Source organism: Streptomyces sp. NPDC088730 (assembly GCF_044751215.1).
Taxonomy (GTDB): Bacteria; Actinomycetota; Actinomycetes; order Streptomycetales; family Streptomycetaceae; genus Streptomyces.
The window spans coordinates 226,156-283,533 of the sequence record NZ_JBIVLK010000001.1 but is presented as its reverse complement, the minus strand read 5'-3'; the positions used below and the strand labels follow the sequence as shown (position 1 = coordinate 283,533).

Below are 57,378 nucleotides of genomic sequence, written 5' to 3'. Positions count from 1 at the left end.
GGACGGTCCCCAGGATGTCGCCGAAGGTCCGCAGCGCGTCGGCCAGCGATCCGGGGTCGGCGACCGAGGTGGCGCCGGTGCCGAAGCGGTCCCGGCGGTGCCGGGAGCCGGGCGAGGTGTAGATGATGACCAGCCCCGCCGCCAGGGCGGCCAGCGCGACGCCGCACCAGAGCCGGGTGCGGCGGCGGCCGGGCCCCGGTCGCGACCGGAGGCTGAGCAGCAGCGCGGTGCAGAGCAGGACGCCCGCGACGACCGACGTCCCCTCCGAGAGGGTCCCGATGAACAGCCCGGCCACGGCGGCGACGCACAGCGCGAGGATCCGCCCCCGGTGAGAACGGGCCCGCAGCATCGGGATCACCGCCGCGGCGGCCAGGGCCGGGGCCACTGTGTGCGAGACGGAGGAGGCGGGCCAGTAGAACGTCTTGTACGTGTTGGGGGTGGCGAAGAAGAACACCGCGGCCGTCATCGACGCGACGAGCAGCGGCATCCCGCGCGGCGCGGTCCGCCCGGCTCGGTGCAGCGCGGCCGGGATCAGCGCCCACAGCACGGCCAGGACCAGCAGTCCGCTGAGGGTGGCGTACCACTGGTGGCCCGGTACGCCGCCGGCCCCGTAGAGCGCGACCATCAGGGCGTTGGCGACGCGTCCGTTGTCGTCCAGGTAGAACTTCCCGATCATTCCGGAGACGCCTTCGTCGCGCAGGACGGGCAGGAAGCACCAGTCGTCGCCGCCCGGCCGCACCAGCCGGCCGATCCAGAAGGACGCGGCGAGCAGGGCCAGCGGGAACACGGTGAGCACGGCCGCCCAGAGCGGCAGCCGGGGCCTCGGGGGCTCCGGGGGCCGCGCGCCGTCCGGCGGGCGGTGGGCGTTCCCGGTCGTGGGCGGCGTGTCCGCCGTTCCCGGTGGTTCCGCGGTCATGGATGTGCCGGTTCCCTTCGTGCGGTGCCGCTGCTTACGGGGCCGTGCCGCGGGCGCTGGGTGCGGGGTCAGTCGCCGGGACGGCCGGTCCGGCCTTCGGGCAGCGGTTCCGGCTGCCGGGAGACGGCCGCGCCGGAGGTGATGGCCCACCGGGCGATCAGGAAGGAGAACGGGGTGGCGAGAATTCCGGCGGTCAGGGCGGCGATGTTCTTTCCCATGCCCAGGTGGCTCACCCCGACATAGAGCAGGGCCCCGGAAAGGACGAGATTGACGAGGCTGGACAGCGGAAAGCGGACGAAGGCCCGCCACGTCGGACTCGTCCGGCAGGTGATGTAGGAGTTGAGCAGGAAGGAGCCGACAATGCTGACGCAATAGCCGATGACATGAGCGGTCAGATAGGGAATCCAGTGGTTGAGCGTCGCGTAGACGCTCAGATAGACCGCGGTATTGACGACGCCGATCATGGCGAAGGTGATGAATTGGCGCACGGTCCTCGCACGGCCGTTGCCGAAGGCGCTCGCGCCGCCGCCTCTCACCCGTAAGGGCCGCTCCGGCGCGGCGGGGGCGGCGGGGGCGGGCTGTTCGCTGGTCTCCCGGATCAGGTAGTGCGGGCGGTTCTTCGTCTCGCAGTAGATCCGGCCGACGTACTCACCGACGATGCCGAGGGTGGCCAGCTGGATCCCGCCGAGTGCCACGACCGCGGTGAGCAGGGAGGCGTATCCGGGGACCCCCACCCCGTGGCGTGCCACCTCCACGATGATCCACAGGGCGTACCCCATCGCGGCCAGGGCCATCAGGAGGCCGGCGTAGACGGCGAGGCGCAGGGGGCGGTTGTTGAAGGAGATCAGTCCGTCGATGCCGTAGTTGAGCAGCCGTCTGCTGCCCCACTTCGAGCGTCCGGCCACCCGCTGGGCGTTGTGGTAGGTGAAGCTGGTGGTGTCGAAGCCGATCCAGGAGAAGATCCCCTTGGAGAACCGGTTGGACTCGGGGAGCGCGAGCACGCTGTCGACCGCACGGCGGGACAGCAGCCGGAAGTCCCCCTCGCCGTCGACCACCGAGACGTCCATGAAGTGCCCCATGGCGCGGTAGTAGCAGCGGCTCGCGTACGAGCGCAGGGCTCCCTCGCCCTCGCGGTCGCGCCGGGCGATCACCTGGTCGTAGCCGTGCCGGCTCAACTCCATCATGCGGGGCAGGAGTTCCGGCGGGTGCTGGAGGTCGGCGTCCATGAGCACCACCGAGTCCCCGCAGGACATGCGGAGTCCGGCGAGCATGGCTGCCTCCTTGCCGAAATTACGGCTGAAGGCGGTGTACCGGACCCGTTCGTCGACGGCTGCCAGGCGGATCAGTTCGGCACGGGTGAGATCCTCGCTGCCGTCGTCGACATAGCAGACCTCGAAACTCTTCCCGGTCGGTTCGAGGGCGGTGACCAGTGCGCGGTGAAACGCCTTGACGGCCTCTTCCTCGTTGTAACAGGGGACGACGATCGATACCTGACAGTTTTTCATTCAATTCCCCATCGGGCGCGGAACCGACCGATCCGAAGCCTATGTCCGCACCCTGCCGAATCAACTCAGGCGAATGGGAGTCGTGGGGAAAAGTCGGCACGGATTCGTGCCCGGTGACCCGGATTCACGCTTTCCGGCGGCCGGCGGGGCGCCCCTATCCGGGAATACCGGCCCGCGCGCCGCCCGCCGCGTCGAAGGCGCCCCGGGCCAGCCGGTGCAGCAGCGCCGCCGTGTCCGCGCGGTCGGGCAGCGCGCCGGGGCGGCCCAGGTGCGGGGTGGAGTTGAGCAGGCCGAAGACGGCGTGCACCGCGGCACGCGCCTCGTGCTCGGGGAGGTCCGGGTAGAGGCCGCGGACGACGCCGACCCACACCTCGACGTACTGCCGCTGGAGCCGGCGCACCCGCTTGCGGTCGGTGTCCCGCAGCCGGTCCAGCTCCCGGTCGTGCAGGGTGATCAGGGGGCGGTCGTCGAGGGCGAAGTCGATGTGGCCCGCGATGAGCGCGTCCAGCAGCGCCTCGTGCGAACCGTTCCGGGAGGCCGCGTCCTCGGAGACGCGCAGCTCTCCGCCGGCCAGCAGCCGCTCGCTGATGCCGACCAGCAGTTCGGCGAGCATCGCGTCCTTGCCGGGGAAGTGGCGGTAGAGGCCGGGGCCGCTGATACCGACGGCGGCGCCTATCTCGTCGACGCCGACGCCGTGGAAGCCGCGCTCGGCAAAGAGGCGCGCGGCCTCCTTGAGGATCTGCTCACGGCGGGTGGGAGCCGCGACGCGGGCGGCGGCATGGGTGCTCATGACCAATCATTCTAGACAGGCGCGTTAGCGGTCGTTAACCTGTGGCTGACGTTAACGCTCACTAACACAGCGGTACGGGCAAGGGGGCTCGACAGGATGCAGCAGGCACCGGTGCTGGCGAGCGCGGCCGATCCCGCCTCCGAGGCCTGGCAGGCCAACGAGGCGGCGCATCACGCGCTCACCGACGAGCTGCGCAAGCGGCTCGCCACGGCCAGGCTCGGCGGGGGTGAGAAGGCCCGCGCCCGGCATGTGGCGCGCGGCAAGCTGCTGCCCCGGGAGCGGGTGGACACCCTGCTCGATCCGGGCTCGCCCTTCCTGGAGCTGGCCCCGCTGGCGGCCGAGGGGCTGTACGGGGGCGCGGCACCGGCCGCCGGGGTGATCGCCGGGATCGGCCGGGTCAGCGGCCGGGAGTGCGTGATCGTCGCCAATGACGCCACCGTCAAGGGCGGCACGTACTACCCGATGACCGTGAAGAAGCATCTGCGGGCCCAGGAGGTGGCGCTGGAGAACCGGCTCCCCTGCCTGTACCTGGTGGATTCGGGCGGCGCCTTCCTGCCCATGCAGGACGAGGTGTTCCCGGACCGGGAGCACTTCGGGCGGATCTTCTACAACCAGGCCCGGATGTCCGGCGCCGGGATTCCGCAGATCGCGGCGGTGCTCGGCTCCTGCACGGCCGGCGGGGCGTACGTCCCGGCGATGAGCGACGAGGCCGTGATCGTCCGGAACCAGGGCACGATCTTCCTGGGCGGGCCGCCGCTGGTGAAGGCCGCGACCGGCGAGGTCGTGACGGCGGAGGAGCTGGGCGGCGGCGAGGTCCACTCCCGTACGTCCGGCGTCACCGACCACCTCGCGGAGGACGACGCGCACGCGCTGCGGATCGTGCGGAACATCGTGGCCACCCTGCCGGACCGGGGCGCGCTGCCCTGGTCCGTGCGGCCGGCCGACGAGCCGAAGGTGGACCCCGCCGGTCTGTACGGGGCCGTCCCGGTCGACTCGCGCACCCCGTACGACGTACGGGAGGTGATCGCCCGGGTCGTCGACGGATCGCGGTTCGCGGAGTTCAAGGCCGAGTACGGGACGACGCTGATCACCGGCTTCGCGCACATCCACGGCCATCCGGTCGGGATCGTCGCCAACAACGGCATCCTGTTCTCCGAGTCCGCCCAGAAGGGCGCGCACTTCATCGAGCTGTGCGACCAGCGCGGCATCCCGCTGGTCTTCCTGCAGAACATCTCCGGCTTCATGGTCGGCCGCGACTACGAGGCCGGCGGCATCGCCAAGCACGGCGCGAAGATGGTCACCGCCGTCGCCTGCACCCGGGTGCCGAAGCTGACCGTGGTGGTCGGCGGCTCCTACGGCGCGGGCAACTACTCGATGTGCGGCCGGGCCTACAGCCCCCGGTTCCTGTGGATGTGGCCCAACGCCAAGATCTCGGTGATGGGCGGCGAGCAGGCCGCGTCCGTCCTCGCCACGGTCAAGCGCGACCAGCTGGGCGACGACTGGAGCGCCGAGGAGGAGGAGTCCTTCAAGGCCCCGATCCGCGAGCAGTACGAGACCCAGGGCAACGCGTACTACGCCACCGCCCGGCTCTGGGACGACGGTGTGATCGACCCGATGGAGACCCGGCAGGTGCTGGGGCTCGCCCTGACCGCCTGCGCCAACGCCCCGCTGGGCGATGCCGGTTTCGGCGTCTTCCGGATGTGAGGAAGAGATGACGATGTTCGACACTGTCCTCGTCGCCAACCGCGGCGAGATCGCGGTCCGGGTCATCCGGACGCTGCGCGAGCTGGGGGTGCGCTCGGTCGCCGTCTTCAGCGACGCGGACGCGGACGCCCGGCACGTGCGGGAGGCCGATACGGCGGTACGGATCGGCCCCGCCCCGGCATCCGAGAGCTATCTGAGCGCGGACCGGCTGCTGGAGGCGGCCCGCCGCTCCGGCGCGCAGGCCGTCCACCCCGGCTACGGCTTCCTCGCGGAGAACGCGGCCTTCGCCCAGGCGTGCGCGGACGCGGGCCTGGTCTTCATCGGGCCGCCCGCCGCCGCCATCGCGCTGATGGGCGACAAGATCCGGGCCAAGGAGACGGTCGCGGCGGCCGGCGTCCCGGTCGTCCCCGGCTCCACCGGAAGCGCCCTGACCGACGGCCAGCTGGCCGACGCGGCGCGCGAGATCGGCATGCCGGTGCTGCTGAAGCCCTCGGCGGGCGGCGGCGGCAAGGGCATGCGGCTGGTCCACGACGCGGCGCTGCTCACCGAGGAGATCGCGGCGGCCCGGCGCGAGGCGCGCGCCTCCTTCGGGGACGACACCCTGCTCGTGGAGCGGTGGATCGACCGGCCGCGCCACATCGAGATCCAGGTCCTGGCGGACGGGCACGGCAACGTCGTGCACCTCGGCGAGCGCGAGTGCTCGCTCCAGCGCCGCCACCAGAAGATCATCGAGGAGGCGCCCTCGGTCCTGCTCGACGAGGCCACCCGGGCGGCGATGGGCCAGGCCGCCGTGCGGGCCGCCCGCTCCTGCGGCTATGTCGGCGCGGGCACGGTGGAGTTCATCGTGCCGGGCGGCGATCCGGCCGCGTACTGCTTCATGGAGATGAACACCCGCCTCCAGGTGGAGCACCCGGTGACCGAGCTGATCACCGGACTCGACCTGGTGGAGTGGCAGCTGCGCGTCGCGGCGGGCGAGCAGCTCCCGTACGGGCAGGAGGACATCACGCTCACCGGGCACGCGGTCGAGGCGCGGGTCTGCGCCGAGGACCCGGCCCGTGGCTTCCTGCCCTCCGGCGGCACGGTGCTGGCGCTGGACGAGCCGCGGGGCGGCGGGGTGCGGACGGACTCGGGGCTCGCCGAGGGCGGCGAGGTCGGCAGCCTGTACGACCCGATGCTGTCGAAGGTGATCGCGTACGGCCCGGACCGGGCGACCGCCCTGCGCCGGCTGCGGGCCGCGCTCGCGGACACGGTGGTGCTGGGGGTCCCGACCAACGCGGGCTTCCTGCGCCGCCTCCTCGGCCACCCGGCGGTGGTGGCGGGCGACCTCGACACCGGTCTGGTGGAGCGCGAGGTGGACACTCTGGTGCCGGACGGGGTGCCGGAGGAGGTGTACGCGGCCGCCGCGCTGCTGCGGCAGCACTCCCCCGCACCCGCGCCGGGCCCGCGGACCTGGGCCGACCCGTTCTCGGCCGGGGACGGCTGGCGCCTGGGCGGCACCCCGGCCCGGACGCCGCACCACTTCCACATCCCCGGCCACGAACCGGTGCAGGTGGGACTGCGTCCGTGCGGCGCGGCCACCGAGCTGGCCTTCGGCCACATCGGTGAGGGCGCGCGGCCGCCGGCCCCCGACTCCGGCAGCTGCGGTCCGCTGGGCCCGCTCCCCGGCAGCGCGGAGACGGCCAGGATCATCACGGCGGACGAGCGCCGGGTCACCCTCGAACTGGCCGGTGTCACCCACGCGTTCGCCCACGCCGCGTCCCCGGAGGGCCGCTGGTTCGGCCGGGACGGCGACACCTGGCACGTCCGGGACCACGACCCGGTGGCGGCGTCGCTGACCGGCGCCGCCCGCTCCGGGGCCGACGCCCTGGCCGCACCGATGCCCGGCACCGTCACGGTGGTGAAGGTGGCCGTCGGGGACGAGGTCGCGGCCGGGCAGAGCCTGCTGGTGGTGGAGGCGATGAAGATGGAGCACGTCATCTCGGCCCCGCACGCCGGCACCGTCACCGAACTCGACGTCACGGCCGGGACCACGGTCGCCATGGACCAGGTACTGGCCGTGGTCACCCCCGTGGCCGCCGCCGGGGAGGAAGCATGACGACGACCACCCGCGCCCTGCCGATGACCGTCCCGGATCCGGGCCTGCCCGCCCGGATCCGGATCCACGAGGTCGGCGCCCGCGACGGACTCCAGAACGAGAAGGGCGTCGTGCCGACCGAGGTGAAGGCGGAGTTCATCCGCCGCCTCGCGGTCGCCGGGCTCTCCACGATCGAGGCGACGAGCTTCGTCCACCCCGAGTGGGTGCCCCAACTGGCCGACGCCGAGCAGCTCTTCCCGCTGCTCGGTGACATCGCGGACGTGGGCGACGTGGCGCTGCCGGTCCTGGTGCCGAACGAACGGGGGCTGGACCGGGCACTCGCGCTCGGCGCCCGCCGGATCGCCGTCTTCGGCTCGGCCACCGAGACGTTCGCGGCCCGCAACCTCAACCGCACCGTCGACGAGTCGCTCGCCATGTTCGAGCCCGTCGTGGCCCGCGCCAAGGCGGACCGGGTGCATGTGCGCGGCTACCTGTCGATGTGCTTCGGCGACCCGTGGGAGGGGGCCGTGCCGGTCCCCCAGGTCGTCCGGGTGGCCAGGGCGCTGCTGGACCTCGGCTGCGACGAGCTGTCGCTCGGGGACACCATCGGGGTCGCGACGCCGGGCCACGTACGGGCGCTGCTGTCCGCGCTGAACGTCGCGGGGGTGCCCACGGACGCGATGGGGGTGCACTTCCACGACACGTACGGGCAGGCCCTGTCCAACACCCTGGCCGCCCTCCGGCACGGCGTCACCACCGTGGACGCCTCCGCGGGCGGCCTCGGCGGCTGCCCGTACGCGAAGAGCGCGACCGGCAATCTCGCCACCGAGGATCTCGTGTGGATGCTCGACGGCCTCGGCATCGAAACCGGGGTCGACCTCGACGCGCTCACCGCCACCAGCGTGTGGCTCGCCGAACAACTGGGCCGGCCCAGCCCGTCCCGCACCGTCCGTGCCCTGTCCCACAAGGAGCAGTGATTTCCCGATGTCCCTGGACCACCGGCTGACCGCCGAACACGAGGAACTGCGCCGTACCGTCGAGGAGTTCGCGCACGACGTCATCGCGCCGAAGATCGGTGACCTCTACGAGCGCCACGAGTTCCCGTACGAGATCGTGCGGGAGATGGGGCGGATGGGCCTGTTCGGGCTGCCGTTCCCGGAGGAGTACGGCGGGATGGGCGGCGACTACCTCGCGCTCGGGATCGCCCTGGAGGAGCTGGCCCGGGTCGACTCCTCGGTGGCGATCACCCTGGAGGCCGGGGTCTCGCTGGGTGCGATGCCGGTGTTCCGCTTCGGTACGGAGGAGCAGAAGCGGCAGTGGCTGCCGAGGCTCTGCTCCGGCGAGGCGCTCGGCGCGTTCGGCCTGACCGAGCCGGACGGCGGCTCCGACGCGGGCGGCACCCGGACGACGGCGGTGCTGGACGAGTCCAGGGACGAGTGGGTGATCAACGGCTCCAAGTGCTTCATCACCAACTCCGGTACGGACATCACCGAATTGGTGACCGTCACGGCGGTGACGGGCCGCAAGGAGGACGGCCGCCCCCGGATCTCCGCGATCATCGTCCCGTCCGGCACCCCCGGCTTCACGGTCGCCGCCCCGTACTCCAAGGTCGGCTGGAACGCCTCGGACACCCGCGAGCTGTCCTTCACCGACGTCCGCGTCCCGGCGGCGAACCTCCTGGGCGAGGAGGGCCGCGGCTACGCGCAGTTCCTGCGGATCCTGGACGAGGGCCGGATCGCCATCGCGGCGCTGTCGACGGGCCTCGCGCAGGGCTGTGTGGACGAGTCGGTGAAGTACGCCGCGGAGCGGCACGCCTTCGGGAAGCCGATCGGCGCCAACCAGGCGATCCAGTTCAAGATCGCGGACATGGAGATGCGGGCGCACATGGCCCGCATCGGCTGGCGCGACGCGGCCTCCCGGCTGCTGGCGGACGAGCCGTTCAAGAAGGAGGCGGCGATCGCCAAGCTCTACTCCTCGACCGTGGCGGTGGACAACGCCCGCGAGGCGACCCAGATCCACGGCGGCTACGGCTTCATGAACGAGTACCCGGTGGCCCGGATGTGGCGCGACTCCAAGATCCTGGAGATCGGCGAGGGCACCAGCGAGGTCCAGCGCATGCTGATCGCGCGGGAGCTGGGGCTGCCGGCCTGACCCGGCCGTCTGAGGACGGGCGGGACTGCGGAAGGCGCCGGGTACAGGGCCGGCGCCTTCCGCCGCCTCACGCTCAAGATGCTCGCCTTCGCCCAGCAGCAGCTCGGCACCTCCACCAAGCGGGAGACGATCAACCGCGCGCTGACGATAGCCGCGGCGGTCAGCGCGGACGACCGGGCGCGTGCGCTGCGATGGCCCCAGGACAACGCGGACCAGTTCCTGTCCCTGTGCCCGCCCGTCGAGGCCGACCTCAGGCGGGCCATTCGGGCGGACCGCGATCACGAACACCTCTTCACCATGCTCGGCCAGACCTTCGGCTGGGTACCGGCCCTCGACGACCCCTGGCCGAGGATCATCGATGTCCAGCGTGAGCTGGTGCGGATCGGCCATCACCGGGGCCCTTCACCCATCGACAGCCTGATCGCCCTGACAGCGCGACAGCACCGGCTCACGGTGCTGCACGTGGATGACGACTTCGGCTCCATCGCCAAGGTGTGCCCCGACGTCGCCATGGTGCGGCTCCAGCCCCTCGACAGCCGGGCCCCCGGATCATGACCCGCCGCCCGCCGCACCCGCTGTCAGGCAATTCGTTCGACACCGGCCGTCCCGCCCCGGCATTGTTCGTCCATGAAACCCCAGCACTGGCCGCTGTACGGGCTCCGCATCCGCACTCCCCGGCTGGAGCTCCGTCTCCCGGACCTGGAGCTGTTGGACGAGCTGGCCTCGGTCGCCGCCGACGGGGTGCACGCCCCGGACACCATGCCGTTCACCGTCCCCTGGACCGACGCCTCGCCCGCCGGGCGCGGCCGGGCGGTGTTCCAGCACGTGCTGGCCTCCGTCGCCAACTGGTCGGAGCGGGACTGGTCGTTGAGCCTCGCGGTGCTGCATGAGGGCCGGGTGGTCGGGCGGCAGGACGTGACGGCGAAGGACTTCGCGGTGACCGGCGAGGTGAGCACCGGCTCCTGGCTGGGGCTCGCCCACCAGGGCCGGGGCATCGGCACCGAGATGCGGGCCGCCGCGCTCCATCTCGCCTTCGCCGGTCTCGGGGCCCGTACGGCGGTCTCGTCCGCGATGACGGACAACCCGCGCTCGCTCGGTGTCTCGCGGCGGCTCGGCTACCTCCCGGACGGGCTGGAGACCGCCGCTCTGCGCGGCGCCCCCGTCACGCTGCAACGGCTGCGGCTGGAGCGCGAGCGGTGGGAGGAGCACCGCGCCCTCGACGTCACGGTGGAGGGGCTCGACGGGTGCCGTGCGCGGTTCGGCGGGTGAGACAGGCGGGGGCGGGGCCCGGCCGGTCCGGTCACACAGAAGGTTAGGCTAACCTTCCTCCGGTCCGGCTCAAGGCCGGTCCCGGCCCGTACGAAAGTGGAACCCGTCATGCGCACTGCCCGTCCGTCCCGCCCCACCCGCCGTGGCCTGCTGGCCATGGGCGGCGCCGTAGGTCTCGGTGCCGTCCTCGCCGCCTGCGGCGACAGCGACGGGAAGGACGCGGGTTCCGGCGGCTCCGGGGGCGCCGACGCCGGGCCGTGGAGCTTCAAGGACGACCGGGGCAGGACCGCGGAGGCCAAGTCGGTCCCGAAGAACATCGTCGCCTTCACCGGGGTCGCCGCCGCGCTCCACGACTACGGCGTCGAGGTCAAGGCCGTCTTCGGCCCGACGAAGACCAAGGACGGCAAGGCCGATGTGCAGGCCGGCGACCTGGACGTCAGCAAGGTCGAGATCCTCGGCAACGTCTGGGGCGAGTTCAACGTCGAGAAGTACGCGGCGCTCGGCCCGGAGCTGCTGGTCACCGCGATGTGGGAGAAGGACGCCCTCTGGTACGTGCCGGACCAGTCCAAGGACAAGATCCTGAAGCTGGCCCCGAGCGTCGCCCTGTGGGCCGCCCAGACCACGATCCCGAAGGCCATCCAGCGCCACGAGGACCTCGCCGCGTCGCTCGGCGCCGACCTCAAGGCCAAGGCGGTCACGGACGCCAAGGCCCGCTTCGAGAAGGCCGCGGCCCGGCTGCGCGCCGCCGCGAAGTCCAAGCCGAACATCAAGGTCCTGATCGGCTCGGCCAGCCAGGACCTCTTCTACGTCACGCTCGCGAAGACCGCCGCCGACACCCTGTACTTCCAGGAGCTGGGCGTGAACTTCGTCGAGCCGAAGGTGAACTCCGCCGGCTTCTTCGAGGAGCTGAGCTGGGAGAACGTCGACAAGTACCAGGCCGACATCATCATGATGGACAACCGGTCCTCTGCGCTCCAGCCCGGCGCCCTGACCTCCAAGCCGACCTGGACGCAGCTGCCCGCCGTCAAGGCCGGCCAGGTCGTCCCCCGGACCACCGAGCCGATCTTCAGCTACGACAAGTGCGCGCCGATCCTCGAAGACCTCGCGAAGGCCATCGAGGACGCCAAGAAGGCCGCCTGACGCCGGAACCAGTCGTTCCGGCCGGCAACGGGTGCGGGGTTTTCACCCGTCCGGCGGCCGGGGACCACGGCCCCCGGCCGCCGGACGGCCCGTCACCTCGGGTCACCCCGCCGAAGCCGACTCCGCCGGCCACGGCACCTGCGGCGACCGGTAGTAGTCGATCCCCATCGCCGTGAACCGCGGCCCGAGCGCCGCCAGCCGCAGCTTGTACGTGTCCCAGTCGTGCGTCGCCGCCGGGGACCAGCCCAGCTCCGCCGCCCCGGGCAGCCGCGGGAACGCCATCGCGTCGATGTCGTCGCTGTCCGTCAGGGTCTCCGCCCAGATCGGCGCCTCGACGCCCAGCACCGCGTCCGCCGGAGCACCGGCGAGATAGGTCGCCGGGTCCCAGTCGTAGGAGCGCTGGACCTCGACCAGACCGGCCCACTTCAGGCCCAGGACCGTCTGGTCGTTGTACTTCATGTCGAGGTACACCCGGTCGGCCGGCGAGAGCACCAGCCTGGTGCCGTTCTTCGCGGCGTCCACCACCTGCTTCCGGTCCGCGGCGGAGGTCTTGTCGTAGCCCCAGTACTGGGCGACCGCGCCCTTGACCGGCGTGGCCCCGGTGATCTGGTGCCAGCCCATCACGGTCTTGCCGTACTTGCCGACGGTGGCCTGCGCGTGGTTCATGATCTTGGCGTAGTCCTCGTGGCTGGTGGAGTGCGCCTCGTCACCGCCGATGTGGAGGTACCTGCCGGGGGTCAGCGCGGCCACTTCACCGATGACGTCGTCGATGAAGTCGTACGTGACGTCCTTGCCCGCGCACAGCGAGCTGAAGCCGACCTCGATGCCCGTGTAGAGCGGCGGCGCGACGCCGTCGCAGTTCAGCTCGGCGTACGAGGCGAGAGCCGCGTTGGTGTGGCTGGGCATGTCGATCTCCGGCACCACCTCCAGGTAGCGGGAGGCCGCGTAGTTCACGATCTCCTTGTACTGGCTCTTGGTGTAGTAGCCGCCGGTCCCGCCGCCGACCTCCGTCGAGCCGCCGTACGTGGCCAGCTTCGGCCAGGAGTCGATGGCGATCCGCCAGCCCTGGTCGTCGGAGAGGTGCAGATGGAACGTGTTGATCTTGTACAGCGCGAGCTGGTCGATGTACCGCTTGACCTCGGTGACCGAGAAGAAGTGCCGCGAGACGTCGAGCATCGCGCCCCGGTAGCCGTAGCGCGGGGTGTCCGTCACGCTGCCGCCCGCGACGCTCCAGGGCCCCTTCTGGCGGCTGTCCGACTCGATCCGGGCCGGCAGCAGCTGACGCAGCGTCTGGACGCCGTGGAAGAGCCCTGCCGGCTTCCGGGCGGTGATGGTGACGGAGCCCCGCCCGGAGGTCAGGGTGTACCCCTCCGCGCCCAGCTTGCTGTCGCCGGAGCCGAGCCGGAGCCGGATGCCGTCGGCGCCGTCCTTGGTGGTGACCGGCAGGGCGTACCCCGTGGACGGTCGCAGCACGCCCGCCAGGTACTCGCCGATCCTGCGGGCCTCGCCGGACGAGCCGTCGACCCGGATCCGGGCGCCCTCGTCGAGGGAGTACGGCGAGCCGCCCGGTCGCACCGAGGCGGGGACGGGCACGAGCTGGCCGAGAGGTCTCGGTGCCGGGGCCGCCGCCTCGCTGCCCGCCGCGGACGCCGTGGGCGCCGCGCACGCGGTGGAGACGCCGGCCGCGGTGATGAGTAGCAGCGAGCCGAGAAGACGGGGTAGAGCACGGGGAAGAGCACTGCGCCGCGCGGTGTGCAGTCTCACAAGCCGGGTCCCTTTCTACGGGGTCACATCTGCGGATCTCCGGACCAACCGAACCGTCGCCATGCGTACCGCTTACCCAATGGATGGTCAAGGTTTAGACCACTTCCCCGCGTTGCCCGTGCCGGAACGTGGCCGACGTCCCGCGGCTTATGGCCGAATTCATCCCGGCGGCCCCGTCCGTCACACGGACGACCGGGTGCCACGGAGCACCGGCCGGAGGCCCCCGAAACCTCCACCGATCACAGAAACAGGCCCACTCGCGCCGAGTCCTGCCCGATATCGGGCAGAATTGTTGCGCTGGAGCCCCTTCCATCGCAGTATCGACGAGTGCTCGAACGCCGCTCGTCGTACGACGACCTCATTGACCACCTGGTGCGCAGCACCGCGCTCCAGCGCGGCGAGGCCTCCCGGGTGATCCTCGACGTGCTGGCGTACTTCGACGAGACGACCGAGGACTTCGTCCGCCGCCGCCACCGCGAACTGCAGTCCGGTGGCCTGGTCAACGCGGAGATCTTCGAACGGATCGCGGCCGAACTGCCGCACCGGGCGGTCGCACCGCCGGAGCTGTCGCTCCGCCAGCTGCGCCGCATCGTCTACGGCTGAGACCGGCCCGGTACCGGGCAACCACTCACTCGCACGTCTTACGTGTACGACTACTTGTACGTCGATGGATTGACGGAGGGGCAGGGACGCCATGTGCGGAATCGTCGGTTATATCGGAAAGCGTGACGTGGCTCCGCTGCTGCTGGAGGGACTGCAGCGGCTGGAGTACCGGGGGTACGACTCCGCGGGCATCGTGATCACCGGCAAGCCGGCGGCCGGGAAGCCCGCCACGCTGAAGATGGTCAAGGCCAAGGGCCGGGTCCGCGAGCTGGAGGCCCGGGTCCCCAAGCGGTTCACCGGCACCACCGGCATCGCCCACACCCGCTGGGCCACCCACGGCGCCCCGAGCGACGAGAACGCCCACCCGCACCTGGACGCCGGCGGCAAGGTCGCCGTCGTCCACAACGGGATCATCGACAACGCCTCCGAACTCCGCCCCCGGCTCGAAGCGGAGGGCGTCGTCTTCCTCTCCGAGACGGACACCGAGGTGCTGGTCCACCTGATCGCCCGCTCCGAGGCGGACACCCTGGAGGAGAAGGTCCGCGAGGCCCTGCGCTCGGTCGAGGGCACGTACGGCATCGCCGTGATGCACGCCGACTTCAACGACCGCATCGTCGTCGCCCGCAACGGCTCCCCGGTCGTCCTCGGCATCGGCGAGAAGGAGATGTTCGTCGCCTCCGACGTCGCCGCCCTGGTCACCCACACCCGCCAGGTCGTCACCCTCGACGACGGCGAGATGGCCACCCTCAAGGCCGACGACTTCCGTACGTACACGACGGAGGGCTCGACCACGACGGCCACGCCGACCACCGTGGAGTGGGAGGCCGAGTCGTACGACATGGGCGGCCACGACACGTACATGCACAAGGAGATCTCGGAGCAGGCAGAGGCCGTCGACCGGGTGCTGCGCGGCCGGATCGACGACCGGTTCGCCACCGTGCACCTGGGCGGTCTCAACCTGGACGCCCGCGAGGCGCGCGGGGTCCGCCGGATCAAGATCCTCGGCTGCGGCACCTCGTACCACGCGGGCCAGATCGGCGCCCAGCTGATCGAGGAGCTGGCCCGCATCCCCGCGGACGCCGAGCCGGCCTCCGAGTTCCGCTACCGCAACCCGGTGGTGGACCCCGACACGCTGTACGTCGCGGTCTCCCAGTCGGGGGAGACGTACGACGTGCTGGCCGCCGTCCAGGAGCTCAAGCGCAAGGGCGCGCGGGTGCTCGGGGTGGTCAACGTGGTCGGTTCCGCGATCGCCCGGGAGGCGGACGGCGGTACGTACGTGCACGCCGGTCCCGAGGTCTGCGTCGTCTCGACGAAGTGCTTCACCAACACCGTCGTCGCGTTCGCGCTGCTCGCCCTGCACCTGGGCCGCATCCGGGACCTGTCGGTCGCCGACGGCAAGCGGATCATCGAGGGCCTGCGCAAGCTGCCCGGCCAGATCAGCGAGATCCTGGAGACCGAGGACGAGATCAAGAAGCTGGCCGCGGAGTACGCGGACGCGAAGTCGATGATGTTCATCGGCCGGGTGCGCGGCTACCCCGTGGCCCGGGAGGCCGCGCTGAAGCTCAAGGAGGTCTCGTACATCCACGCGGAGGCCTACCCGGCGTCCGAGCTGAAGCACGGGCCGCTCGCGCTGATCGAGCCCGCGATGCCGACCGTGGCGATCGTGCCGGACGACGACCTGCTGGAGAAGAACCGCGCCGCGATGGAGGAGATCAAGGCCCGCAGCGGCCGCATCCTCGCCATCGCGCACCAGGCGCAGGACAAGGCCGACCACACCATCGTCGTACCGAAGAACGAGAACGAGCTGGACCCGATCCTGATGGGTATCCCGCTCCAGCTCTTCGCCTATCACACGGCGCTGGCCATGGGACGGGACATCGACAAGCCGCGCAACCTGGCGAAGTCCGTCACCGTCGAGTAACCGCGCCGCCCCCGGCTCCGAGCGGCCCCGCACACCCACCCGACACGGGGGTGCGGGGCCGCTCCCGTCCATCCCCCGAGCAGGGCCGTCCCGCCCCGTTCACATGCAATCGCACCATTCACCCGGCGGCTCTTATGCACCCCTCACAACCGCGCAATCCGCATTTTCGGCTTGGCGGTTTGTTTCACCCCCCTGTTTTGGTAGTCGAGTTGACGCCACGAGCCGGTCCGGGCGCCCGGAACGAGACCGACCGCCCCGGAACGACCGAGGGCGGCCGGGCGAGTGCACTCGAACGAGGGAGGGAGTGAGGGCCCGATCCGCCGTCGTCGCCCCACGGGCGGCCGCGCGGCGGCCGGCGGTCCGGTGACAGGCCCCAGGGCCTGTCGTCAAGCTGCCGTCGTCGCCCGAACGGGCCGCGCGGCGGCAGGCACTAGGGGATGACGACGACCGGGCGCTGTGCGCGCCGCGCCAGCCGGCCCGCCACCGAGCCGAAGATCCGGCCGACGATGCCCTGGGTGGAGCCCACCACGATCGCGTCGGCCGAGTACTCGCGGCCGACCTCCTCCAGCTCGTGGCAGATGTCCCCGCCGCGCTCGACGAGCACCCACGGGACCTCGGTGAGGTAGTCCGCGCAGGCGAGCTCCAGGCCGAGGACCTCGGTCCGGTGGTCGGGCACATCGACGAAGACGGGCGGCTCGCAGCCTGCCCATACGGTGGTCGGCAGCCGGTTGGCGACATGGACGATGATCAGGCCGGAGCCCGATCTTCGGGCCATGCCGATGGCGTAGGCGAGGGCTCGTTCGCTGGAGGTCGAGCCGTCGAATCCGACGACGACCCCGTGCCGGAACGCGGGATCGCAGGAATGACGTGTTTCTTCGACCGCTCGCGGTCCCGACTCGGGGTCGGCTACCTGCTTGCGGTCCGCGGGTTCAGGGATTTCGTGACCGGCCATCGGTGTCTCGGCGAAGAGAGTCCTCGTGAGGAGAGCGACTAGCGACTTGGTGAGCTGCGTCAGAGCTGTGTAAGAGCTGCGTCAGTGGGCGGCGTGGCGGTGTCCGGGAATCATCTTCCCAACCCCTTACCCCCAAGGGTACGGCGCCACTCCTCCACGGCCCAGATCCGCGCAAAGCGCGCGACGTTTCACGGAGCATGCCCGAGACCGCCCCGTATGGCAATGCCGGTTGCGCCGTACACGGACGTCGCGGGAGCCGGGCGGCCGCGAGCGGTGACCGGTGGAACGCCGGTACGGGCGGCCGCCCGGCAGCCCGGCGACGGACCGACGGGGCCGCTGCCGGGTCCCGCCTGGCTGCCCGCCGGCCGGTCGACGGTCCGGCGCCGGTCGGTCGACGGTCCGGCGGCGAACCGGCGGGGGTCGTCGGTCCGCCGGTGCTTCGCCGGGGTGCCGTCGCGTCGCCGTCGGTCCGTCGGGGGCGGCGCCGGGGTGTCCGACCGCTCGGTACCGACCTCCGCGCCGTCCGGCGGACCGGGGGGCGGTACCGCGCCCGGACGCGTCCGGCCCCGCCCGTCCGGAACCCGCCGCACGGCCGGCGTGCCCGCACACCCCCCGGTCGGCATCCGGACACCCGCAACGGCACCGCTCACCCCCTCCGGACCGGCCGAGGGGGGCGCATGGAGGCGGCCGCCCCTCTGGGGCGTGCGCCGGTTGAACGGATGATTTCCGCACACGCGACCGTATGTTTTCAGCCAACTTCATTCCCCGGCCAATCCCTTGCCGAAATGGCCGATCAACCCCCTTGCCAGCAGGCAGAAGGAGACCGCGCGGTACGCTTCCACCCAACGGGGACGGGCCATGAACGTCAGGCGCACTTCCCTGCACGACTCACGAGTGAAACGCTTCGTGATCGAATGCTTCCCGCCAGGTTGCCTTGTCGACATAAAGCCGGTTGGTGAACTTGTCACGACGGCACCACGGGACGCAGTAGATTCGATCTTGGGTGTCGAAGGCTGGGGACTCGTGCACGACCGAGGGGACAAGTGCAGGTGCGACAGGCCCGTAAGGACCAGGAAGACGCGAACACCGAGGGGGGCTTAGCGTCATGAGCCAGGACTCCGCCACCGCAACGGAGGCTGTACGGAAGCTGAGCGGGCGCCGGCGCCGGGAGGTCGTGGCCGTACTGCTGTTCAGCGGCGGCCCCATCTTCGAGAGCTCCATCCCGCTCTCCGTGTTCGGTATCGACCGCCAGGACGCGGGAGTTCCGCGCTACCGGCTTCTCGTGTGCAGCGGCGAAGAGGGACCGCTGCGCACCACAGGGGGACTCGAACTCACCGCGCCCTACGGGCTGGAGGCGATCAGCAGGGCCGGCACCGTCGTGGTGCCCGCCTGGCGCTCGATCACCTCGCCACCGCCCGTGGAGGCACTGGACGCGCTGCGCCGCGCCCACGAGGAAGGGGCCAGGATCGTCGGGCTGTGCACGGGGGCCTTCGTCCTCGCCGCGGCCGGACTGCTCGACGGCCGCCCGGCGACCACGCACTGGATGTACGCGCCGACGCTGGCGAAGCGCTATCCGTCGGTGCACGTCGATCCGCGCGAGCTGTTCGTCGACGACGGCGACGTGCTCACCTCCGCGGGCACAGCGGCGGGCATCGATCTCTGTCTGCACATAGTCCGCTCGGACCACGGCACGGAGGCCGCCGGGGCACTCGCCCGCCGGCTTGTCGTGCCACCGCGGCGCAGTGGCGGCCAGGAGCGCTACCTGGACAGGTCTTTACCAGAGGAGATCGGCTCCGACCCGCTCGCCGAGGTCGTGGCCTGGGCCCTGGAGCATCTGCACGAGCAGTTCGACGTGGAGACGCTCGCCGCGCGCGCCTACATGAGCCGGCGGACCTTCGACCGGAGGTTCCGCTCGCTCACCGGGAGCGCACCGCTGCAGTGGCTGATCACCCAGCGGGTGCTGCAGGCGCAGCGGCTGCTGGAGACGTCCGACTACTCGGTCGACGAGGTCGCGGGCCGCTGCGGCTTCCGCTCGCCGGTCGCGCTGCGCGGACACTTCCGGCGTCAGCTGGGCTCCTCCCCCGCCGCGTACCGGGCCGCCTACCGGGCCCGCCGTCCGCAGGGCGGAGGTCCGGAGCCGGTCGGCCAGGTCACCGAGCAGGTGGTGCCCGCCCAGGCAGGTCCCGGAAGCCGTCGCACCGTGGCGGCCCCCGCCCCCGCGGGCCAGTCCGCCGCTGCCCCGGCAGCGCTGGACCCGGGCCGCGCCGAGCAGGGGAGGCCCGGCTCGGACGCGTACGCGGCAGGGCGCCCGGCCCTGCCGGGGCAGCGGAGTGCCCCGTAGGGTGGGGCGCATGAACGACCGCATGGTGTGGATCGACTGCGAGATGACCGGGCTCTCGTTGACGGAAGACGCACTCATCGAGGTGGCCGCACTGGTCACCGACTCGGAGTTGAACGTGCTCGGCGACGGGGTGGACATCGTGATCCGCCCGCCGGACGCGGCCCTGGAGACCATGCCCGAGGTGGTGCGGCAGATGCACACCGCCTCGGGCCTCCTCGACGAGCTGGCCGGGGGTACCACCCTGGCCGACGCCGAGGAGCGGGTCCTGTCCTACGTACGCGAGCACGTGAAGGAGCCCGGCAAGGCCCCGCTCTGCGGGAACACGGTGGGCACCGACCGGGGCTTCCTGCTGCGGGACATGCCGTCGCTGGAGGGCTACCTCCACTACCGGATCGTCGACGTCTCCTCGGTCAAGGAACTGGCCCGCCGCTGGTTCCCGAGGGCGTACTTCAACAGCCCGGAGAAGAACGGCAACCACCGGGCGCTGGCGGACATCCGTGATTCCATCACGGAGCTGCGCTACTACCGCGAGGCGGTCTTCGTCCCGCAGCCGGGACCGGACTCCGAACGCGCGAAGTCGATCGCGGCACGGCTGTCGCAGCCCTCGGCCTAGGCGCCGGGGGAAACCGCTGGTCACGGCCCTTTCGGGGGCCGGGACCGGCGGCAGAACAATGAGGGAGCGAGCACCCTCTCGGACCCTGTACACTTTTTCTCGGCCGGTCGGAAACGCCCGGACATGGTGGGTATAGCTCAGACGGTAGAGCACCTGGTTGTGGTCCAGGATGTCGCGGGTTCGAGTCCCGTTACTCACCCTTAATGATCAAGGCCTGACCCGTGCGAACGGGTCAGGCCTTCTTCATGCGCCGGGGCCCGGAGCGGCCACCTGACGGCCGTCCGCAAGAAACACCCCCGAACTCCGCGTCCCCACCGCCGTGACCTGCAAGGTCTCGCCGGCCGCCACCCGATGACGCACCCTGCCGCGCCCGTCCGTCCGCGAGACTTCTAGCATCATGTGGCGTTTCGTCGACGGACGCCGGCTCCCGCCTGAACGCGTCCGCCGCGCAACGTCACGACATCCGCCGCGCAGCGATGGAGTCGGATATCGAGCAGTCGACGAGAGGAACGTTCATGCGCGCTCGGAGCATCGGTGCGGCCGCCGCCGCGGCATTGGCCCTGGTGGCTGCCCGCGACCTCGTCCAGAAGAAGCACGCACTGCTCAGAAACTTCCCCGTGATCGGACACGCGCGCTACCTGCTGGAGACGATCGGGCCGGAGCTGCGGCAGTACGTCGTGACGTCCAACGAGGAAGAGCGCCCGTTCAGCCGTGACCAGCGGACCTGGATCTACGCGTCGGCGAAGGAGGAGAACAACTACTTCGGCTTCGGAACCGACATGGACGTCGAGCACATACAGGGCCACGCGTACGTGAAGCAGCGGACGTTCGCCGGCCCGCTGCCCGATCTGCACGACCCGCAGAGCCCGCTGCCCTCGGCCAAGGTGCTGGGCGGCCCGCGCGGGCGCGCCAAGGCGTTCCGGCCGGCGAGCATCGTGAACATCTCGGCGATGAGCTTCGGATCGCTGTCCGGGCCGGCCATCACGGCGCTCAACAAGGGCGCGGCGATGGCCGGCGCGATGCAGAACACGGGCGAGGGCGGCCTCTCCCAGTACCACCGCAACGGTGGTGACCTGATCCTCCAGATCGGGACGTCGTACTTCGGCTGCCGCAACGAGGACGGCACCTTCAGCCTCGACAAGCTCAAGAACGTAGTCGCGGGCGCCCCGGTCAAGGCGATAGAGATCAAGCTCTCGCAGGGCGCGAAGCCGGGGCTCGGCGGGCTGCTGCCGGGCGCGAAGGTGACCCCCGAGATCGCCGAGATCCGCGGCATCCCGGACGGCGTGGACTGCGCCTCGCCCTCCCGGCACACCGCGTTCCAGGACGTCGACTCGATGCTCGACTTCGTCGAACTGCTCGCCACCGAGACCGGTCTGCCGGTCGGGATCAAGAGCGCGGTCGGGGAGATGGGCTTCTGGGAGGAGCTGGCCACGCTGATGGCGCGTGGCGACCGCGGCGTCGACTTCGTGACCATCGACGGAGGCGAGGGCGGCACCGGGGCGGCACCCCTCATCTTCTCCGACTCGGTGTCGCTGCCGTTCCGGATGGGCTTCTCCCGGGTCTACGGCACGTTCGCCGAGCGGGGTCTGACGGACGACATCACGTTCATCGGTTCCGGCAAGCTCGGTCTGCCGGAGAACGCCGTCGTCGCCTTCGCCCTGGGTGTCGACATGATCAACGTCGCCCGTGAGGCGATGCTGTCCATCGGCTGCATCCAGGCGCAGAAATGCCATACCGACAAGTGCCCCACCGGCATCGCCACCCAGGACCCGTGGCTGGTGCGCGGTGTCGACGCACCCTCGAAGGCCACCCGGGCCGCCACCTACCTGCGCACCCTGCGCAAGGAGCTGCTGAAGATCTCGGGCGCTGTCGGCGTCGCCCACCCGGCACTCATCACCACCGGCGACGTCGAGATCATGAACGGCGACTACGACGCCCGGGTCCTGGCGAGCGTCTACGGCTACAAGGACGGCTGGGGCGAGCTCGGCCCGGAGCTCGCCCAGGAGATCACCGCACTCCTCACCGCCGAACCGGCCCCGCTCCATGAGTCCGGCACCGACGTGTGACGAGTCGCCGGTGCCCAGCGCCTGATCCGGGAGGCGGGCGGTGCGGTCGGCCGGGTGTCCGCGTTCTCGCGGCCGCCCGGCCCCGCTTCACGACGAGTCGCGCACGACCAGTTCCGTCGGGAGCACGATCTGCGGCCGCTCGTCGCTCTCGCCCGCGATCAGGCCGAGGAGCACCCGGGTCATCGTGCGGCCCATCTCCTCGATCGGCTGCCGCACGCTCGTCAGGGCGGGGTCCATGTGACGGGCCACGGCCGAGTCGTCGAAGCCGATGAGGGCCACGTCGTCCGGGATGCGCCGGCCGGCCTCGCGGAGCACCTGGCGGGCGCCTGCGGCCATCAGGTCGGACGCGGCGAAGACCGCGTCCACGTCGGGGCGGCGGGCGAGCAGCTCGCGCATGGCGCGGACGCCGCCCTCCTCGGAGAAGTCGGCGGGGGCGATCAGCCGCTCGTCGGGGTCGAGGCCCGCGTCGGCCAGGGCCTTGCGGTAGCCGTCCAGGCGTCGCTGGGAGGCGTAGACGTCCAGTCGGCCGGTGATGGTGGCGATGGAGCGGCGGCCCCGGGAGGCGAGGTGCTCGACGGCTGCTCTGGCGCCCTCGAAGTTGTCGGAGTCGACCGAGGGCAGCGGCTCCGCGGCGGATCTGCGGCCGTTCATCACGGCGGGCATGCCGAGCTGCTCCAGCAGGTCGGGCAGCGGGTCGTCCGCGTGCACGGAGACCAGCAGCACGCCGTCCACGCGGTGGGCGGTGAGGTACTGGGCCAGCCTGCGGCGTTCGCGGTCGCTGCCGACCAAAGTGAGCAGCAGCTGCATCTCGGTGTCGGCCAGGGCCGCGCCGACCCCTCGGACGATGTCGGAGAAGTAGGGCTCCGCGAAGAAGCGGCTCTCGGACTCCGGGACCACGAGTGCGATGGCGTCCGTGCGGTTGCCGGCCAGGGCGCGGGCGGCGCGGTTGGGTACGTAGCCCAGCTCGGCGACGGCCGCCTCCACCGCCTCCCTGGTGTGCGCGCTGACCCTCGGGGAGCCGTTGATGACGCGGGAGGCCGTGCCGCGGCCCACGCCCGCCCGTGCCGCGACTTCCTCCAGCGTGGGCCGGCCCCCGCTCCGTACTCGCGCTGCCGTCATGGCTGCCTCCCGTTCGCGGTCAATTTCTCACAGTCGGATAACCAAACCAAGTCCTGGCGTTGGCTCTCTTGACACTCGACGGGACCGGTCGGCCGCTCCCCCGCCCCACCGTGGGAGCGCTCCCACCCTACGCGCGTGGTCAAGCGCCCGCGCGGGCCGGGGGTGCGGCCGCACCCGGCGGACCCCCGGACACGACTGAGACCCGGCACCGGGCCGGGTCTCAGAGGTGGTGGCCGCTCAGGCGGCGGAGGTCAACCACCTTGGAGACGAGGGAGGTTGGCCTTCAGGGCTTCAGACGGGGCCGGTCGGCGGCAGGCCGTGGCGGCGGATCACGTCGGCGTACCAGTGGGCGCTCGCCTTGGGAATGCGGCGCTGGGAGGCGTAGTCGACGTACACCGCGCCGAAGCGCTTCGAATAGCCGTACGCCCACTCGAAGTTGTCCATCAGCGACCACAGGAAGTAGCCCCGGACATCGGCGCCGTCGGCCACCGCGCGCCGCACGGCGTCGAGGTGGCCGTGCAGGTACGCGATCCGCTCGGGGTCCTCCACCCGGCCCTCGGGCGAGACGTAGTCGTCGAAGGCGGCGCCGTTCTCGGTGACCATCAGGGGCAGCCCCGGGTGGTCCCGGCTGACGTCCATGAGGAGGCTGTAGAGCCCGTTGGGGTCGATCGACCAGTTCATCGCGGTGCGCTCCTTCCCCTCGGCCAGGTGGAAGGCGACGTGCTCGGAGCCGGGCCACGGGGAGTAGTCGCTGGCGCCGTGTCCGTCGTTGCGCGTGTCCCCGGCGCCCTCCGCCGGTGTGGAGACCAGCGTGGGCGTGTAGTAGTTGACGCCGAGCACGTCGACCGGGCGGGAGATGGCGGCCAGGTCGCCGTCCTGGACCAGCCGCGACCAGTCCACCAGGTGCCTGGTGTCCGCGATCAGGTCCTCGGGGTACTCGCCGCGCAGCATCGGACCGGTGAAGATCCGGTTGCCCACCGCGTCGATCCGGCGGGCGGCGTCGGCGTCCGCCGCGCTCGCGGTGAGCGGGCGGACCTGGTGGAGGTTGAGGGTGACCGAGGTCTGCGCGGCAGCGGGGAGTCGACCGCGCAGAACCTCGATCGCCCGGCCATGGGCGAGGTTGAGGTGATGGGCCGCCCGCAGGGCGGAGGCGGGCTCGGTGCGGCCCGGCGCGTGCACCCCGGAGCCGTAACCGAGGAAGGCCGAGCACCACGGCTCGTTGAAGGTGGTCCACGTCCCGACGCGGTCGCCGAGGGCGCCCGCCATGATCGCGGCGTAGTCCGCGAACCGGTCCGCGGTCACCCGCTGCGGCCAGCCGCCCGCGTCCTCCAGCTCCTGGGGCAGGTCCCAGTGGTAGAGGGTGGCGACCGGGGTGATGCCGGCTTCGAGCAGCTCGTCGACGAGCTTGCGGTAGAAGTCGAGGCCGCGCTCGACGGCGGGGCCGCGCCCGGTGGGCTGCACCCGGGACCAGGAGATGGAGAAACGGTACGCCTTCAGCCCGAGCCGCTTCATCAGCGCCACGTCGTCGCGGTACAGGTGGTAGTGGTCGGCGGCGATGTCTCCGGTGTCGCCGTTGCGGACCTTGCCCGGCGTGCGGCTGAAGGTGTCCCAGATGGAGGGGGTGCGGCCGTCCTCGGCCGCGGCGCCCTCGACCTGGTAGGCGGCGGTGGCCGCCCCCCAGACGAAGCCTGTCGGAAAACTCGTTGCCTCGGGCGCCTGCTTCGGGGCGATGTCGGGTCGTACAGCAGTCATGCGGGAGCGCTCCCAGGAGTGGACGGACAGCGGCGGGAAAGGGTGGTGCTCCGGAACCCGTACGGCCCGCGGTCGGGTACGGGCCGTACGGGACTTCCGGCACGGCCCCCGGTCGGGCAGGGGCCGTACGGGGCTTCGGGCAGTGGTCGTCGGCGGAGGTCTCAGCCCTTGACGGCGCCGGACATGATCCCGCCGACGATCCGCTTGCCGAAGACCACGAACACCACGAGCAGTGGCAGCGTGCTGATCAGCGCGCCGGCCATCACGATGCTCTGGTCGGGGGTGTAGGAGGCGCTCAGCTGGCCGAGGGCCACCTGGAGCGTGGGGTTCTGCTGGTTCAGGGCGAGGTAGGGCCAGAAGAAGTCGTTCCACGCCTGGACGAAGGTGAGCATGCCGAGCACCATCATCGCCGGGCGGGCCACCGGCAGCACGATGCTCAGCACGATGCGGAAGTTGTTCGCGCCGTCGATCTTGGCGGCCTCGATCAGCTCGTACGGGAGCGCCTCGCTCAGGTACTGCCGCATGAAGAACACGCCGAACGCGCTGACCAGGGTCGGGAAGATCACCGACTCCAGGTTCCCGCCCCAGCCGAGGTCGGCCATCATCATGAACAGCGGGACGACACTGAGCTGCGGCGGGATCGTCAGGGTCAGGATGACGCCGGTCATCAGGGCGCCACGGCCCCGGAACCGCATCTTGGCGAAGGCGTAGCCGGCCAGGGTGCAGAAGAAGAGCGTCGCCGCTGTGATGCAGCCGGAGACGATGACGCTGTTGACGATCGCCTTGCCCAGGTGGGCCTGGTTCCAGGCGGCGTCGAGGTTGTGCATCAGCCGGCCACCCGGCAGGAACGGCGGTGTGGAGGCCAGCACTTCGTCCTGGGTGTGGGACGCGGCCACCAGGGTCCAGTACAGCGGCAGCAGCGATCCGAGGCCGACGACGGCCAGCGCGATGTAGGCGAACGGACCGCCGTTCAGCTGCTTGCCCGCGCCGGGCCTGAAGCGGCTCGCGCGCTTCGGCGCGCGGTGCACGGTAGGTGCCGGGAGGGCGGTCCCCGGAACTTGGGTGGGGCTGGTGATGGTCATGGATATCGCTCCCGGTCAGACCGCGGATTTGCGTACGAAGCGGCCGAACAGCCAGTTGATCCCGGCGATGATCAGCAGGAGGGCGAGCATCGCCCAGGCGACCGCGGCGGCCGGACCGAGATGCCCGAGGTGCCAGCCGTAGTTGTAGAGGTAGACGCTGAGGGTCTCGTACTGATTCTCGTTTCCGCCGGTGGCGCCGATGGCGCCGCCCTCCAGCAGCAGGGGTTCACCGAAGAGCTGCATGGCACCGATGGTCGAGATGACGATCGTGAACAGGATCGTGGGCCGCAGCGAGGGGATGGTCACCTTGCGGAACTGCTGCCAGCGCGAGGCACCGTCGAGCGAGGCGGCCTCGTACAGATCGGACGGCACGGCCTGCATCGCAGCCAGGTAGATCAGGGTGTTGTAGCCGGTCCAGCGCCAGATCACGATGACCGAGATGGCGATCTTCGACGTCCATTCGCCGTTGGCCCAGTTCGTGTGACCGAGACCGACGAAGTGCAGCACCCAGTTCAGCAGACCGCCGTCGGCCCGGAAGACCAGGGCGAAGACAAGGGCCGCGGAGGCCACCGAGGTGGCGTACGGGGTGAGGATGACCGTCCGCCAGAAGGTGCTGGCGCGGAGCTTGTAGTTCAGCAGATGGGCCAGGCCGAGCGCGACCAGCAGCTGCGGGACCGTCGACATGACACCGATCAGGAAGGTGTTGGTGACGGCCGTCCAGAACTCCGCGTCGTGCAGGATCGTGTCGAAGTTCGCCCAGCCGACCCACTCCATCTGGTCCAGGCCGGTCATCTCCACCCGGTGCAGGGCGATCCAGCCGGTGTAGATCAGCGGGTAGAGCCCGAAGGCGCCGAAGACGAGGAAGAACGGGGCTATGTAGGCGTACGGCGATGCCTTGTCGTCGAAGCGCCAGAGCCGGCTCCGCCACGTCTGCCGGCGGGCGTTCACCGGTTTCCGCTGGGAGCCGCGGGGCGGCGGTGCGTATGCGTCCCGGGTGGGAGTCGAGGTGGCCACGGGCGGGAGTCCTTCCCTGGATTGCTTGGTTACCCGGGTACGGGCGGCGGCGTTCGCGATGGGCTTCCGCGGGGCGGCCGGGGACCCGGCCGCCCCGCGGAAGCCCACCGGGAGGCGGGCCGCCCCGGCGCGGGATGGGGACACGCAGGCGCGGGCGGCCCTGGGGCCGCCCGCCGCTGCGACCGTCAGCCGATCACCTTGTCGATCTTGTCGACCGCTGTGTCCCAGGCCTTGTCGGGGCTGGTTCCGCGCTGCTCCATGTTGTTGATCTGGGTGGAGATGGCGTCCTTGATATCGGCGTCCTTCGGACCGAGAACGGTCTCGGGGATGGACTTGGCCTCGTCGGCGTAGATCTCACCGATCGGCGCGTCGTTGAAGTACGGGAGCTTGCCGGTCTTCACGTCGGCCAGTTCGTACGCGCCCTTGTTGGACGGGAAGAGACCGGTCGCCTTGAAGACGGCGGCCTGCTGCTCGGGGGCGGTCAGCCACTTGACGAGCTCACCGGCCTCCTTGACGTGCTTGCCGGCCGTCGGGACGCCGAGGAAGGAGCCGCCCCAGTTGGACGCGGTCTCACCGGGGGCGGTGGTGATGTCCCACTTGCCCTTGTTGCCCTCACCGGCGGCGTCCGAGATCTGCGCGGCCATCCAGGCGGGGCAGACGACGGTGGCCATGGTGCTCTTGCGCAGAGCGGCCTTCCACGGGTCGCCGAACTGGGCGAGGCCCTGGGTCAGCTTCTTGTCAGCGGCCTCCGCGGCGAGGTTCCAGCCCTGCTTGACGCCGGGGCTGTCCTTGTAGATCGGCTTGCCGGACTCGTCGTAGTACTGCTTCGGGTTGGAGCTCACCACGGCGTTGAACATCGCGCTCGCGGAGTCCATGAAGAAGGTGCCCGCCGGGGCATTCTTCTGGTACTCCTCACCGAGCTTGAGGTAGTCCTCCCAGCCGCCGGCGAACTTGGCGGCGACCGCCTTGCGGTCGGTCGGCAGGCCGGCCTTCTTGAACAGCTCGGTGTTGTAGCAGAGCGACATCGGGCCGATGTCGGTGCCCGCGCCGATCACCTTGCCGTCCTTGGTGGTGGCCTGCTTCTCCTTCCAGGACACCCAGTCGTTGACGTCGATCACCTTGCTGAGGTCGGCGAACTGGTCCGCCTTGGTGTCGACGACCTCCTTGATCCGGCCGACCTCGACGCCCTGGACGTCCGCCAGCCCACTGCCGGAGGTCAGCTGCTGGAGCAGCTTGGGGTAGTAGTTCTTCTCCTCGGCGGTGGTGTCTTCCTTCACCGTGATGTTCGGGTGCAGCTCGTGGTACTTGGCGAAGAGGCCGGCTTCCTTGTAGCCGAACTGCCCGTAGTCGGCGACGGTCAGCGTGATCTTCCCGTTCGCATCGGAGCTCGTGTCCGATGAGTCCGAGTCGCTGCTGCAGCCGGTCAGCAGCAGGGCCGAGGCTGTCAGGCCCGTGGTGACCAGAACCGCGGCTCTGCGGCTTCGGCCGGCGACGGTGCGGGTGATACGCATTCCACTACTCCTTGTTCCAGGGTGGGACTGGCGTTCTGACTGCGTGGCGTTCCGCGCCGGTGGGTGCGGGCGCCGGGTGGTTCAGGGGGGAGGACACGGGCAGTGCCGTTCGCGCGAGAAATCCTCCCGCGATGTGGGAGCGCTCCCATGCGTCGATGTCGGAAGGTTCCTGCCTGGGAGGGGTGGGTGTCAAGAGTTGAAGACGCTTCCGTTGCGCGAGCGTGTCCTGCAAGTCACGAGACCGTGTCCGGCCAAGGGCTTGCCAAAGCGCGTGGACGAGGAAACCGGAACCCGCGCCTCCCGAATACCCGCAGGTGAAAGGGGTGTTGGGGGCGGATCAGCGGAGCAGGGGGGGCGGATCCAAGCCGATCGGCCCGGATTTCCGGAGCCATCCGGAAACAGCCGCCCCCGCCCCGGTCGGGCCGCCAGGGCCCGACGGAAGGTGAACGGGACACCGCCTCGCGGGGGCGGCCCGGACCGCCTCCGCGTTCTTTCCCCGAATCCGATGGGCGGCGCGCCGGGGTGCGCGGTCAACCGCCGGGCGGCTGCAGGGTGGCCGACATACGGACAACTGGCCGGAAATGCCTTACACCTCACGCCCTGTTAAATTCACCGCTATGTACCTATTGATCCTTTATATTCGCTCGGGTGGGTGAGGCCGCATGGGAGTCGTCCGGGACCATCCCGAGCTCGCGCTCTTCCTCTGCCTGTCCCTCGGTTATCTGGTCGGCAAGATCCGCGTCGGCCCGATCACCCTCGGCGGCATCTGCGGGACGCTGATCGTCGCGCTGCTGATCGGCACCCGGCACGTCAGCGTCAACGACGACGTCAAGACCGTCTTCTTCGCGCTGTTCATCTTCTCGCTGGGCTACCTGGCCGGGCCGCAGTTCTTCGCCAACCTGAACCGCAGGAGCCTGCGCTTCTTCGCCCTCTGCCTGATCGAGCTGGTCTGCGTGCTCGGCATCGCCCTGGGCATCGCCAAGGCGTTCGACCTCGACGTGGGCACCGCCTCCGGCATCCTGGCGGGCGCGGCGACCGAGTCCGCGGTCGTCGGCACGGCCACGGAGGCCATCGGCAAGCTCGACAACCTGAGCCAGAGCCAGATCACCCAGTACCAGGGGCACGTCGCCACCGCGTACACCGTCTGCTACCTCTTCGGCCTGATCACCATCGTGCTGTTCACCAGCCAGATCATGCCGATGCTGCTGCGCATCAACCTCGCCGACGCCTCGCGCGAACTGTGGGAGAAGATGCGCGGCGGGGCCCCCGGCCTGGAGGACGACGAGCGGGAGGCGCTGCCCGGGACGGTCGGCCGCACCTTCCTGGTGACGCTCGCGGACGGCCGCCGGATCGGGGAGCTGGAGGCGGGTCTCGACAACGCCGTCACCGTCGAGGGCGTCAAGCGCGGCAGCAAGGTGCTCGACCCCTCCCCCGATCTGGAACTGACCCTGAGCGACCTGGTCCAGGTCGTCGGACGGCGCTCCGCCATCATCACGGCCGGCCGGGAGATCGGCCCCGAGACACCGGCGGTACCCGGGCTCGACACCCCCCTGGCCACCACCCAGGTCGCGGTGACCGAGAAGGCCACCGCGGGCTCGACCATCGCCCGGCTGGAACAGACCCATCCCGAGTTCCGCAAGGACGGGGTCTACATCACCGACGTGCTGCGCAACGACCAGCACCTGCCCGCCTCGGCCGAGACCACGGTCCAGCGCGGTGACGTACTGACGCTGGTCGGTGCCCGTGCCGGGCTCAACCGGCTCGTCGCGAAGATCGGCGCCGTCGTCAAGAACGACACCACCGACTACATCTATCTCGGCCTCGGCATCGCGGCGGGCTCACTGCTCGGCCAGGTCGTCGTGCGGATCGGCGGCATCCCGCTGTCGCTCGGCACCGGCGGCGGCTGCCTGGTCACCGGGCTGCTCTTCGGCTGGTTCCGCTCCCGCAGGCAGACCTTCGGGGCCTTCCCGCCGCAGGCCGCGAACACCCTGAAGGACCTGGGCCTGGCCGTCTTCATCGCCTGCACCGGGCTGACCGCGGGACCGCAGGCCTGGCCGCTGCTGAAGGAGTACGGCGCGCTGCTGCCGTTCGCCGGCATCGCCATGGTGCTGATCCCCGCGTCGATCTCGCTGATCGTCGGGCTGAAGCTCCTGCGGATCGAGAAACCGCTGCTGATCGGGGCCATCGCGGGACAGCAGTGCTCGACCCCGGCGATCACTTCCATCACCCAGGTGGCACAGAGCTCCGTACCGCTGCTCGGCTACACGATCACGTACGCGCTCTCGAACTTCCTGCTGCCACTCACCGGACCGATCCTCGTCGGAGTCCTGGGCGCATAGGGGGCCTCAATGATCGACTTCCTGAACCGCAACATCTTCACTCCCCATCCCGAGCTGCTGGTCTTCCTGGTCGTCGCGTTCGGCTTCCTGATCGGGAAGATCCGCTACAAGGCCATCGCGCTGGGCGCGGTGACGGGCTGTCTGGTGGCCGGGCTGGTGCTGGGCGCGCAGTTCAAGGTCCAGATCGACGGGACGGTGAAGAACCTCTTCTTCATCATGTTCCTGTTCGCCCTCGGCTACCGGGTGGGCCCGCAGTTCTTCCGCGGGCTGCGCAAGGACGGACTGCCGCAGGTCGTCAACGCGGTCGTCGTCTGCGTCTCGGGCCTGCTGGTCTCCTGGCTCTTCGCCGTCGTGCTCGGCTACGGGCCCGGCCTCGGCGCCGGCCTGATGAGCGGCGCGCTCACCCAGTCGGCGGCCATCGGTGTCGCCCAGGACGCCATCGGCACCCTGCCCGGCCTCTCCGCCGCACAGGTGAAGTCCGAGCAGAACCTGGTGGCGGTCGGCTACGCGGTGACGTATCCGCTCGGCACCATCCTGTGCGCGATGCTGCTCGCCAACGTACTGCCGCGGCTCTACCGCAGGAACCTGGCCCGGGAGAGCGCCGAGCTGGCCGCGGAGCTGGACGCGCCGGACGACAACCCGGACGAGGGCGAGGGGTACTACGAGACGGTGCTGCGTGCCTACCGGGTCGAGCGCCCCGATCTCGTCGGCCGCAGCATCGGGGACTTCGAGAGCCAGCAGCAGGCGCTCGGCCGGCGCGTCTACATCACCCAGGTCCGGCGCGATGGAACGATCCTGCCGCAGGCCCAGACGCTGGTGCTGCGGGACGGCGACACCGTCGCGGTCAGCGCGCTGCGGCACGACCTGGTGGACTTCGACGCCCGTACCCACGTGGGCGCGGAGGCGGACGACGCGGCGCTGCTCGGGTACCGGACGGAGACCCTGCACGTGGTGGCGTCCGAGAAGGCCCGGCTGGGGCGGACGGTGGCGGAGCTGCGCCGGGAGCCGTTCATGGCCGGTGTCTACATCGAGAAGATCTACCGGGCGGGCGCCGAATTCCCCTTCCGGCTCTCCACCCCGGTCGAGCGCGGGGACACCCTGGTGCTGACCGGTCCCGAGCGGCTGGTCGGCCCGGCGGGCCGGGAGCTCGGCAAGCCGGTGCCGACGAGCTTCGCCACCGACATGGTCTGGGTCGGCCTCGGCATCTTCCTCGGCGGCTGCATCGGCATTCCGGCGCTGACGGCCGGCGGGGTGCCGATCTCGCTCTCCACCTCGGGCGGCGGCCTCATCATGGGGCTGGTCTTCGGCTGGATCCGGGGCAAGTACCCGACGTACGGGAACGTGCCGCCGGGCGCCCAGTGGTTCATGGACACCCTCGGGCTGTGCATGTTCGTCGCGGTGGTCGGCATCAACGCCGGCCCCAGCTTCACCAGCGGGCTGTCGTCCGCGGGCTGGGGGCTGCTGCTCCTGGGTGCCGTCGCCACGGTCGTACCGCTGCTCGTCGGCTTCCTGGTGGGCCACTACATCCAGAAGATCAGATTCCCGATCCTGATGGGCGTGCTGGCCGGCGGCCAGACCACCACGGCGGCGATCGGCGCCATCAACGAGACCTCCAGATCGCAGATCCCCACGCTCGGCTACACGATCCCGTACGCCGTCGGCAATGTGCTGCTGACCGTGTGGGGCGCCGTGATCGTGATCCTCAACCACTGAACGTGATCGTCCTCATGACCAACGAACCTGAACACGGGAGCGCAGACATGCCCAAGGCCACCCTCAGCCGTGCCGAGATCCGCTCTTTCGCCCAGCTCAGCCCGTTCGAGCTGAAGGACAAGTTCATCAGCATCGCCCAGGCCGAGCAGAGCGACAAGCCCGGCCAGAAGGGCAAGGCGATGCGCGCCATGCTCAACGCGGGCCGAGGCAACCCCAACTGGATCGCCACCGGCCCCCGGGAGGCGTACCACGCACTCGGCTACTTCGCGCTCTCCGAGTCCCGCCGGGTCTGGACGGCCGACAACCTGGGCGGGATGCCGGAGGAGGCGGGCTGTGCGGAGCGCTTCGCCACCTTCGTCCGCACGCATCCGGAGCTGCCCGGGATCGAGCTGCTCCAGGCGAGCATCGACCTGGCGGTCAAGCGGTTCGGCTTCGTGCCCGACTCCTTCGTGCACGAGCTGGCGGACTCCTCGATCGGGGACAACTACCCGGTGCCGGGGCGCATCCTGACGCATGTGGAGCAGATCGTGCGCGGGTACGTGGCCGACGAGATGTTCGATCACCGGCCGCCGGAGGGCCAGCACCTGAGCCTGTTCGCGACCGAGGGCGGCACGGCGGCGATGTGCTACATCTTCGACTCGCTGATGAAGAACGGAATCCTGCACAAGGGCGACCGGATCGCCCTGATGGTGCCGGTGTTCACGCCGTACCTGGAGATCCCCGAGCTCGACACGTACGGCTTCGACGTCGTCCGCGTCGAGGCGAACCTGTTCACCGAGACCGGCGTGCGGCAGTGGCGCTACCCGCCGGAGGAGATCGAGAAGCTGGCCGATCCCTCGGTCAGGCTGGTCTGCTGCGTCAACCCGAGCAACCCGCCCTCGCTCGCGCTCTCGCCGAAGGTCGCCGAGCAGATCGTGTCGATCGTCGCGGACCGGAACCCGAACCTGATCGTGGTGACGGACGACGTGTACGGGACCTTCGTCGAGGGCTTCCGCTCGCTGGCCGCGGACCTGCCGCGCAACGCGCTGCTGGTGTACTCGTACTCCAAGCACTACGGCGCCACCGGCTGGCGGCTCGGCGTCATCGGGCTGCACGACGACAACGTCATCGACGACATGCTGCGGGCGCAGGACGCGGCGCAGCAGGCCCGGCTGCACAGCCGGTACGGAACGCTGTCCCTGGAGCCGGAGAAGATCCGGTTCATCGACCGGCTGGTCGCGGACTCCCGGCAGGTGGCACTGAACCACACGGCGGGCCTGTCGCTGCCGCAGCAGGTCATGATGACGCTCTTCTCACTGTTCGACATGCTGGACGAGGGCCAGGCGTACAAGGCCCGGATCCGCTCGATCGTGCGCCAGCGCCTGGAACTCCTGCTGGAGGGCGCCCACATGAAGATCTCGGAGGACCCCAAGCGGGCCGCGTACTACATCGAACTCGACCTGCTGGCCGAGGCGGAGCGCACCCTGGGCAAGGAGTTCGCCGACTATCTGGAGCAGAACTACGAGCCCGTCGACCCGCTCTTCCGGCTGGCCGAGCAGACGTCCGTGGTGCTGCTGAACGGCGGCGGCTTCGACGGCCCCGAGTGGTCGGTCCGGGTCTCGCTGGCCAATCTGGACGACCTGGACTACCTGAAGATCGGGCACCAGCTGCGGGCGATCTTCGACGAGTACGCGCAGGAGTGGCGGGACTCGGGGGCGGGCACCGCGTAGCCGGGACGGCACCGGACACGGAGGCAACGCGGGCCGGTCAGGCGGCGCGCAGGCGGGCCAGGGTCTTCTCCAGCTCCGTCTGGGCGGCCCGGCCCGCCGCTTCGGCGTCGCCCGCCACGACGGCCGTGACCAGCGCCTGATGGGCCGCGTCGCCGTGGTGCGGGTCCTCGCGGCGCAGGCCGGTCAGCTCCACCAGGTCGATGAGCGCCTGGCGGAGCGCGGGGGCGAACTCCGCGAAGAGGTCGGTGAGCACGGGGTTGTGGGCCGCCGCCAGGACGGCCCGGTGCAGCGCGATGTCCGCGTCCACGAAGCCGTCGTCGGGCCCCGCGCCCGCCGCCCGCCGTGCCGTGAGCGCCGCGTCCAGGGCGGTCAGGTCCTCGTCGGTGCGGCGCCGGGCGGCCAGCCGGGCCGCCTGCACCTCGACCAGCATGCGCACCTCGTAGACATCGGCGACCGCGGCCCGGCGCAGCCGGACCGGCCAGTCCTCCGCCGCGTGGTCCGCGATGACGAAGACCCCGGCCCCCTGGCGGGACTGGAGCAGGCCGAGCGCGGCGAGGGTGCGCACCGCCTCGCGGACGGTGGAGCGGCCCACGCCCAGGGTTCTCGCGAGGGTGGTCTCGCCGGGGATCTTCGTGCCGACCGGCCAGTGCCCCTCGGTGATCTGCGCGCGCAGATGGCTGGCGGCCTGGTCGACCAGGGGGCTGGGGCTGAGCGGGCCGAGCGAGGACACGAGTTCACCTGTCAGGTTGTCTGAGGACTTGGTTTCTGGCTACTGTACCGGCCATGACGTACCGCGGTCTCCTTCTTCTCGGCTGCCGCGGCGGGGCCTGAAGCGATCGGCACCCCGCCGCGGGGTGCCGTGCTGTGCCGGTCGCGTCCGGCGATGCGAGAAGAGATACCGCTCATGCCCGAGTCCATGCCAGAGACCCTGTCCGCGGCCACGTCTGCGGCCGCGTCCACCTCCACGGCCGAGCCCGTGTCCGACGCCCTGTCACCGGGGCACGGCTTCCCCACGATCTGCACCCCGCGCGGCCCGGTGCCCTCCGCCGCGCCCGGCTGGAACCGGCAGCGCTCCAGCTCGATGCCGTCGCACCGCTACCGGTCCGCCTTCGACCGCGTGGAGATCCCGCTGACCGGGCGCACCTGGCCGCAGGCCCGGATGGAGCGGGCCCCGCTCTGGGTGCCCGTCGACCTGCGGGACGGCAACCAGGCGCTGGCCGAGCCGATGGACACCCCGCGCAAGCGCCGGATGTTCGATCTGCTCGTCGCGATGGGCTTCAAGGAGATCGAGATCGGCTACCCGTCCGCGAGCCGCACCGACTTCGACTTCGTCCGGCACCTGGCCGCCGGCGGGGCGGTGCCGGACGACGTGACGGTGGTCGTCTTCACCCCGGCCAGGGCGGATTTGATCGAGCGGACCTTCGAGTCCGTCGCGGGGATGGACCGGGTGGTCGTCCACCTCTACATCCCGACCGCCCCCGTCTGGCGGGACGTCGTCCTGGGCCGTGACCGGGCCGGGGTGCACGGGGTGGTGCTGGACGCCGCGCGGCGGATGGAGCGGCTCGCGCGGGCCAGGCCCGGCGCGGACATCCGGTTCGAGTTCTCGCCCGAGGTCTTCATCCTCACCGAGCCGGACTACGTACTGGAGATCTGCAACAGCCTGACCGAGCTGTGGGACGCCTCACCGGACCGCCCGGTGATCCACAACCTGCCGGCCACGGTGGAGATCGCGACGCCCAACGTCTACGCCGACCAGATCGAGTACATGCACCGCCACCTGGACCGGCGCGATTCGGTGATCCTCTCCGTCCACCCGCACAACGACCGCGGTACCGGGGTGGCCTGCGCGGAGCTCGCGGTGCTGGCGGGGGCGCAGCGCGTGGAGGGCTGCCTGTTCGGCAACGGGGAGCGCACCGGCAACGTCGACCTGGTCAACCTGGCGCTGAACCTGCACGCGCAGGGCGTCGACCCGATGATCGACTTCTCGGACATCGACGAGATCCGCCGCACGGTCGAGCACTGCAACCGGCTGCCGGTGCCGCCGCGCCATCCGTACGGCGGTGACCTGGTCTACACCGCGTTCTCCGGCACCCACCAGGACGCGATCAGCAAGGGCTTCGCACACCACGAGAGCAGCGGCTCCGAGGTGTGGTCGGTCCCGTACCTGCCGATCGACCCGGCGGACGTGGGACGCAGCTACGAGGCCGTCATCCGGGTCAACAGCCAGTCCGGCAAGGGCGGCATCGCCCATCTGCTGCGCGGCGGCTACGGGGTGGACCTGCCGGCCCGGATGCGGGCGGACTTCTCCCGTACGGTGCAGGAGGCGACGGACGACAGTGGTCTGGAGGCCACGGCGAAGGACCTGTGGGAGCTGTTCGAGGCCACGTACCTGGTCCCGGGCCGGGACGGGTCGATCGCCGTGACGTCCTGGTCCGCGGAGCGCGATCCGGCCGGTGGCCAGCGGTTCGTCTGCTCGCTGCGGGTGGACGGGTGCGAGGGCGACTACGAGGGCACGGGCGCCGGCACGGTGTCCGCGTTCACGGACGCGCTGGCGGCCGCCGGGGTGGAGGTCACGATCCTCGACTTCTCGGAGCACGGGGCGGACGCGGCGTGGTCGACGGTGACGTCGTACGCGGAGTGCCGGGTGGACGGCGAGGTCCGCTGGGGGGCGGGCCAGGACGCGTCCGCGCTCGCGTCGTCGGTGGCGGCGGTGCTGTCGGCGGTCAACCGGGCGCGGTAGCCCGGCGGATTGGGGGCGCACCCCGGCCGGGCGTGGGGGGATGTGGGGACCGGCCGGGATGCGCGGGGGGAGGGTGGCTACTTGTAGGCGCCGAACGCCTTCGTGAAGGCGAGCGGCTCCTGGGCGATCGAGCTGCACGAGGCGTCGGCGGCCGGCTTCGCGCCGCCCTCGCACTCCTTGTCCCGGGTGCCCGACCACATCGCGAGCCGGCCGAGGCCCTTCTCCCGGGCGAACTCCACCAGCTGGGTGGCGTTCTCGACCTTGAAGATCTCGGTGCTGACGTCGTTCACGCCGATCATCGGGGTGACCGCGACGGCCTTCCAGGCCTCCGCGTCCGAGAGCCCGAGCACGCCCTTGATCTGGGCCTGCGTCGCGGTGGCCGCCTGGATCGCGTACGTGCCCATGTCACCGCTGTACGAGGCGCCGTAGTCCATCGCCATGATGTTGACGGCCCCGACGCCGACGCCGTTCTTCTTCGCGTCGGCGACCAGGTCCACCCCGGGCTGGGTCAGGCCCTCCGGCATCACCGGCAGGGTGAAGGAGACGTCCAGGCCGGGGTGGGACTTCTGGAGCTGCGCGATGGCCTGGGAGCGGCGGGAGTTGGCCGCGGTGTCGGGGAGCGCGCCGCCCTCGATGTCGAAGTCGACCTTCGTCAGCTTGTACGTGTCCACGACCTTGCCGTAGGCCGCGGCCAGGTCGGCCGCCGAGGTGCAGTTCAGTGCCAGCTCGGAACCGGACGCGCCGCCGAAGGAGACCCGGACGTCGCCGCCCGCCGCGCGCAGGCCGTCGATCTGGGAGGCGACCTGGTCGTCACCGAGGCCGGTGACGCCGCCCCAGAGCGGGGCGCAGCCGCCGCCGGAGGTGATGAAGGCGAGGTTGAACTGCTTGACGCCGGTCTTGGCGGCGGTGCCGGTGAGGTCGAAGGCGGGGTAGAGGGAGGTGTCGACGTACGGGGCGAAGCCCGCCCCGCTCGCCGTACCGCCGCTGCCGGAGCCCGCGCCGGTCCGGGTGGGCGTCGGCGTGGGGGTGGCGGACCCGGTGGGGGTGGGGGCGGACGTGGGGGTCGCGGTGCCGGTGGGAGTGGCGGCGGATGTCGGGGTCGCGGTGCCGGTGGGGCGGCCGCTGGGCTCCGGGGTGGCGCCGGTGTCGACGGAGCACTTGGTGCCGTCGACGACGCAGCCGGTGGGGTCGGCCGCCTTGTCGTCCGAGCTGGTGACGAAGCCGATGGTGACGGACTTGCCGGGGGCCAGCTCCTTGTCCCAGCTCGAAGGCCTGACGGTGACGTGGTTGCCGTCGACGGTGTGCTCGCCGTTCCAGAGGGAGCTGAGCTTCGTACCCGCCGGCAGGTCGAACTCCAGCGTCCAGCCGGACTTGGCGCTGTCCGTGTCGTTGGTGACGACGTACTGCGCGGTGTAGCCGCCCGTCCAGCCGCTGGTCCTGGTGTAGGCGGCACCGACCGCCGACGCCTGGGCCGTGCCGGTGAGGGCGAAGACCGTCCCGCCGATCACGGCCGCGGCGACGACCGCGCCGATCGCCTTGGTCCGGGTGCTCGCCGTGCGCCGGTGCGTGCTGGTGCCCATCGCGTTCCTGCCTCGTCCTACGGAAGTGGGGGGATGCGAGAAGACGCTAGCGGCACCGGGCCCGGCAAATGCGGCACTTCGGGCAGGAGTTGATGTTCTTAGGGTGGGCTTAAGGAGCGCATCGGCCGGTCTAAAGGTTCGGGCCCGCGCCGGAGCGGAATCGACTCCCCGCGCTGCGCCGGCCCACCGCGCGCCGCTGCCGTCCGACCCGGTGCCCGCGCCCCTTCGGCCGCTGCCCGCCCAGCCCGATCCAGATGCGCACCTCCGTGCCGCCGAGCACCGAGCGGCCGATCCGCACATCGCCGCCGGTGGACTCCGCGACCCGGCGGACGATGTCGAGGCCGAGCCCGGTCGAGCCCACCGCGCCCTTCGCGCCGCCCTGTCCGCTGCCGCCGCGCGCCAGCGCCGCCCTGGGGTCCGCGATGCCGCCGCCCGCGTCCGAGACCAGCACGATCACCGCCTCGCCGCTGTGGTGCACGTCCACGGCGAAGGCGGTGCCCTCCGGGGTGTGCCGGAACACGTTGCCGAGCAGCGCGTCCAGCGCCGCCGCCAGTTCGGGGCGGGCCACCGGGATGCGTACCGTACGGTCCACTCCGGCGAGGCGCACCTCGCGGCCCTCGTCCTCAGCCAGCGCCGACCAGAAGGCCATGCGTTCGCGGATCACCTCGGAGGCGTCGCAGCCGGCTCCCGGGCCGCCGCCCTGCCCCTGGGTCTGCGGGCGCTGCTCCCGGGCGGTCCTGATGATCGTGTCGACCTCGCGCTCCAGCTGCTCGACGGCCGCCCGGGTCTGCTCGGCCGCCGGGCCCTCTCCGAGCGAGGCGGCGTTGAGCCGCAGCACGGTGAGCGGGGTGCGCAGCCGGTGGGAGAGGTCGGCGGCCAGTTCCCGTTCGTTGGCGAGGAGCTGGACGACCTGGTCGGCCATGGAGTTGAACGCGACGGCGGCGGAGTGCAGTTCGGTCGGGCCCTCCTCCGGCACCCGGGTCCCGAGCCGCCCCTCCCCCAGGTCCTGGGCGGCCCCCGCGAGGCGACGGGCGGGCTCCACCATGCGTACGCCGAGCCGGTCGGCCACCGCGACCGAGCCGACGATCAGCGCGACGCCGACGCCCGCCAGCATCAGCCAGGCGGTGGTGACCCCGTTGGAGACCTCGTCCTCGGGCACGAACACCTCGACGACGGCGGTGCCCCCGGCGCCGAGCGCGGTGGGCTGGAGGAGCGCGGAGCCGCCGGGTACCTCGGAGATGGAGGCGCGGCCCGATGCCCGTACGGTCTCCAGGTCCTTGCGGGTGGCGCGCCGGCGGCCGATCTCCACCGCCTGCCGGTCGGCCTCCGCCGCGGCGGGTATGTGGACGGCCATCCGGTCGTGGGCACCGGGTTCGGTGGTGAGCACGGCCTTGAGGAGTTCGGCGCGGTCGGTGGTGATGGAGAGCGTGGGGCCGATCGTCGCGGCCTGCCGTTCGGCGTCGGAGAAGGCCCGGTCACTGGCCATCTCCCTGATGACGAGACCGAGGGGCACGGCGAAGGCGATCACGACCATCGCGGTGACGGCCAGGCAGACCTTGACCAGCGCCCATCTCATGCGGGCCGCTCCGGGGGCGCGGCGGGCGGCTGCAGTTTCACGCCGACGCCGCGCAGGGTGTGCAGGTAGCGGGGCCGGGCCGCCGTCTCGCCCAGTTTCCGGCGGAGCCAGGACAGATGGACGTCGATGGTCTGGTCGTCCCCGTACGACTGCTGCCAGACCTCGGCGAGGAGTTCCTTGCGCGGGACGACGACGCCGGGCCGGCCGGCCAGGAAGGTCAGCAGGTCGAACTCCCGCCGGGTGAGGTCGAGGTCGGTGCCGTCGAGTTCGGCCAGGCGCCGCAGCGGGTCGATGGAGAGCCCGCCGACCCGGATGACGCGCGGGGAGGCCGACCGGCCCTCGGAGGCGCGCGAGCGGCGCAGCACGGCGGCCATCCGCGCGGCGAGGTGCTCCACGGAGAAGGGCTTGGTCAGGTAGTCGTCCGCACCGTCGTTGAGCAGCCGGACGATCTCGCTCTCGTCGTCCCGGGCGGTCGCGATGATGACGGGCACGTCGGTGATGCCGCGCAGCATCTTGAGCGCCTCCGAGCCGTCGAGATCGGGCAGCCCGAGATCGAGGATGACCACGTCGAAGCGGAAGTGGGCGACCTCGCGCAGCGCTTCGAGCGCGGTGCCGACACTCCGTACGGTGTGCGACGCCTCGGTCAGGTGCCGGATGAGGGCGGAACGTACGAACTGGTCGTCCTCGACCACAAGCACACTTGGCATGGGCGGCACCGTACGCCATCGGGCACCCCGGGGTCCGCCCGGATCCGGACGGCGGCCCCCATGGTGCAGGATGTGCCGGATGCAACGAGGACTCGTACACGGGCTCGCGTGGTCGCTCGCCACCGGCGCCGCCGTCACGCTCTCGTGGTGGGGCGTGCACACCGTGATGGCGGGGACGGCGTACGACCCGCCGCGTGCGGTGGCGATCTCCGCGAGCGCGCGGGCGACCACGGAGACGCTGTCGTCCTCGACGCACCGCCCCGAGCCCTCCCGGTCCCCGTCTCCTTCGTCCGGCGGCGGCAGGCCCGCCTCCGCCCCGAAGCCGTCCGTGACCTCGGTGAGTCCCTCCCCCGCACGCCCGCACGCCTCGGCGGGCACGTCTCGGCCCGCCGCCACGGCCACCCCCGCCGGGACGGCGAGGAGTTACGCGACGGACGGCGGACGGGTCGTCTTCGAGCTGGGCGCGGACAGCGCCGAACTGGTCTCCGCGACTCCGGAACAGGGCTGGTCGATGCGGGTGTGGACGGAACCGGCCTGGATCCGGGTCAACTTCGCCCGGGACGACGGCACGACGGTCTCGGTGTTCTGCACGTGGAACGGCTATCCGCCGAAGGTCGAGATCGTGACGTGACGGCGGTGCGGCGGGCGGTCAGTCGAAGGCGGACGCGGGCGGCGGCGGCGAGGGCCGGGCGTCGGCGTCGTGCACCGGGGCCGCGCCCCCGGTGAAGTCCGCGAGCGCCCGGCCGTGTTCGACGCGGCCCGGATGCGGATCGGTCGCCACCCGGCGGGTCAGCTCCGCGAGCTTCGGCACCACGTCGGAGGCGAGCAGTACGGCGTTGCCGAAGCGCCGGCCGCGGAACACGGTCGGGTCCGCGGCCAGCGCCAGCTCGGGGAAGACGGTGGCGGCGGTGGCGATCTGGCCGCGCAGATGGGCCAGCGGGGGGCCGTCCGCGAGGTTGGCCACGTAGGTCCCGCCGGGCTTCAGGACCCGGCGCACCTCCGCGAGGAACTCGGTGCTGGTGAGGTGGGCGGGGGTCCGGGCCCCGCTGAAGACGTCCGCGATGACCAGATCGGCCCAGCCGTCCTGGATCTTCCCGAGCCCGGCGCGGGCGTCGGTGGTCCTGACCCTGATCCTGGCCTGCGGGTCCAGCGGCAGTTCCCGGCGCACCAGCTGGACGAGCGCCGCGTCCACCTCGACGATCTGCTGGGTGGAGCGGGGCCGGGTCGCCGCGATGTAGCGGGCGAGCGTGAAGGCCCCGCCGCCCAGGTGCACGACGTGCAGCGGCTGCCCGGCGGGCGCGGCCAGGTCCGCGATGTGGCCGATCCGGCGCTGGTACTCGAAGGAGAGGTACGCCGGGTCTTCGAGGTCCACATGGGACTGCGGGGCGCCGTCGATGGTCAGCGTCCAGGCCCGCCTGCGCTCCCGGTCGGGGACCAGCTCGGCGAGGCCGCCGTCCACCGGTTCCGAGACGTCGCCCCCGGGCTGACCGGAGCCGCGGGCAGCCTTGCGGTCGGTCCTGCGGTCCGCGCGCTGCTTGCGGTCGCCCGCTCCGCCGGAACCTCCTCGACGTGCCACTGCCGTTCGTACCTGCTCACCGCTCATAGGGTCCGGCACCGGCCGGTTCCGGCCGGGCGGGGCGGTCACGCTCACCGCCCCCGCGGACATTATGGGCTCAGCGGCAGTTGTCGGCCGCCTCGATCAGCCGGGCGGCCTGGTCGAGCGCGGCCCGCAGCGCGGCCGGGTCGGTGACCGAGGTGATGTCGCCGGGCGGCAGCAGCCAGCCGCTGCCGGAGACGGGCGGCTCCGCGGGGATGCGCAGCCCCCGCCCGTCGGTCCTCGTACAGGCGCTGCCGGGTACGTCCCAGGCCTCGGCGGTGCCCGGCGGCACCAGGAAGCCGACGGTGGCGCAGGGGCCGTCGTGCAGGACCGGGCCGACCGCCTCCTGATCGGCGCCCCGGCGCAGGATGTCCGCGGCCTCCAGGCCCTGACGGGCGGGAACGGTCACCAGGTCGCAGGGTTCCGCGCCGGGAAGCGGGCCGGTCGCGGCGAGCTCCTTCGCGGGTGCCATGGGGCCGGTCGTCGCGGTCTGTGCGGCCGTCGTCGCGGTCGTCCGCGAGCCGGTCGCCATGTCGGTGTGCAACAAGGGACCTCTCCTCTCATCGCCGGGCGGAGCCGGACTCCGTCGCCACATGGACCAACGCGCGGAGCACGTCAAGGGCTACGGCCCCACACCGCTTCAAAGGGTGGCAGTTCATGGCGGATCGTGGGCGAGATACCCGTTTTGTCAGTAAACGCAGTGTGTGGGAGTTGTCACGACAGGTACGTTCTTGCTCCGCCGGGACACCGGAAACAATCGCCCGGCTCGCGCCAGAGAGGGCCCCGCCATGGTGTCGACACGGGCAGTTCCGAACCTCGCCTTCCGACGGCTGCGCGGACAGCGCTCCGCCGGGGAGTTCGCTGCCGCGGTACGCAGGTCCGCCCGCGAGATCGGCGAGCAGGTCGCGTGCGACGCCCGGTACATCGGGCGCGTGGAGTCCGGCGAGATCCGTTGCCCGAACTACGCGTACGAGCGGGTCTTCCTGCACATGTTCCCCGGGGCGAACCTGGTGGACCTGGGCTTCTCACCGCGTGAATCGGTACGCGGCCGGGGGGCGCCGGCCGCCGCGGACGCCCCTTCGTCCCCGACTTCGCCGCTGCTCCGCAGCGACACCGACGAGGAGTGCGACGTGCTGCGTCGCGTATTCATGACAAGCGGCTCCACCACCATGGCGGCCGCGTCCCTGAGCCTGGGCCTGGGCGGCATGTCCGCCTCCGTCTCCCTGCCCGCGCAGCGCCGGGTGGGCGATGCGGAGGTGCACGCCGTGGAGAAGGCGGTACGGCAGATCCGTCTGCTGGACGACCGGCACGGGGGCGACGGCCTGTACCGCCGGGCCTCGCAGCCGCTGCGGGCGGCGTACGCGCTGCTCGACTCCGGAACCGCGACCCGGCGCTCCACGGCGGACCGGCTGCACTCGGGGGCCGGTGAGCTGGCGATCTCGGTGGGCTGGCTGGCCCATGACTCGGGCCGGTTCGAGGACGCCCGCTCGCACTACGCGGAGGCGCTGGCCACGGCGCGGGTGGCCGGGGACCACGCGCTGGAGGCGCACGCCTTCTGCAACGCGTCGTTCCTGGCCCGGGACACCGGGCGCCCGCGCGAGTCGGTGCGGGCCGCGGAGGCGGGGCTGCGGGCCGCGCGGCCGCTGGGCTCACCGCGGCTGATGGCGCTGCTCTCGCTGCGGGAGGCGGGCGGCCGGGCGGGGCTCGGGGACCGTACCGGCTGCGAGCGGGCGCTCGGCCGGGCGCACACCTCGTTCGGACAGGGGCCCGCCCCGTCGGACCCGGAGTGGATGAGCTTCTTCCGGGAGGCGGAGCTGGAGATGCTGGAGGCGCAGTGCTGGGCGGCGCTGGGCGACTGGTCGCGTGCGGCCAGGCACGCGCGGCGTGCGACGCGGCTGCAGGACCCGCACTTCACCCGGAACCTGGCGCTGTACCGGGCCGAGCTGACCACGGACCTGGCCCGCGCGGGCCTCGCGGAGGAGGCGGCGGCCACGGGTCACCAGGTGCTGGACCTGCTGGACCAGGTCCGGTCCTCCCGGATCAGGACGATGCTGGCGGGCGCGGTGGCGGTGCTGAGGCCCTGGGGCCGGGGGTCTGTCGACATCACGGACTTCCTCGACCGCCACGGCACGGAGCCCTCCGGGGGGCGGGGCGCGAGGGCCGGCTCGTCCGGCGCCTGAGGACGGAACCCTCCGCCCGGACCCGGGCACGAAGACCGGCCCGCCCCGACCGGGTGCGGGGTCCGTCCTCAAACGCCGGACAGGCTTGGGATGCGGGCCCTGGGGTGCGAGGGTCCGTCCTCAAACGCCGGACGGGCTGGGGTTGGCCGGGTGCGCGGGGTCCGGGGCGCTGGACGGGCCGGGGCGCCGGAGCGGGGCCTACCGCTCCAAGTGGCCCGTGTCGTTCCAGCGTTCCAGGGCCGGGGTTCCGTAGGCCCAGCCCAGGACGGACAGCGACGTCGGCTCCAGCCGGATGCGCGCCGCGAAGGACACGTCCTCGCCCAGCCACCGCGCCCCCAGCGCCCGCAGGATGTGGCCGTGGGCGAACACCAGGACGTCGCGGTCGGCCGAGCGGGCCCACTCGACGACCTCGTCGGCACGGGCCGACAGCTCGGCCAGGGTCTCCCCCTCCGGGACGCCGTCGCGCCAGATGAACCAGTCCGGGCGGGTCGCCTTGATCGCGGCCGGCGTCATCCCCTCGTACGCCCCGTAGTCCCACTCCATCAGCGCGTCCCACGGCTCGGCCAGCTCGCCGAAGCCCGCGAGTTCGCAGGTCTCCGAGGCCCGTACCAGCGGGCTGGTCCGGACCTCGAGACCGGGCAGATCCGCCCACGGCCCCCGGTGCAGCCGCTCCCCGAGCAGCTTGGCGCCCTCACGCCCGGTGTCGAGCAGGGGGATGTCCGTCCTGCCGGTGTGATTGCCGTTGACGGACCATTCCGTCTGGCCGTGCCGGGCAAGCAGGATTCGCGGTGCCATGTGACGGCTCTCCCTGAAACTGAGACCTCTGACGCTGGATCTGAGATCTTGGACATCGACAGGGACGCAACTGTCCGACACGCTACGGGTGAACGGGTGGGAACGGAACGTCCGGTTTTCCATCATCTCGCAGACGCGCGTGACGCAACCCCGGGGGCCGTACGAGCGTCCCTCTCATCGCAGACCGAACAGAGCGGCTGAGGGGTGCCGAGGGGCACCCCTGGGGGAATCCCGGCCGCACCGCACCGTACGGTTGAACGTCCGCCGTCGGCCGCATGAACACATGATGGAGAACTTCCGGATGCCGCCTGCCACCACCGCGCCCGCGCAGCGCCCCCGGCCACGCTGGTGGACCGAGCTCCCGCTGCTCGCCCTGGTGTACGCGGCGTATTCGGGCGGCAGACTGCTGGTGCGCGGGGACGTGACGACGGCCGTCGGCCACGGGCTGCGCATCCTGGACCTGGAACAGACGCTCCGTATCAACTTCGAGCACCCCCTGAACCGGCTGCTCACCGCGCACTCCTCGATCGGGATACCCGCCGACTTCGCGTACGCGTCGCTGCACTACCTGATAACCCCGGCCGTGCTCATCTGGATGTTCCGGCGCCACTCGCAGGCCTACCGCAGGGCCCGCACCTGGCTGATGACCTCCACGATGCTCGGCCTGATCGGTTTCACCCTGATGCCGACCTGCCCGCCCCGGCTGCTGGCCGCCGGACACGGCTTCGTCGACACGATGGCGCAGTACAGCTCGTACGGCTGGTGGGGCACTGAGGCGTCCGCCCCGCGCGGCATGGGCGGGATGACCAATCAGTACGCGGCGATGCCGAGCCTGCACGTCGGCTGGGCGCTGTGGTGCGGCATCCTCATCTGGCGCCACGGGCGCCACCCGCTCGTACGGGCGGCAGGCGTCGCCTATCCCCTGATCACCGTCTTCGTGGTGATGGGCACCGCCAACCACTACTTCCTCGACGCGGTGGCCGGTGCCGCCGTGATGGGTCTCGGCGCCCTGCTGGGCCGGCCCGTGACCCGGCTCGCCAACAAGGTCGCCGACGCGGCCAAGGCCCGCTTCGCACGGGTGAGTACGGCCGCGGAGTCCCCGGATGTCAGTGCCGGATGCAAGACTTCCGCGGGTGAGCGAATCCCCGGCCAGCGGACCTCCTCCGCAGATCCCACCGATGCCCCGGCACCGGCCGGTCCACCTGCCCCGGCCGACGTCCCCGCCCCGGCGGGAAGCGCGGCCGGACGCACCGTCGGCGGTGACACTGCGGCAGCGGCTCGCTGAGCTGAGGGGACCGGCCGTCGCACCCCGTCCGCTGGACGCCCGCGCACTGGCCGCCCTCGCCGCCAACCCCGGCTGCAAGCGGCGCGCCCTGCTCGACGGGGCGGGTGTCGACAAGACCGCCCTGGCCACCGCACTCGGCTCACCGGCCCCCTTCGGCCAGTCCCAGTTCGCCTTCATGCGCGGCAACGCCTTCGAGGCCAGGGTCAAGGCCGACGGCGGTACGGAGCTGATGCGGCTGCTGCACGAGCGGCTCGGTGAGCCCGGCGAACCCCCGCGCGACGTCGCGGTGCCCGATCTGAGCGCCGCCGGCCCCGAGGGCCGCGCCGCGCGCACCGCGCTGGCCCTGCGGGAGGCGACCGGGACGGGCGGCTGGGCGCTCCTGGACCACCCGATGCTGGCCCTGGAGGTGGCGGGCTCGCCCGCCTATCTGGAGCCGGACGCGGTGGTGGTGCACCCCGACGGCACCTGGACGGTCGTCGAGATCAAGTCCTTCCCCATGATCGACGGTTCCGCCGACGCGGCGAAGGTCGGCGCGGCCGCCCGCCAGTCCGCGGTCTACGTGCTGGCGCTGGAGCGGATCGCCGCCGCCACCGAGGGGGCGGAGGTCGGCCACCGGGTGCTGCTGGTCTGCCCCAAGGACTTCTCCAACCTGCCGGCCGCGTCCGTCGTCGACGTGCGCAAACAGCGTGCGGTCACCCGCCGCCAGCTCATCCGGCTCACCCGGATCGAGGACATCGCGGCGGCGCTGCCCGAGGGCACCACCTTCGACCCGGAGCGCTCCCCGCAGGAGCTGGACCGCGCCGTCGAGTCGGTCGCCGCCGCGTACGCGCCGGAGTGCCTGGCCGCCTGCGAACTGGCCTTCCACTGCCGGGGAAGGGCGCGCTCCACCGGTGCCGTGGAGGCGCTGGGGCGCAGTGTGCGGGGCGAGCTCGGCGGGCTGACCACGGTCGGCGCGGTGCTGGCCGCGGCGGCGGGCAAGGAGGGCGATCCGGCGGACCCGACGGTCTCGGCGCTGCGCCGCGCCGCCGCGCTGCGTGCCGAGGCGCTGGAGAGCGGGTCCGGATGCCACTGATCTCCACCCTGGCGAGGCTGGAGGCCGTGGACAGCGGCCGCGCGCAGCCGCTGGCCACGGTCCGCCACCGCCGCCTCACGGACCGGCCGCTGGTCCTGGTGCCGCTGACCACGTCCGGCGAGGCGGGCGCCCCGCTCGGCGCCCTGGTCGGCTCGGAACGGGACGCGCCCCGGCTGCTGGTCGTGGCCCAGCCGCGCGACCGGGATCTGCGGTTCGCGTTCCTCGCGGAGCTGGCGGAGGCGGTGCTGCCGCACATCGAGTCGTACGCGGATGTCATCGAGCCCGCGGAGCGCAGCGAGACGGACCCGGCGACCGGGAAGAAGGTCAAGGTCGAGACCGAGCTGTGCACGGACGCCGCGCAGCTGATCGTGCCGAGCCGGGCGGGCATCGAGTTCGTCCGGCTGCTGGGCCGCTCCATGCGGTTCCGGCGCACCGCGGAGGACGACCCCGACACCCCGTATCCGGCGCCCGCCCGGGTCCCGCTGCTGGGCCGGTGGCTCACGCACTACGGCGAGCGCGCCCGGGTTCCGGGTTCCTCGCTGCTGCTGGCCTGCACCGATCTGCTCAACCGGCACTGGGCGAGCGGCCAGTCCAGCCTGGAGGACCAGCACCTGGGCGCCCTGCTGGCCTGGGTCGATCCGCCGGCCGGCGAGTCCGGGGCCGAGGCCGCGCTCCGCGCCGAGCTGGCCCGGGACCACGCGGGGCAGCTGCTGTGCCCGCCCGCCGGACCGGCCACCGACCCGGACTTCGACAACCGGCTGCTGGCCCCCGCGATCGAGCGGTACGACCGGGCGCGCACCGCGCTGGCCGCCGCGGAGGACGGGCTGGCGGCCGATGCCGGGCTGGCCGCACTGACGGGCGCCGAGCGGGAGATCAGGGCGCTGCTGGCGGGCGTGCTGCGGCCGACCTGGGACGCCGTGTGGCGGGGCCTGGACCTGCTGCGGGAGCTGCCGGAGGGGGCCAGGGCAGAGGACCGCTGGACCCGCGACCGCTGGTCGTTCACCGGCCACCGCGACCGGGTGCGGTCCGGCGAGCCGCCGCAGCCGCGCCGGGACGACGCGGTGACGGCGGCCCGCAAGCTCGCCGCGCGGGAGACCGCCCAGGCGCAGCTGGAGGCCCAGGAGGCGCTGGACGATCCGCTGGTGCTGGCCGGCCGGCGGCTGGCGGGCGAGGCGTTCCTCGGGGAGGTGACCGGGGTGGAGATGGCGTACACCGAGTCGAAGCGCCCCTCGCCGCGACCGCTGGTCACCGTCCGGACCGATGAGCGGCCGCAGCTGGGAGAGCGGGTCAAGGTCTACCGCTCGCTGGACGGCAAGCCGCAGACCGCCGAGTTCGCCGGGTACGGGCCGCCGGAGGAGGGCGAGCCGGCCGCGCTGGTGCTGCGGATCACCGACCGGATGGGCCGGGGCAAGGAGCCGGCGCCGGGGTCCGTCCCCGAGCCGGGCGACAGGATCGCCTGGACCCTGTTCGAGCACGATCAGCGCGGCGGCCCGAAGCTGCCGGACGCGGAGGAGACCCCGTGGACGCACGGCGGTCCGCCGTGCGCCGGTGCGACGGCCGAGAGCCCCGATCCCGTGACCCCGGAGGACCTGCTGTGAGCGAGCGACTCGACCCCGGGGCGGCGGCGGGCCGGGCCACCGCCCAGATCCTGGACGACACGCTGAACGGCACCGCGCGCGGCATCGTGGTGGACTCCCCGCCGGGCGCGGGCAAGTCGACCCTGGTGGTCCGCGCCGCGCTCGAACTCGCGGCGGCCGGGCGCCCGCTGATGGTCGTCGCGCAGACGAACGCCCAGGTCGACGACCTGGTGGTGCGGCTGGCCGAGAAGGATCCGGGGCTCCCGGTCGGCCGGCTGCACAGCAGCGACTCCGACCCGTACGACAAGGTGCTGGACGGGCTGGACAACGTACGCAAGTCGGCGAAGGCGGCGGATCTGGCCGGGCTGGACATCGTCATCTCGACGGCGGCCAAGTGGGCCCATGTGAAGAACGTCGAGCCGTGGGGGCACGCGATCGTCGACGAGGCGTACCAGATGCGCTCCGACGCGCTGCTGGCCGTCGCCGGGCTCTTCGAGCGGGCGCTGTTCGTGGGCGATCCGGGCCAGCTCGACCCGTTCTCGATCGTCGGCGCGGACCAGTGGGCGGGGCTGAGCTACGACCCGTCCGCGAGCGCGGTCTCCACGTTGCTGGCGCACAATCCGGAGCTGCCGCAGCGCCGGCTGCCGGTCTCCTGGCGGCTGCCCGCCTCGGCCGCGCAGCTGGTCTCGGACGCGTTCTACCCGTACACCCCGTTCCGCAGCGGTACGGACCACGGGGACCGGTTGCTGTCGTTCGGCGTCGGGTCCGACGGCTCGGCGGCCGACCGGGTGCTGGACGAGGCCGCGGAGTCCGGCTGGGGGCTGCTGGAGCTGCCCGCCCGGCACACCCCGCGCACCGACCCGGAGGCGGTCCGGGCGGTGGCCACGGTGGTGCGCCGGCTCCTCGACCGGGGCGGCGCGGCCACCAGCGAGCGCTCACCGGACCCGGCTCCGGTGACGGCGGACCGGGTGGCGGTCGGCACGGCCCACCGCGACCAGGCGGCGGCGGTGCGGGCGGCGCTCGCGGAGCTGGGGGTGACGGGCGTGGCGGTGGACACCGCGAACCGGCTCCAGGGCCGCGAGTTCGATGTGACGGTGGTGCTGCACCCGCTGTCCGGGCGGCCGGACGCCACCGCGTTCCATCTGGAGACGGGCCGGCTGTGTGTGCTGGCCTCGCGCCACCGGCACGCCTGCATCGTGGTCTGCCGCGCGGGCGTGGCGGAGCTGCTCGACGAGCACCCGTCGACGGAGCCGGTCCAGCTGGGCGTCACCGTGAAGTTCCCGGACGGCTGGGAGGCCAACCACCGGGTGCTGGCGCACCTGGCGGAACACCGGGTGCGGTGGGGGCGTTGAGCCCGGGGGCGCGCGAGGCGGTTCCGTGCACTCCCCCCGGTACGCTCCGGGCGCCCTTGCGTCGGGCTGGACAATAGAGGGTGGCCGTCTGGCCCACCGGAGGAGGAACAACCACATGGCACAACCCGAGCGGAACGAGCGGCAGCGGCTGCGCCCCGCACCCCTGCTCTTCGAGCCGTCGGCGTCGGTCGCCGATCCGGAGCACTTCTTCGACCTGGAGTCGATGGAGGATCCGAAGGAGCTGCTGAGCCGTTCCACCGAGCTGGCCCTGGCGTTCCGCGCCGCGACCGACCGGGCGGTCGAGTTCCAGGCGATCGCGGCCGCCCAGCTGGCAGATCCGCGCCGGTTCGACCGGCTCACCACGGCGGACATCGCACAGCGGGCGGAGTGGACGGAGGACTACGCGACGAAGATGGTCGAGTACGGCCGGAGCCTGCTGAACGAGCCCAGATCCTGAGCGGGCCGATACGCCGGGGCACCGGCCGACGCTGACTGTGGGTAGAACCACTGGCATATGCCTGGGGGCAAGATACTCCTCGCCACCCCGGCCTGTCCCGGTTTCCGGCAACTCTCGGAATCCGCTTGATCACTCCCGGTAGACCTGTGTACATGACCGCATGGCTGCCAGACGAAACGACCCTGCATCACGGCAACGGCCCCTACCGGGAAGACCGGGCCGCCGACGTGTTCGCCGTCCTGCGCGAGCAGGCCGGTCACCAGACGGCCCAGGTGACGGCGGCCGGTGCCGCCTGGCTGGCCGGCGCGGCCGCGTATCCGCGCAGCGCCCTGAGCCAGTGGGAGTCGCACCCGTCCGCCCCCGGCGTGCTGCCGTGCGGCTCGTCCTTCGACGTGGTGAACGTGCCCACGCTCTTCGGGCGCCGGATGCTCGAACACCTCTGGGCGGACGGGCCCGGCTCCGGACCGGTCGCCACGCACCGCGGCCGGATGCTGCTCTTCGCCTCCCCCGGGACCGCCCAGCGGCTGCCCTCGCTGCTCGACTGGGAGGAGTGGGGCGGGGGTGCCGCGGACCGGTCCGCGGAGGGTGCCGCGGACCGGGACGAGAGCGACCGGAAGGTACCCCCGCTGCTCTGTCACGGCACCGGGGACGCGGTGACCGTGCCGCCCCTGACCTGCGGACCGAACGCCTCGGGCCCCCGCTGGGTGGTCGCCCCCGACACCCGCAGCCCCTGGCTGCCCGGACCCGACGTACTGCTCTGGGCGTGTGTGCGGGTGGCCCGCTCCGTGCCCTCGTCGGGGCCCCGTATTTCGATTTTTCCTCCCGCCGATCAGGGTGCTAAGGTCTACGACGTCAGCAGGCGCCGCTAGCTCAGTTGGTTAGAGCAGCTGACTCTTAATCAGCGGGTCCGGGGTTCGAGTCCCTGGCGGCGCACAGACGGAAGAAGCCCCCTCGCGAGAGCGAGGGGGCTTCTTCGTCGAGGTCGGGCATGGCCTCACGTTCCGGTGGTGATCCGGACCGTCCAGGCGCCGGACGGCGTCCGGTCGGCGACCTCGACCGTGGTGTGCCCGCCGGGTACGGAGAACGTCTCACCGACCCGCAGCGGGGCGTCCGCGAGCGGCGGATAGACCGACTGCTCCCAGCAGGCCTCGGTGCCGGGGTGGGTGTCGATGACGTCGACCGGCCCGCCGCCCGACGGGGTCTCGTTGCGGATCCGGTAGAGCAGCACGCCCTCGCCGCACGTCGACCGGTCGTTGCCGGTGGCGCTGCGGGCCTCGATCGCCACGGCGCTGCCCTCGCCCGTCCTGATCACCGCGAGCCGGGTCCCGATGGACGCGCCGGGCACCGGCACGGCGGCCATCGGCTCCAGGGTGAGCACCCGGTCGCTCTGGACGCAGACCACCTGCCGGTCGTCCAGCCAGCCCAGCTTCCACTTGTGCCAGCCGAAGAGGTCGGGCGCGAGCCCGAACTGGCTGCCCATCACGTCCCAGTCGCCCACATAGGTGTCCCAGTCGCCCTTGCCGTCCGAGGGCCGGTGGTAGAGGTCGGGCAGGTCGAAGACGTGTCCGGTCTCGTGGGCCAGCACGTTGTGGTCCGGCGGGTGCTGTTCGAAGACGGTGACGACGCGCCTGATGTCCGTACCGTCGGCGTGCAGCGGCTGATCGAAGTTGACGACCTTGGTGGCGTCGGAGTCGACGCCCGGGGCGTCCGGGTCCGCGACGAGGTAGACGATGTCGTACTTCGAGAAGTCCACCTCGGGGTCGGCCGCGTCGATCGCGTCGTGCAGATAGGCGCTGCGCCGGTCGCTGGACCAGTCACGCCTTATGCCGTAGCGGAGCGACGGCTCGGGCATCTGGATCCACCGCTTCTGCGGGTGCGGGCGCAGGGTGAACCTTCCGTAACTGGCGCGCTGGAAGAACCTGGTGGTGGCGGGGAAGTAGTCGGAGGTGAGTTCGGCGGGGGTGGTGACGGGCCGGGCGTCCGGGAACGAGAGGAAGATCATCACCGCGTCGAGCGGATGGTCGGGGCGCGGATAGGCGCCGTTCCACTCGTCCAGGCCCAGCGAGTGGTGGGCCGCGGTCCGGGGCAGCGCGCAGGCGGCGGCCGCACCGGTGGCGGCCGCGACGGGACCCGCGACGAGGGAGGTGGCGGCGACCGCCAGCAGCGAGACCAGGCCGGCCGTCACGGCGCGCGGACCCGGCCTCACCACTCCTCCGGGTCCGTGCTGACGCGGCACATCTACCTCCGGGTGCGGGGTGCGGACGCCTGGGATCTTCAGCACCCTCCCGACCACCCTGTGGCGATTCGGGCGTTACGTCCTGTTGAGCTGCCCCAGTCGGGTCAGCGCCCCAACCACGCACTCGCCTCACAGACAGTCACAATCAATCACTGGCGCAACCGGAAAGAACGGAGCCGCACAGAAACGATCAGGCATGGGCAAACCGGAACTGCGCGCGAATGGCCCATGCACATCGGGCGCGGAGCCCGGAACAGCCGGGGCGCTGGAACGGCCGAGCCACCAGCCTCTATGCTTCACCTCGCTTTCCTCCGCGATTTCCGCCCCTGACAACGGCGCTCCACGCGGCGGGCCAGTCCGACCAGACCTGTCCGGGACAGAACTGCATGGCGGGAGCGAACGGTGAGCGCAACCTCCGATGGGCCGCGGCCCCCGGCAGGCACAGCCCCCTCTTCCGCACGACCATCGGTCACGGAGCGTCATGACTCATGGCCCGCCGGGGCCATGCCCGCGAGCGCGTGCGGGGATACGGCGGTCTCCGGTCCGCACGACTACCGGGCCGCGTTCCTCGCCGCCACCCTCCCGATGGCCGTCGTCGACCACGAGGGCCTGATCGTCACCGCGAACGAGGCGCTGTCCGCCCTGGTCGGCATCGCAGCCCCGGCGCTCACCGCGCAGTCGGCCTCCGACCTGGTCGACCTCGCGGCGGACGGCCGCACCTGGCACGCGTACCGCGAGGTGCTGCACGGCAGGCGCTCCCGCTTCCGCTGCACCCGCCGGCTCAAGCACCCCGACGGGCGCTCCCTGTGGGCCGAGATCACCGTCGTGCCGATGCCGGGGGCGCGGGAGCCGGAGACCGGTGCCGCGCACCGGCAGGTGCTGCTCTCCGTCGCGGACGTCAGCGACCGGCGCGAGCTGCAGAAGCGGCTGCACCACCTCCAGATGCACGACCCGGTGACCAGGCTGCCCAACCGCACCCTGTTCTTCGAGCGGCTCTCGGCCGCCCTGGAGACCCCGCCGTACCAGGACGACACCCGTCCCGGACGCGGCCGCATCGGGCTCTGCTACCTGGACCTGGACGGCTTCAAGGCGGTCAACGACACCCTCGGGCACCGGATCGGCGACCGGCTGCTCGCCGCCGTCGCCGGCCGGCTCACCGACTGCGCGGAGCAGGAGAGCCGGCACCCCGGGGGCGCCCCGCTGGTGGCGCGCCTCGGCGGGGACGAGTTCGCGATCCTGGTCGAGGAGTCCACCGGCACCCGGCAGCTGACCGAGCTCGCCCGCACCGTGCTCGCGGCGCTCCAGAAGCCCTTCGACCTGGCCGGCCAGCGGCTCTCCGTCTCGGCCTCGATCGGGGTGGTGGAGCGGCCGGTGGCGGGCACCTCGGCCACCGGCCTCATGCAGGCCGCCGATACGACGCTGTACTGGGCGAAGGCCGACGGCAAGGACCGCTGGACCCTCTTCGACCCGGAGCGCAACGCCCACCGGATGACGCGTCAGGCCCTCTCGTCCAACCTCCGGCCGGCCGTGGAGCGCGGCGAGTTCACCATCGAGTACCAGCCGCTGGTCGGCATGGCCGACGGGGTGGTGCGCGGGGTGGAGGCACTGGTGCGCTGGAACCATCCGCAGTTCGGCATGCTCTCGCCCAACCGGTTCGTCGCGATCGCCGAGGAGGACGGCTCGATCGTGCAGCTGGGCCGCTGGGTGCTGCGGGCGGCGTGCCGTCAGGCCCGGCGCTGGCAGCTCGACCACCCGGCGGAGCCGCCGCTGTTCATCAGCGTCAACGTCGCGGTCCGCCAGGTCTGGGACTCCGATCTGGTCACCGATGTGGCGGAGATCCTCGCGGAGACCGGCCTGGCCCCGGCGCTGCTCCAGCTGGAGCTGACCGAGTCCGCGGTGATGGGTTCCGCGGGCCGCCCGCTCCAGGCCCTCCAGGCACTGAGCGACATGGGCGTCCGGATCGCCATCGACGACTTCGGGACCGGCTACTCCAACCTCGCCTACCTGAGCCGGCTGCCGGTCTCCGTACTCAAACTGGACGGCGCCTTCGTACGCGGCTTCCGCTACGAGGACGGCAGCCATCCCAGCCCCGCCGACGAGACGATCGTCGAGGCGATGGTCCAGCTGGCGCACCGGCTGGGCCTGACCGTCACCGCGGAGTGCGTGGAGACGGCCGGCCAGGCGGAACGGCTGCGCCGGATCGGCTGCGACACCGGGCAGGGCTGGCTCTACTCACGCGCGGTCGCCCCGGAGCGCATCGCCGAACTGCTCGGCGCCCGCGCCCTGGAGGCCTGAGCCGGCGGCCCGCCGGGGTCCGGGCCGGGCTCCCGGCAGCCGGGTCAGGCTCCCGGCAGCCCGTAGGCGTCCGCGATCAGTCCGTAGCTGCGCAGCCGGGCCTCGCCGCCGTGGGCGTTGGCGGTGATCATCAGCTCGTCGGCGCCGGTGCGCTTGGCCAGGTCGTCGAGGCCGCCGCGGACCTCGTCCGGGGTGCCGTGGACGATGTTGACGAGCCAGCTGTCGACGAACTCGCGCTCCATCGGGGTGAAGGCGTACGCCTCCGCCTCCTCCGGCGTCGGGACCAGCCCGGGGCGGCCCGAGCGCAGCCGGAGCATCGACAGGGCGCCGGTCAGCACCTGGCGGCGGGCCTCGCGCTCGTCCTGTGCGGCCAGGGCGGCGACGCCGATCAGGGCGTACGGGGCGTCCAGCACCGCGGACGGCCGGAAGGACTCCCGGTACAGCTCCAGGGCCGGGATGGTGTTCTGGGCCGAGAAGTGGTGGGCGAAGGCGAAGGGCAGGCCGAGCATCCCGGCCAGCCGGGCGCTGAAACCGGAGGAGCCGAGCAGCCACAGGGGCGGCCGGGCCGGGGACTGGACGCCGCCCTCGGAGGTGGCCTGGACGGGGCCGGGGACCGCGTGGATGCGGGCGTAGGGGTGGCCGTCGGGGAAGTCGTCGTCCAGGAAGCGGGTCAGCTCGGCCAGCTGCTGCGGGAAGTCGTCGGCCCCCTCGTTGAGCCGTTCGGTGCGGCGCAGGGCGGCGGCGGTGGCGCCGTCGGTGCCGGGGGCGCGGCCGAGGCCGAGGTCGACGCGGCCGGGGGCCATGGCCTCCAGGGTGCCGAACTGCTCGGCGATGACGAGCGGGGCGTGGTTGGGCAGCATGACGCCGCCGGAGCCGAGCCGGATGCGTTCGGTGCGGGCGGCCGTGTGGGCCAGGATCACGGCCGGTGAGGACGAGGCGACGCCGGGCATCGAGTGGTGTTCCGCGACCCAGTAGCGGTGGAAGCCGCGCCGCTCCGCGAGCTGCGCGATCTCGACTCCGGTGCGCAGGGCCTGGCTCGCGGTGCTGCCCTGTCCCACGGTCACCAGATCGAGCACGGAGAGCGGAACGGGTGCCGTTCCCTCCGCCTTGCCACGGATCTCGTCGCCTCGAATCTCGTCCACGTCCTGACCTCTCCGATGGTGCTCTGATATCCCTCTGTACGTCCGGAGAGAGCAAACAGGAGGATGACTCCGTTTATTCCGGGCCAGGTCGCTCCGGAGCCCGCCCCCGCTCCGCAGCCCCGCTGTCGTCCCGGGGCCCGGCTACTCCGGGGCCCGGCCGGTGCCGCCGCCGTGCGCGTACGAGCGGCCGCTGCCCCAGACCCGCCGGGCCGGTGGCTCGGCCGGGGCCGGCGGCGCCTCGCGGGCCGCGAAGAGCGTGCCGAGCCGCGCGGCCCAGGCGGGGCGGTCGGCCAGGCGCAGCGCCTCCCGGACGGCCACCTGGTTCGCGGTGAGGACCGGTTTGCCGAGCAGCTCCTCCAGTTCCGTGAGGTGGCTGACCGTGTGCAGGGCGGTGTCGGGCAGCAGTACCGCTTCCGCGTCCGGGCGGTCGGCGGCGGTGACCAGCTCCTTGACGCGGTCCAGGCCCCAGCCGGCGGCCTCCTCTGCCGTGGCGGCACCGGCCGCGTGGGTGGCGACCACCTCGACGCCCTCCGCCGTCAGGAACGCGGTGAAGCGCGCGGCGATCCCCTCCGGGTACGTCGCGGCCACCGCGACCCGGGCGGCGTCCAGCTTCCGTACCGCGTGGACGAAGCCGATGGAGGTGCTGGAGACGGGCACGCCCAGCGCACGGGCCAGCGTCGCGGCCTGGGCGTGCGCGCCCTGCGGGCCGTCCAGGAAACTGCCGCCGTCGCAGGCCCAG

Annotated in this window: 45 protein-coding genes and 2 tRNA genes (2 of these 47 cut by a window edge); 27 read left to right on the top strand and 20 right to left on the bottom strand. The window is 71.9% G+C overall.

Annotated elements, in window-relative coordinates:
- The 3 genes from ACIP89_RS01255 to ACIP89_RS01245 all read right to left on the bottom strand — a co-directional run.
- Positions 1–916 carry the 5' portion of a DUF6056 family protein gene (locus tag ACIP89_RS01255; protein WP_402112272.1) on the bottom strand. 623 nt of this gene lie to the left of the window's left edge, so only the first 916 of its 1,539 coding nucleotides appear in the window; it begins with the start codon at positions 914–916; the stop codon falls past the left edge of the window.
- Between the two features lie 68 nt (positions 917–984).
- The gene (locus ACIP89_RS01250; protein ID WP_401921677.1) at positions 985–2,421 is read right to left on the bottom strand and encodes a glycosyltransferase; all 1,437 of its coding nucleotides are present in this window, start codon (positions 2,419–2,421) and stop codon (positions 985–987) included.
- A gap of 154 nt (positions 2,422–2,575) precedes the next feature.
- Positions 2,576–3,211, bottom strand: coding sequence for a TetR/AcrR family transcriptional regulator (locus tag ACIP89_RS01245; RefSeq protein WP_401921680.1), 636 nt, complete (start codon positions 3,209–3,211; stop codon positions 2,576–2,578).
- A gap of 96 nt (positions 3,212–3,307) precedes the next feature.
- Between ACIP89_RS01245 and ACIP89_RS01240 the strand changes: the two genes are divergently transcribed.
- The 7 genes from ACIP89_RS01240 to ACIP89_RS01210 all read left to right on the top strand — a co-directional run bounded on the left by ACIP89_RS01240 (position 3,308) and on the right by ACIP89_RS01210 (position 11,549).
- Positions 3,308–4,915 (top strand): carboxyl transferase domain-containing protein, encoded by a 1,608-nt coding sequence (locus ACIP89_RS01240; protein WP_401921682.1) that lies wholly within the window; start codon positions 3,308–3,310, stop codon positions 4,913–4,915.
- 13 nt (positions 4,916–4,928) lie between these two features.
- Complete coding sequence (locus tag ACIP89_RS01235) at positions 4,929–7,010, top strand: acetyl/propionyl/methylcrotonyl-CoA carboxylase subunit alpha (protein WP_401921685.1); 2,082 nt, start codon at positions 4,929–4,931, stop codon at positions 7,008–7,010.
- Positions 7,007–7,966 carry a hydroxymethylglutaryl-CoA lyase gene (locus ACIP89_RS01230; RefSeq protein WP_401922017.1) on the top strand — a complete coding sequence of 320 codons (960 nt, stop codon included), beginning with the start codon at positions 7,007–7,009 and terminating at the stop codon, positions 7,964–7,966. The genes ACIP89_RS01235 and ACIP89_RS01230 overlap by 4 nt, the downstream gene beginning before the upstream one ends.
- A 7-nt stretch (positions 7,967–7,973) precedes the next feature.
- Positions 7,974–9,140, top strand: coding sequence for an acyl-CoA dehydrogenase family protein (locus tag ACIP89_RS01225; RefSeq protein ID WP_401921689.1), 1,167 nt, complete (start codon positions 7,974–7,976; stop codon positions 9,138–9,140).
- A gap of 78 nt (positions 9,141–9,218) precedes the next feature.
- Positions 9,219–9,695, top strand: coding sequence for a VapC toxin family PIN domain ribonuclease (locus tag ACIP89_RS01220; RefSeq protein WP_402112269.1), 477 nt, complete (start codon positions 9,219–9,221; stop codon positions 9,693–9,695).
- A gap of 72 nt (positions 9,696–9,767) precedes the next feature.
- Positions 9,768–10,409, top strand: a complete 642-nt coding sequence (locus tag ACIP89_RS01215; RefSeq protein ID WP_401921694.1) for a GNAT family N-acetyltransferase — start codon at positions 9,768–9,770, stop codon at positions 10,407–10,409.
- Between the two features lie 156 nt (positions 10,410–10,565).
- Complete coding sequence (locus tag ACIP89_RS01210) at positions 10,566–11,549, top strand: ABC transporter substrate-binding protein (protein WP_401922354.1); 984 nt, start codon at positions 10,566–10,568, stop codon at positions 11,547–11,549.
- A 102-nt stretch (positions 11,550–11,651) separates the two neighbouring features.
- Here the strand turns inward: ACIP89_RS01210 and ACIP89_RS01205 are convergent, their stop codons facing one another.
- The gene (locus ACIP89_RS01205) at positions 11,652–13,313 is read right to left on the bottom strand and encodes a beta-N-acetylhexosaminidase (RefSeq protein WP_402112267.1); all 1,662 of its coding nucleotides are present in this window, start codon (positions 13,311–13,313) and stop codon (positions 11,652–11,654) included.
- 327 nt (positions 13,314–13,640) lie between these two features.
- On the opposite strand from ACIP89_RS01205, the gene ACIP89_RS01200 reads away from it, so the two are divergent.
- A complete protein-coding gene (locus tag ACIP89_RS01200) occupies positions 13,641–13,916 on the top strand; it encodes a hypothetical protein (RefSeq protein ID WP_024489833.1) in 276 nt (91 codons plus the stop codon).
- 91 nt (positions 13,917–14,007) lie between these two features.
- Positions 14,008–15,837, top strand: coding sequence for a glutamine--fructose-6-phosphate transaminase (isomerizing) (glmS, locus tag ACIP89_RS01195; protein WP_401921701.1), 1,830 nt, complete (start codon positions 14,008–14,010; stop codon positions 15,835–15,837).
- 430 nt (positions 15,838–16,267) lie between these two features.
- On the opposite strand, the gene ACIP89_RS01190 is transcribed toward glmS, so the two are convergent.
- Positions 16,268–16,789: a universal stress protein gene (locus ACIP89_RS01190; RefSeq protein WP_401921703.1), complete on the bottom strand. Its 522-nt coding sequence runs from the start codon at positions 16,787–16,789 to the stop codon at positions 16,268–16,270.
- A 1,105-nt stretch (positions 16,790–17,894) separates the two neighbouring features.
- Between ACIP89_RS01190 and ACIP89_RS01185 the strand changes: the two genes are divergently transcribed.
- The 4 genes from ACIP89_RS01185 (at position 17,895) to ACIP89_RS01170 (ending at position 21,809) form a co-directional block, all read left to right on the top strand.
- Positions 17,895–19,130 (top strand): helix-turn-helix domain-containing protein, encoded by a 1,236-nt coding sequence (locus ACIP89_RS01185; protein ID WP_401921705.1) that lies wholly within the window; start codon positions 17,895–17,897, stop codon positions 19,128–19,130.
- A 10-nt stretch (positions 19,131–19,140) separates the two neighbouring features.
- The gene (gene orn, locus ACIP89_RS01180; protein WP_371773044.1) at positions 19,141–19,743 is read left to right on the top strand and encodes an oligoribonuclease; all 603 of its coding nucleotides are present in this window, start codon (positions 19,141–19,143) and stop codon (positions 19,741–19,743) included.
- 126 nt (positions 19,744–19,869) lie between these two features.
- A tRNA-His gene (locus tag ACIP89_RS01175) sits at positions 19,870–19,942 on the top strand.
- Between the two features lie 316 nt (positions 19,943–20,258).
- Positions 20,259–21,809 (top strand): FMN-binding glutamate synthase family protein, encoded by a 1,551-nt coding sequence (locus ACIP89_RS01170; protein WP_402112265.1) that lies wholly within the window; start codon positions 20,259–20,261, stop codon positions 21,807–21,809.
- An 87-nt stretch (positions 21,810–21,896) separates the two neighbouring features.
- On the opposite strand, the gene ACIP89_RS01165 is transcribed toward ACIP89_RS01170, so the two are convergent.
- The 5 genes from ACIP89_RS01165 to ACIP89_RS01145 all read right to left on the bottom strand — a co-directional run bounded on the left by ACIP89_RS01165 (position 21,897) and on the right by ACIP89_RS01145 (position 28,287).
- A complete protein-coding gene (locus tag ACIP89_RS01165) occupies positions 21,897–22,928 on the bottom strand; it encodes a LacI family DNA-binding transcriptional regulator (protein WP_401922011.1) in 1,032 nt (343 codons plus the stop codon).
- Between the two features lie 291 nt (positions 22,929–23,219).
- Entirely contained in the window at positions 23,220–24,680 is a 1,461-nt protein-coding gene (locus tag ACIP89_RS01160) for a GH1 family beta-glucosidase (protein WP_401921712.1), read from the bottom strand.
- Between the two features lie 161 nt (positions 24,681–24,841).
- On the bottom strand, positions 24,842–25,762 hold the full coding sequence (locus ACIP89_RS01155; protein ID WP_401921715.1) for a carbohydrate ABC transporter permease: 921 nt from the start codon (positions 25,760–25,762) through the stop codon (positions 24,842–24,844).
- A gap of 15 nt (positions 25,763–25,777) precedes the next feature.
- Positions 25,778–26,776, bottom strand: a complete 999-nt coding sequence (locus ACIP89_RS01150; RefSeq protein ID WP_401921718.1) for a carbohydrate ABC transporter permease — start codon at positions 26,774–26,776, stop codon at positions 25,778–25,780.
- 185 nt (positions 26,777–26,961) lie between these two features.
- The gene (locus tag ACIP89_RS01145; protein WP_401921721.1) at positions 26,962–28,287 is read right to left on the bottom strand and encodes an ABC transporter substrate-binding protein; all 1,326 of its coding nucleotides are present in this window, start codon (positions 28,285–28,287) and stop codon (positions 26,962–26,964) included.
- Between the two features lie 662 nt (positions 28,288–28,949).
- Here ACIP89_RS01145 and aspT (ACIP89_RS01140) point away from each other — a divergent pair.
- From aspT (ACIP89_RS01140) to ACIP89_RS01130, 3 genes are read left to right on the top strand one after another with little or no spacing between them, the layout of a single operon-like run.
- The gene (aspT, locus tag ACIP89_RS01140) at positions 28,950–30,626 is read left to right on the top strand and encodes an aspartate-alanine antiporter (protein WP_401921723.1); all 1,677 of its coding nucleotides are present in this window, start codon (positions 28,950–28,952) and stop codon (positions 30,624–30,626) included.
- Between the two features lie 9 nt (positions 30,627–30,635).
- Positions 30,636–32,339 (top strand): aspartate-alanine antiporter, encoded by a 1,704-nt coding sequence (gene aspT, locus ACIP89_RS01135; RefSeq protein ID WP_402112263.1) that lies wholly within the window; start codon positions 30,636–30,638, stop codon positions 32,337–32,339.
- Positions 32,340–32,386: 47 nt separating this feature from the next.
- Positions 32,387–34,048 carry a bifunctional aspartate transaminase/aspartate 4-decarboxylase gene (locus ACIP89_RS01130; protein ID WP_401921729.1) on the top strand — a complete coding sequence of 554 codons (1,662 nt, stop codon included), beginning with the start codon at positions 32,387–32,389 and terminating at the stop codon, positions 34,046–34,048.
- A 37-nt stretch (positions 34,049–34,085) separates the two neighbouring features.
- Here ACIP89_RS01130 and ACIP89_RS01125 read toward each other — a convergent pair whose 3' ends face one another.
- On the bottom strand, positions 34,086–34,778 hold the full coding sequence (locus tag ACIP89_RS01125) for a FadR/GntR family transcriptional regulator (protein WP_402112261.1): 693 nt from the start codon (positions 34,776–34,778) through the stop codon (positions 34,086–34,088).
- A gap of 186 nt (positions 34,779–34,964) precedes the next feature.
- On the opposite strand from ACIP89_RS01125, the gene ACIP89_RS01120 reads away from it, so the two are divergent.
- Entirely contained in the window at positions 34,965–36,788 is a 1,824-nt protein-coding gene (locus tag ACIP89_RS01120; protein ID WP_402112258.1) for a 2-isopropylmalate synthase, read from the top strand.
- 77 nt (positions 36,789–36,865) lie between these two features.
- Here ACIP89_RS01120 and ACIP89_RS01115 read toward each other — a convergent pair whose 3' ends face one another.
- The 3 genes from ACIP89_RS01115 to ACIP89_RS01105 form a co-directional block, all read right to left on the bottom strand.
- A complete protein-coding gene (locus ACIP89_RS01115) occupies positions 36,866–38,368 on the bottom strand; it encodes a cellulose binding domain-containing protein (RefSeq protein ID WP_402112255.1) in 1,503 nt (500 codons plus the stop codon).
- 130 nt (positions 38,369–38,498) lie between these two features.
- Positions 38,499–39,944, bottom strand: a complete 1,446-nt coding sequence (locus ACIP89_RS01110; protein ID WP_401921739.1) for an ATP-binding protein — start codon at positions 39,942–39,944, stop codon at positions 38,499–38,501.
- Positions 39,941–40,651 (bottom strand): response regulator transcription factor, encoded by a 711-nt coding sequence (locus ACIP89_RS01105; RefSeq protein ID WP_401921741.1) that lies wholly within the window; start codon positions 40,649–40,651, stop codon positions 39,941–39,943. The genes ACIP89_RS01110 and ACIP89_RS01105 overlap by 4 nt, the downstream gene beginning before the upstream one ends.
- Before the next feature lie 79 nt (positions 40,652–40,730).
- Between ACIP89_RS01105 and ACIP89_RS01100 the strand changes: the two genes are divergently transcribed.
- Complete coding sequence (locus tag ACIP89_RS01100) at positions 40,731–41,282, top strand: hypothetical protein (protein WP_402112252.1); 552 nt, start codon at positions 40,731–40,733, stop codon at positions 41,280–41,282.
- An 18-nt stretch (positions 41,283–41,300) separates the two neighbouring features.
- Here ACIP89_RS01100 and ACIP89_RS01095 read toward each other — a convergent pair whose 3' ends face one another.
- Together ACIP89_RS01095 and ACIP89_RS01090 are read right to left on the bottom strand one after the other, a co-directional pair.
- The gene (locus ACIP89_RS01095; protein ID WP_401921746.1) at positions 41,301–42,227 is read right to left on the bottom strand and encodes a spermidine synthase; all 927 of its coding nucleotides are present in this window, start codon (positions 42,225–42,227) and stop codon (positions 41,301–41,303) included.
- Between the two features lie 97 nt (positions 42,228–42,324).
- The gene (locus ACIP89_RS01090; protein ID WP_401921748.1) at positions 42,325–42,795 is read right to left on the bottom strand and encodes a hypothetical protein; all 471 of its coding nucleotides are present in this window, start codon (positions 42,793–42,795) and stop codon (positions 42,325–42,327) included.
- A gap of 241 nt (positions 42,796–43,036) precedes the next feature.
- Here ACIP89_RS01090 and ACIP89_RS01085 point away from each other — a divergent pair, with 241 nt between their 5' ends.
- Entirely contained in the window at positions 43,037–44,428 is a 1,392-nt protein-coding gene (locus ACIP89_RS01085) for a tetratricopeptide repeat protein (protein ID WP_402112250.1), read from the top strand.
- Between the two features lie 198 nt (positions 44,429–44,626).
- On the opposite strand, the gene ACIP89_RS01080 is transcribed toward ACIP89_RS01085, so the two are convergent.
- Positions 44,627–45,223 carry a histidine phosphatase family protein gene (locus ACIP89_RS01080; protein WP_401921754.1) on the bottom strand — a complete coding sequence of 199 codons (597 nt, stop codon included), beginning with the start codon at positions 45,221–45,223 and terminating at the stop codon, positions 44,627–44,629.
- Positions 45,224–45,524: 301 nt separating this feature from the next.
- On the opposite strand from ACIP89_RS01080, the gene ACIP89_RS01075 reads away from it, so the two are divergent.
- The 7 genes from ACIP89_RS01075 to ACIP89_RS01045 all read left to right on the top strand — a co-directional run bounded on the left by ACIP89_RS01075 (position 45,525) and on the right by ACIP89_RS01045 (position 51,899).
- Positions 45,525–46,508, top strand: a complete 984-nt coding sequence (locus ACIP89_RS01075) for a phosphatase PAP2 family protein (RefSeq protein ID WP_401922355.1) — start codon at positions 45,525–45,527, stop codon at positions 46,506–46,508.
- Complete coding sequence (locus ACIP89_RS01070; protein ID WP_402113445.1) at positions 46,402–47,580, top strand: hypothetical protein; 1,179 nt, start codon at positions 46,402–46,404, stop codon at positions 47,578–47,580. Before ACIP89_RS01075 ends, ACIP89_RS01070 begins: the two co-directional genes overlap by 107 nt.
- On the top strand, positions 47,571–49,178 hold the full coding sequence (locus ACIP89_RS01065; RefSeq protein WP_402112247.1) for a hypothetical protein: 1,608 nt from the start codon (positions 47,571–47,573) through the stop codon (positions 49,176–49,178). The genes ACIP89_RS01070 and ACIP89_RS01065 overlap by 10 nt, the downstream gene beginning before the upstream one ends.
- Positions 49,175–50,509: an AAA domain-containing protein gene (locus ACIP89_RS01060; protein ID WP_402112246.1), complete on the top strand. Its 1,335-nt coding sequence runs from the start codon at positions 49,175–49,177 to the stop codon at positions 50,507–50,509. Before ACIP89_RS01065 ends, ACIP89_RS01060 begins: the two co-directional genes overlap by 4 nt.
- A gap of 115 nt (positions 50,510–50,624) precedes the next feature.
- Positions 50,625–50,966, top strand: a complete 342-nt coding sequence (locus ACIP89_RS01055) for a hypothetical protein (RefSeq protein WP_401921763.1) — start codon at positions 50,625–50,627, stop codon at positions 50,964–50,966.
- Positions 50,967–51,118: 152 nt separating this feature from the next.
- Positions 51,119–51,835: a bifunctional DNA primase/polymerase gene (locus ACIP89_RS01050; protein ID WP_402112243.1), complete on the top strand. Its 717-nt coding sequence runs from the start codon at positions 51,119–51,121 to the stop codon at positions 51,833–51,835.
- A tRNA-Lys gene (locus ACIP89_RS01045) sits at positions 51,826–51,899 on the top strand. The genes ACIP89_RS01050 and ACIP89_RS01045 overlap by 10 nt, the downstream gene beginning before the upstream one ends.
- A 61-nt stretch (positions 51,900–51,960) precedes the next feature.
- Here the strand turns inward: ACIP89_RS01045 and ACIP89_RS01040 are convergent.
- A complete protein-coding gene (locus ACIP89_RS01040) occupies positions 51,961–53,202 on the bottom strand; it encodes a M6 family metalloprotease domain-containing protein (protein WP_401922358.1) in 1,242 nt (413 codons plus the stop codon).
- A gap of 504 nt (positions 53,203–53,706) precedes the next feature.
- Here ACIP89_RS01040 and ACIP89_RS01035 point away from each other — a divergent pair.
- Positions 53,707–55,497, top strand: a complete 1,791-nt coding sequence (locus ACIP89_RS01035; protein WP_401921768.1) for a putative bifunctional diguanylate cyclase/phosphodiesterase — start codon at positions 53,707–53,709, stop codon at positions 55,495–55,497.
- 44 nt (positions 55,498–55,541) lie between these two features.
- Here the strand turns inward: ACIP89_RS01035 and ACIP89_RS01030 are convergent, their stop codons facing one another.
- Both ACIP89_RS01030 and ACIP89_RS01025 read right to left on the bottom strand, forming a co-directional pair.
- A complete protein-coding gene (locus tag ACIP89_RS01030) occupies positions 55,542–56,639 on the bottom strand; it encodes an LLM class flavin-dependent oxidoreductase (protein WP_401921770.1) in 1,098 nt (365 codons plus the stop codon).
- A gap of 141 nt (positions 56,640–56,780) precedes the next feature.
- A protein-coding gene (locus ACIP89_RS01025; RefSeq protein WP_401921773.1) for a decarboxylase crosses the window boundary here: on the bottom strand, positions 56,781–57,378 show its 3' portion. 215 nt of this gene lie beyond the right edge of the window; the window shows 598 of its 813 coding nt (coding positions 216–813); its start codon lies beyond the right edge, outside the window; the stop codon is at positions 56,781–56,783.

Excerpts from the sequence above, each read along its gene's own strand:
- ACIP89_RS01080 (WP_401921754.1), bottom strand. The coding sequence starts at position 45,223 with ATGGCACCGCGAATCCTGCTTGCCCGGCACGGCCAGACGGAATGGTCC.
- ACIP89_RS01120 (WP_402112258.1), top strand. The coding sequence starts at position 34,965 with ATGCCAGAGACCCTGTCCGCGGCCACGTCTGCGGCCGCGTCCACCTCC.
- ACIP89_RS01210 (WP_401922354.1), top strand. The coding sequence starts at position 10,566 with ATGGGCGGCGCCGTAGGTCTCGGTGCCGTCCTCGCCGCCTGCGGCGAC.
- ACIP89_RS01065 (WP_402112247.1), top strand. The coding sequence starts at position 47,571 with ATGCCACTGATCTCCACCCTGGCGAGGCTGGAGGCCGTGGACAGCGGC.
- ACIP89_RS01225 (WP_401921689.1), top strand. The coding sequence starts at position 7,974 with ATGTCCCTGGACCACCGGCTGACCGCCGAACACGAGGAACTGCGCCGT.
- ACIP89_RS01215 (WP_401921694.1), top strand. The coding sequence starts at position 9,768 with ATGAAACCCCAGCACTGGCCGCTGTACGGGCTCCGCATCCGCACTCCC.
- ACIP89_RS01245 (WP_401921680.1), bottom strand. The coding sequence starts at position 3,211 with ATGAGCACCCATGCCGCCGCCCGCGTCGCGGCTCCCACCCGCCGTGAG.
- ACIP89_RS01115 (WP_402112255.1), bottom strand. The coding sequence starts at position 38,368 with ATGGGCACCAGCACGCACCGGCGCACGGCGAGCACCCGGACCAAGGCG.
- ACIP89_RS01055 (WP_401921763.1), top strand. The coding sequence starts at position 50,625 with ATGGCACAACCCGAGCGGAACGAGCGGCAGCGGCTGCGCCCCGCACCC.
- ACIP89_RS01130 (WP_401921729.1), top strand. The coding sequence starts at position 32,387 with ATGCCCAAGGCCACCCTCAGCCGTGCCGAGATCCGCTCTTTCGCCCAG.
- ACIP89_RS01230 (WP_401922017.1), top strand. The coding sequence starts at position 7,007 with ATGACGACGACCACCCGCGCCCTGCCGATGACCGTCCCGGATCCGGGC.
- ACIP89_RS01100 (WP_402112252.1), top strand. The coding sequence starts at position 40,731 with ATGCAACGAGGACTCGTACACGGGCTCGCGTGGTCGCTCGCCACCGGC.
- ACIP89_RS01165 (WP_401922011.1), bottom strand. The coding sequence starts at position 22,928 with ATGACGGCAGCGCGAGTACGGAGCGGGGGCCGGCCCACGCTGGAGGAA.
- aspT (WP_402112263.1), top strand. The coding sequence starts at position 30,636 with ATGATCGACTTCCTGAACCGCAACATCTTCACTCCCCATCCCGAGCTG.
- ACIP89_RS01185 (WP_401921705.1), top strand. The coding sequence starts at position 17,895 with ATGAGCCAGGACTCCGCCACCGCAACGGAGGCTGTACGGAAGCTGAGC.
- aspT (WP_401921723.1), top strand. The coding sequence starts at position 28,950 with ATGGGAGTCGTCCGGGACCATCCCGAGCTCGCGCTCTTCCTCTGCCTG.
- ACIP89_RS01145 (WP_401921721.1), bottom strand. The coding sequence starts at position 28,287 with ATGCGTATCACCCGCACCGTCGCCGGCCGAAGCCGCAGAGCCGCGGTT.
- glmS (WP_401921701.1), top strand. The coding sequence starts at position 14,008 with ATGTGCGGAATCGTCGGTTATATCGGAAAGCGTGACGTGGCTCCGCTG.
- ACIP89_RS01070 (WP_402113445.1), top strand. The coding sequence starts at position 46,402 with ATGCCCCGGCACCGGCCGGTCCACCTGCCCCGGCCGACGTCCCCGCCC.
- ACIP89_RS01075 (WP_401922355.1), top strand. The coding sequence starts at position 45,525 with ATGCCGCCTGCCACCACCGCGCCCGCGCAGCGCCCCCGGCCACGCTGG.
- ACIP89_RS01220 (WP_402112269.1), top strand. The coding sequence starts at position 9,219 with ATGCTCGCCTTCGCCCAGCAGCAGCTCGGCACCTCCACCAAGCGGGAG.
- ACIP89_RS01155 (WP_401921715.1), bottom strand. The coding sequence starts at position 25,762 with ATGACCATCACCAGCCCCACCCAAGTTCCGGGGACCGCCCTCCCGGCA.
- ACIP89_RS01035 (WP_401921768.1), top strand. The coding sequence starts at position 53,707 with ATGCCCGCGAGCGCGTGCGGGGATACGGCGGTCTCCGGTCCGCACGAC.
- ACIP89_RS01250 (WP_401921677.1), bottom strand. The coding sequence starts at position 2,421 with ATGAAAAACTGTCAGGTATCGATCGTCGTCCCCTGTTACAACGAGGAA.
- ACIP89_RS01110 (WP_401921739.1), bottom strand. The coding sequence starts at position 39,944 with ATGAGATGGGCGCTGGTCAAGGTCTGCCTGGCCGTCACCGCGATGGTC.
- ACIP89_RS01160 (WP_401921712.1), bottom strand. The coding sequence starts at position 24,680 with ATGACTGCTGTACGACCCGACATCGCCCCGAAGCAGGCGCCCGAGGCA.
- ACIP89_RS01050 (WP_402112243.1), top strand. The coding sequence starts at position 51,119 with ATGACCGCATGGCTGCCAGACGAAACGACCCTGCATCACGGCAACGGC.
- ACIP89_RS01190 (WP_401921703.1), bottom strand. The coding sequence starts at position 16,789 with ATGGCCGGTCACGAAATCCCTGAACCCGCGGACCGCAAGCAGGTAGCC.
- ACIP89_RS01235 (WP_401921685.1), top strand. The coding sequence starts at position 4,929 with ATGTTCGACACTGTCCTCGTCGCCAACCGCGGCGAGATCGCGGTCCGG.
- ACIP89_RS01085 (WP_402112250.1), top strand. The coding sequence starts at position 43,037 with ATGGTGTCGACACGGGCAGTTCCGAACCTCGCCTTCCGACGGCTGCGC.
- ACIP89_RS01105 (WP_401921741.1), bottom strand. The coding sequence starts at position 40,651 with ATGCCAAGTGTGCTTGTGGTCGAGGACGACCAGTTCGTACGTTCCGCC.
- ACIP89_RS01240 (WP_401921682.1), top strand. The coding sequence starts at position 3,308 with ATGCAGCAGGCACCGGTGCTGGCGAGCGCGGCCGATCCCGCCTCCGAG.
- ACIP89_RS01170 (WP_402112265.1), top strand. The coding sequence starts at position 20,259 with ATGCGCGCTCGGAGCATCGGTGCGGCCGCCGCCGCGGCATTGGCCCTG.
- orn (WP_371773044.1), top strand. The coding sequence starts at position 19,141 with ATGAACGACCGCATGGTGTGGATCGACTGCGAGATGACCGGGCTCTCG.